Below are 53,824 nucleotides of genomic sequence, written 5' to 3' on the forward strand. Positions count from 1 at the left end.
TTATTCCATTTCTTTAATTATTTCCATTGTGTCTACACTCACGGTACAGACTCTCATTAATAATTCTATTACCTGTTCTTTATAATCTGCAAAACGATAAGTATTGAATTTTTCCGCAATGGTTGGATCTTTTGGTTTCTTTTCTTTATATTGATCTAAAATCCATTCTAAAGCGCAACGATTACCTAGCATATATTCCCAAGCTATTTTCGGAATGTTTTCTAATGTTGTGACATCATCTAAGATAATGCTATTTTTGGTTTTATCGGCTTTTAGTTTGGGTTTTGGTGTTTTTTGGTTGTCTTTTAAGGGAATATCAACACGGGTTAATTTATAAGGTGTGACTGTTTCATAATTAATATGAATTTCCATGAGTTGTTTTCCCCAGTTAACCCATTTTTGGAAGTTTTCATAATATGGTAAACGCGGAAAGTCGCGTTTGAGGTTAAGTTCGTATTTGCTGCGATATGCTGGGTTGTGTAAGACTGCGTAGGTATAATGAAAGATGTCTATTTTGGTAATTGTTGAATCTTGATAATGGGTTTGAATTTGTTTTAGTCCCCAGTCGGTTATATTATCAATGCGGTTTCCTTCTTTGTCATAAGAGTACAGTGATAGACATTGTGTACTTCCACCACCTACTAATAAACTTCCTAAATCAATTATTGTATTAGAAGCGATAACTCCAAATTTTATTGTTCCCACATTGACAGCAATAAATTTATTTTCTGAATTGTTATTGTAAATATTAAACCATTGATAAGTCATTCCATTAAAATGTTTATCAAAATAAAAATATTGTTGATAAAAGGGACGATATAAACTTTTAATAATTTGGTCATTTTCAAAAATTTTATTTATTTTTCTGTCCAAATATTTATTTAATTCTCTATCCCATTTAATTTGATCTTTTCCTGGGTATTTTGAATCTTTTAATGTTTTCTGATAAACTTCAATTAAAAATTTTACTTTTTCTTCTAACGCAGTTTCAGATAAATCATAAACCCATTCATCTCTCTGTGTTTTCAACCCTGAAGAAAACAACTTAAATACTGCTTCTTCTCCTTTACCTGCTTTCACATCTTTATCAACTAAAGATAAAAGACTTTCAAAATCGTTATCAGATTGATTAATCCAATTACCATTGGTATCTGGTTTCAGATGAGTAAAACCTAAATCTCTGAATTTTTGGGAACTAAAATATTTTTTCTTTTCATCTGCATCTGTATAATCATCAATTGCATTATAATAAACTTTGAAACCTTCCGCGTGTTCATTCCTAATTAAAAAATAAACCGCTATTCCTACTCTAATTTCATCACTAAAGACATTACCACCTTCTTTGCGTCGTCTTTCTCCGCTTGTTCTTGCATTACCTTTCATGTCAATAACATGAATTTCATTAAATTCTTTAGCTACAACTTTTCTAAAACCATCATAAGCAATCGAATCTATAAAAGAACTATTAGAAACAAACGCAATAATCCCATTTTTACCTAGTCTATCAGAAGCCCATCTAATAAACCGAGTATACATATCATAAACAACAATATTATTTTGAGCTTTACTATATTTAATATAAGATTCCTTAATTAACTTATCTATAGCTGTATAATAACGATTAGCATTATTATCATTAAAATTTTCCTGTTTTGCATTATAAGGAGGATTACCAATAATCACAGAAATAGTTCTATCATTCTGTCTTTTGATTCTTGCGGTATTCTCCACACTCATAGCAAACAAATCTAATTGCTTACCCGCAAAAGAAGTATTATCTAAAGTATCTACAAAACAAATATTTTCAAACTCCTCATACACACCCATTTTCTGTTTATAGGTAAATTCAATATTCAAATTTGCAATGTAATAAGGCAAAATTGCCACTTCATTACAATGAATTTCATGTTTATATTTGTGTTCCAAACTCTGCTTTGGTAAATAATCAATTAACTCAGTAATAAAAGTCCCTGTTCCCGTCGCAGGATCTAAAATTTCTACATCTTTGTCTGCTAACAACTTACCAAAATGTTTATGTGTGAGAAAATCCACACTTTCAATCATAAACCTGACAATTTCATTGGGAGTATAAACAATTCCTAATCTATCCGCAGCTTTGGGATTATATGCTTTGTAGAAATTCTCGTATAATGCTTTGAGAAACTTCTGTTTTTCTTGATGATTATAAATATTAGCCGCAGTTCTTCTAATAACTGCATAATATCTTTCAATGCTTCCTAGAGTATTGCGTTTGACACTTCCAGTAAAAAAGGTAGAAATTATTTCTTGTAATTCTCTCGCTACGTTATTTTCTTGATGAAATTGTGATTCACTGAAAATATTGATAAAAATATCTTCTGTTAAAATGTGCTGAATCATCATTTCCCGAATATCAAATAAACTGATTTCAGGGTTAATTGATTCTTTGCAAATTCCCCAAAACTTATCTCGCGCAGTTTGAAAAGATGTGTTATTTTCTCCTTGCAAATCTATCAAATCTCTGAGAGAATTTAAGATAGTGGGTAAATCTTGTTTAAAGATGTCTATTGCTTCTCGAAAATCTCTAACTTCAGGACGAACATAATTAATAAAACTGGTAATAATTCCATCTACTGCGTCAGCATCTCCCATAGAAACGCGCTGGGTTTCCTGTCCAGATTGAATTAAAACCGCAGTTTGGGAATCTTCAAATAAAATATTACTATCGGGATAACCTTTATTTAATTTCTTTTCTATTTCTTCATCTAATTTATCATATTGATCTTTACTTTCCCAGTAACCCCAATCTAACCGTAAAGCGTCTTTAATTGTCCCATCGGGATAAACAAGTTTACCATTTGGTAGTTTGTAATCTAATTCAGGAATGAGAAGAAAATCTCTGGGTTTGCAATATTCATTGAGGAGGTTTTGAAAAGCGACACGAATTGATGTTTCTTTCCGTGAACCACCATATTGAATGATTTTTTCTACTTCCGCTTGGTATTGAGTTACTAATAGTCTTGACATGATTAAAAAATTGATTGTAAAAACCTTTTGTTTGGTTGCGCTGTCCCTTAACCCAACCTACATTTTAAATTGTATTATATAGCAATTCTAGTTGATTTGTGAATATTGTTAGAGTTCAGATCCCCGATTTCTTCAAGAAATCGGGGATCTTTTTGTTCATAAGTGATTCAGACATTTTGATAATTACATATTTAATTACCTTTGTAAACTGCGCGGGTCCAGGGCATCACGCAACCCATCACCGAGTAAATTGAATGCTAAAACCGTGAGAATAATTAATATTGCTGGGGGCAAAATTAGCCAAGGTTGTAATACTAAAATAGAAGCATTACTAGCTAAAGAAAGCATATTTCCCCAAGAGGGATCAGGTTGTTGAATACCTAAACCAATCAGACTCAAAACTGCTTCTGCACCAATAAAACTGGGAATTGTTAAAGTTGCAGAAATAATTACATAACTAGCAGTTTGGGGTAGAACATGACGGATAATAATATAAATTGGTTTACCACCCATTGCTAGTGATGCTTGGACAAATTCTCTTTCTTTAATTGATAGAACTTGACCACGAATTACCCTAGCTAAACCTGCCCAACTAATCACAGAAGTAATCACAACAATTAATAAAAATCGTTGTGTACTGGTTAATTGAGGGCTTAAAACTCCTGATAATGCTGCTAACAAATAAATGCTAGGAAAAGTCATCAGCACTTCTGCCAAGCGCATAATTACACTATCAATTACACCACCAAAATAACCGGAAATACCGCCAATTATTAATCCTAAAGGATAGGTAATGATAATCCCAAAAATACCGATGAATAGACTAATTCTCCCACCATAAAGCAGACGACTAAATTGATCTCTTCCTTGTTCATCAGTTCCTAAAATATTAAATTTTGCTGCACCAGTTGAGCCAAATAAATGTAAATTTAGGGGAATACCAGGAATGATAGTGACTTCATCCCATTTAGGAGGTAGGGGTAAACTCAGTTGAAATAATCTATATTCTGGACCAGAAACAAATAAACCCAAGGGTGAAGGTTTTTTTAAGTCTACAATTAATTTCCGTTCTCCTGTTTCTAGGCTTGTATCACCTTGAATTGTTGGATAAATGTGGGGTCCAATAAATTTACCTGCTGGGGAAAACCAATGAATACGCGTTGGTGGCAGTAATGAACCATTTGGCTGCGAATCATAAGGGTTGTAAGGTGCAATAAAATCAGCACCAATTACTGCCAAATAAAATATTAATAATACACTTGCACCAAATCGCGCCAAAGGATTTTTCTTGAGTCTCTGCCACCAATTCATAATTTTCAATTACTATGTAATATTATTCTTCAATTAGAAACTAGGGAAAAGGTAACAGGTGATAGAGGGAATATTTACCAATTACCAAACCCAAGTAGAAGCTAGAACCATGTGATTATCTAAGCATTTAACTGTTCAGCTAAATACCGCAATTCTTCATTTTGTTTTTCATGTTCAACAACAAAAACATTGGAATAAAGATTAGCCAAAACTTGTTTTCCCTGTTGTGTGAGAGATAAATAACGCAGTCCTTCTTTGATATAAGGATAGACACCATTCCAATAAAATTTGGAGTAGTTTTTGCGTAAATCTCCAGGATTTTTATAGCCTAAAGCTGCATTAATTCCAGTTTCTTCAAATTCATAGAATAAACTAGTGATTTTTTTCAAATAACGGGGATCACTTAATTGCCCAATTAAATCAGCAGCCCGGACTAAACCGGCAAAGTGCGTGGTATCTTGATGATCATCGGCGCTAGGAACTGGAAACCGTGTTAATTCAATATTGTTCTTAATTACTTCCGCACATATTAAAGGATGTCCACCAAATCTTTCATCAATAAATAGTTTAGCCCGATCTACATGATAGGGTGTGAGACTAGCATCAGAAGCACCAGTAGGAAGCGAAACCATGCCGCCATTTTGCCCTGTAGCATATAAACTTTCTGATTCTTTGTCGTCACGACAAACTCCTTTAACATAGCCAATATCGTGACACAATAAGGAAATAATTACGTGTAACCAATCTTCACTGGAAACCCCACCTTCCCGAATGTGTCTACCACGCAAAATTTCTTGTCCAACCAGGGTAACGAGAACTGAGTGTTCTACATTGTGATATAAAGCATCACTGTTGGCAATATTTTCTAAAGCCATGTTACCAGCCCAAGCGATGATGTCCTGATGATCAGTTTTTAAACCACCGTAAGTACGTTGATAACCTGCTCGCAGTTGATTTACAAAAGCATCAATGATAATTTCAGTTGTATTGAACATAAAGGATACTCTGGGTATATATTTTTTATAATCGCTTTCACCGCTTGTAATTTTGGTGAATGTAAATAGCTTTTTAATGTTTGCTGTTTTTTGCCTCCTGTTTTCTGCCGTAAACAAAATTTCCTGCTGATTTTTGTTGAACTATGATATAATGCCTACTAGACTAAATTACCATCATTACTTTTTGCGGGTGTAATTCAGTGGTAGAATGTCTGCTTCCCATGCAGAATGTCGTGGGTTCGAGTCCCATCGCCCGCTTTCAAAACTTGTCGAGTGTCATATATTGGGAAATATGCCTCAGTTTTTGTCAACGGTGATAATTAATATATCACCTTATTTGTTGTTGCTGATAGTTGGCGTAGCTATATTAAAATATGAATTTATGTGTAGAGACATTCTAGAGTCTCTACAACATTTTTAATCAAGTGATTAATCAAATTGCCAGATTTTGATTGTACCATCAGCACTACCACTGATGATCCTATTTCCCTCAACACTGAAAGCCACAGTATGAACAGTTGATGAATGCTCGGTGAGAGTAGTTATTAATTCTTGAGTTTCCAAGTGCCAAAATTTAATTGTTTTATCATTACTGCCACTAACTAAGGTTTTACCATCAGGGCTGAAAGCAACAGTTGTAACTCCATCTGTATGGCCGTCAAATGTGTGAATTAGTTCTCCTGTAGCTAGATACCAAAGTTTAATTGTGTTGTCATGACTACCAGTAGCAAAAATCTTGTCATCTGGACTAATAGCTATAGTATTAATCTCATCTGAATGCTCGGTAATACTTATAATTTCTGAGCCTTGTTTAACGTTCCATATTTTGATGGTTTTATCAGCATCACAGCTAATTAACTTTTCTCCATTTTTGGTAAAAACAAGAGAATTAATATAATTTTTATGCGTAGTGAGACTATATACTAACTCTTCATCGTTTAAGTCCCACATTTTGATAGTTTTATCCATACTGGCCGTAGCCAGAAGACTACCATTAGGGCTAAAAACAACAGAAGTTACACAACCAGAATGCTCAATAAAAGTTTTACTTTTTAAGGCATACCATAGCTTAAATGTTTTGTCATAGCTACCACTAGCAATAATGTTGCCATCAGCGGAAAAAGCAACTGAGGAAACATAGTTAGAATGCCCGGTAAGACTATGAATAACTTCTCCAGTTTGTATGTCCCAAATTTTAATATATTTGTCTGCACTCGCACTAGCAAAAGTATTTCCTTGAGGATTTACAGCAATACAAAAAACATAATTTGAGTGACCATAAAGAGTATTGACACAATGCCAAATTTTTGGTTTTTCTCTTTCACCAGATGCCAACGCTCTTAATTCACAATTGTAAGCTGCCCTATATTTTTTGAGAATAATTTTCAGTTTTTCTAACATTTCATTAGTCCAGACTGAAGGAAAGTCTGCACTTAATTTAAATAATTGCGGTTCATAATTTGGGTTGATATTCAAATAATACCAATCTGCCAAAAATGCGGCCAATAACTTGTGTAAAATGACAATGGTTTGCCTAATTGCCCGTAGACTCTTAGTTTCATCACTGCCAGATTCTTCAAACTGTTCTTTGGATTCTTCCCAATTCCACGGTTCAAAAGATAAGGAAACTGGTTCTTGAAGTCCCCAAAATTTAACATTGAAATAAACTTCGTGATCGGTGATGTCAGTGTAAATAATTGCTGTTGGTACAGCGGATAAAATGGTCTCTAACTGCTTGACTTCAACATCAAAAATTGAACGTTCAAAATATTTACCATAGAATTCTACGGGGCATAAATCACTATGCAGGGGATAATATTTTTCTAAAAAAAGTTTTAGTTGGTTGCGAATTTCTTTTTTGAGAGAATCACGGAATAATACAGGAAAGTCATCACTAATATCTGGGGGTGGAACTAACATCAATAAGCGTGGTTTCTTTTGTTCATCTATGAAAATTCTCTGGGCTTCATCACGGCTTAAAATTCCCGGCCATTTCTGCTGATCAAAAATTGCTTGAATCTCTTTTTGTTTCAGGTCGATTTCTTTAGTTGTTGTTTCCCGACTTAAGTTTAAATACAATGTACTTAACTTACCTCGATCTGCTATTTCTTCCTGCTTTAATTTCAGTAATTTTTCTTGTCTCTGTGATACTAAAGTTACTTCTATATCTGCGTCTGCATGAATTGTTGTCTGCTGAATTTGTAAAAATTCTTGTTTTCTCGCTTCTCTGCGCTGATAATAACCAATTTCAGCTTCAATTACCCGCTGATCTTGTCTAACTTTTTGAATGGTTGCAGATAAATTAATTTTATTTTCTTTAACAAGAGTTTGGTTCGTAAATGCTGAAATAATTCTGTTAGTAGTATCATTCACAAAATCAACAGCAGCACCAACAATATCAAATGTCATATAAGTTAAGTTGTAAAGCTGAGAAAATTAACACTTAGTCAATTCTAACCATTAAATATCTCAATGTATCCGTATAGAGTAATTTTCTTTAGTATTAATTATGCTGGATTGCCCGGAAACCCACAGATGAAGCTGTAAAAAGGCAAAGTTTAATATTGATTAATTCACTGCCAGAGTGGGTTTGGGGCTGAATTTAGTTCTGAATCTAGTTCTAAATCGAATAATAAAGTGGGAAAGATTTTGCATCTTTGGGTTTGACGTAAACTCGATCTTGCGGCTCTAATTTTAACTCATCAAAGCGATCGCGTGTTAAGTGGGCAGTAAAAGTTTGTCCATCATCCAACTTTAGCTCTACTTGAATTTCCCAACCCAGATGGATGACACGGCTAACTGTAGCGGGTGCAGTTGTACCGTTAGCTACTCTTTCCACAATTACATCTTGGGGACGCAAAAATACTTCTGGGTTAGCTGAGTCGAAACCACTACTTTGGAAAATTTTGGCAGAACTTGGTAACACGTTCACAGGTCCAATAAAACTCATGACAAAGGCTGATGCCGGATGATCATAAATTCCTGCTGGTGTTCCTACTTGTTCCACCTTACCTTTATTCATCACCACAATTTCATCGGAGACTTCCATTGCTTCTTCTTGGTCGTGAGTCACAAAAACCGTGGTAACGTGAACTTCATCATGGAGACGACGTAACCAAGCTCTCAAGTCTTTACGGACTTTAGCATCTAATGCGCCAAATGGTTCATCTAGTAATAATACGTTAGGTTCTACGGCCAAAGCTCTGGCTAAAGCTACTCTTTGTCTTTGTCCTCCTGAAAGTTGGGAAGGATAGCGATCGCCTAATCCACTTAATTGCACTAATTCCAGTAATTGGTCTACTTTACCCTTAATTTTCTTTTTCGGTGCTTTGCGAATTTCTAAGCCAAAAGCTATATTTTGCCGCACATTTAAATGCTTAAATAAAGCATAATGCTGAAACACAAACCCAATATTTCGCTCTTGAACACTTTGATATGTAGCATCTTTTCCAGTCAGTAAGATTTTACCGCTATCTGGCATTTCCAAACCTGATATTAACCGCAGTAAGGTAGATTTACCAGATCCAGATGGACCTAATAAAGCAACCAGTGAACCACTTTTAATTTCTAAACTCACTTGATCAACAGCCTGGAAACTGCCAAATTGCTTAGACACATTTTCAACTACTATGCCCACTGGTTTTATACCTCTGAATTTAATCTACGGTTTACGGGTAGGATTACTGTATTTTACTTTATATCACATTTTTAACTCATCCCATTACATAAAATTACCAGCTACAGCCCCCACAATCTAGAATGCTACAATCTAGGGCGCTACAATCTAGGGCGCTACAATCTAGGGAACTGCAATCAGGAGTCATATTCAGCATTTCTGGACAGTCACAACTTATTTCAGCGCAATTTATTCCTAAATCCACAACATCAAAACTATCTTGACAAGATGACTTGGGAGTAATCGGCTGAGTTGGCTGATTCCGCTTCTCTTCATCTGTTTGGTTTGGTGGTTCTAGTTCCTCAGCTTGGGATCTGAGAATTAGATTTGCTTGCTTACAGCTTTGAAATCTGACACGGGACTTGAGAAACGCAGCTTTTAATCCTTCCTGACCAATTACCCGTTTAATATACTGGGAACAGGATTCACCACCATATAAGACTCTGTGAGCGCAAGCAAAGCCTTTATGGGGGGAAATATGTTTTTGATATCCAGTAATTGCCGAAACAGTAACTTCTCTAGTCACTAAATCCAATAAAGAAACTTGCATATTTTGTCAGGTGTCTATGATATTAGTATTTCTTGTAGTTATCATTGACTAATGTCTAGTAATAAATCCTGATCCGCCCTTTCTTACGTCAGTTTTTATGTCGAAATGTTAAGGAATATTGCAATTCTGTCAAAACCTTGAGCTTAAACGCAATCTCAACCGAAAGTCCATGATACGATCCTTTCGGTAAATGTGAAGATTGGGAGAAAACCTTTGACACTACGGGTTGCGGTTGTGGGTTCAGGCCCAGCTGGTTCATCTGCCGCTGAGACACTGGCAAAAGCTGGAATTGAAACTTTCTTAATTGAGCGCAAGCTAGACAACGCCAAGCCATGTGGGGGAGCTATTCCTCTGTGTATGGTGAGTGAGTTTGAGCTACCTCCAGAAATTATTGACCGTCGAGTGCGGAAAATGAAAATGATTTCTCCCTCTAACCGTGAGGTAGATATCAATCTGGTAAATGAAGAAGAATATATAGGAATGTGCCGCCGTGAGGTTTTGGATAGTTTCTTGCGAGAACGAGCGGCTAAACTAGGTGCAACGTTAATTAACGCCACCGTTCATAAACTTGATATACCCACAAATAACACTGACCCCTATACAATCCATTACGTTGATCATACTGAAGGTGGAGCGCAAGGGATTGCTAAAACCCTAAAGGTAGATTTAGTGATTGGGGCTGATGGGGCAAATTCCCGCATTGCTAAGGAAATGGATGCTGGGGATTACAATTATGCGATCGCTTTCCAAGAAAGGATTCGCCTACCCGCAGATAAAATGGCCTATTACAACGACATGGCCGAAATGTATGTGGGCGATGATGTTTCTACAGACTTCTACGCTTGGGTATTCCCCAAATATGACCACGTAGCTGTCGGCACAGGCACAATGCAGGTTAACAAAGCCAGCATTAAACAGTTGCAAGCAGGTATCCGCGCTCGTGCTTCTGAAAAATTAGCTGGTGGTCAAATCATCAAAGTAGAAGCACACCCCATTCCTGAACATCCCCGTCCTCGTCGCGTAGTTGGCCGCATTGCTTTAGTCGGTGATGCTGCTGGTTATGTTACCAAGTCTTCTGGTGAAGGTATTTATTTTGCGGCTAAGTCTGGACGGATGTGTGCAGAAACAATTGTTGAGGTTTCTAACGGTGGTGCGCGTATCCCCACAGAAAAAGAACTGAAACTTTACCTCAAGCGTTGGGATAAGAAATACGGACTGACCTACAAAGTGTTGGATATTCTCCAAACCGTTTTCTATCGTTCCGATGCTACCCGCGAAGCATTTGTAGAAATGTGTGATGACATGGATGTACAACGGCTAACTTTTGATAGCTATTTGTATAAAACTGTAGTTCCCGCTAACCCCATCACGCAATTAAAAATTACTGCCAAAACTATTGCTAGTTTGTTGCGTGGTAATGCCTTAGCACCTTAATTTTAGGTGACAGGTGACAGTAAGGGTTTAGCAATGCTAAACCCCTACTATTTTCTCCTTCTTTACTAAAAATTCATAAACGGGTCAAGATTTTGGTGAAAATGGTTCTGCACGTACTCTATAATCAAAGGTTGTAAGGTGTATTTATCTGCTGTTTTCTCAATTAAACAACGTGAATATAGATTTTCTATAGCTTGGAAAAGATGAGATATGGAAATATGAGGTAATTTATTTATTAAATAATTAATTGTTACTAACTGCTGATGAGTTGCGACAGCGTACATTATTTGTTGTTCTAATGTTGAGAGAAAATTTAATTGCTGTTCTAGCAAATTATGAATTTGATTACTAACTAATAAAGTATTTTGTGTAAGAAATTTTTCAACATCACTATTAAATAATTCTACAATTATATGAGTAATAATTTTAATGATGAGCGGATTATTACTATATAAATCACATAATTGATACTTTTGCTGTTCTGTTCCCAGCAGTTGTTTTGATTGTAGCAGGGAAAAGGCTATTTCTGAAGAACCAAGTAACCAGTCGAGGTTTAATTTGCGACATAGTTCTTCAAAGGTTGCATAATCAACAGGTTTACCAGTAATGAAACTGCTAACTGTGGTTATAGACAATCCTGTATCATGAGCCAAGGCTCTTTGGTGGGGATAGCCACTGCGTGTAACTGCTATCTTAACTCTCTCAATACAGTCATGACGAACCCTGAGTGACCTTGACATAAATAAGCCCAGCATTTACACGTTAACAGAAATAATCTAGTCTTTTAGTCTGAATTTTGCTAAATTTTAGACTTTATCTATCGGATCTTTTCATAGTTAACACATTATAACAATCTACCTAAAGATAGTTGACAAAGATTTTTAACTTACTTAGCCATGTTAATTGATACAACAGTTACTTTGTAAATTGGGTAAATCCTCAGATTTTCGTTAGATATCCGGTTTTTTAATAGAACCAGAAATTTTGTAACTTAAAGATATTATCGAAATAAGTCAGAATAACTCAGTATTTCTCGGTATGGCAGTCAATACTTAGTGGTTTAGACTGGAAACATCAACCATTCAATTGTGAACTGAATATACTACCCACCGGGACAAATTGTACTTTTGATTGTTATGCTGAGAAACTTTCGCGGAGCATTTGGCAGAGAAGCATCTTGGAAATTCTTCCCTTATCTCAGAATGACAAAAGCGTTAAATTATGACTGACAGAAGTATAAATAAAACCCAAATAGGTTAACAGTTTTCAAAATGGTCGAACTAAGAGATACATAACAACCCAAGGAGCAAGTTGATGGCTATATTACGACAAGACCAGTTTGACCAGATCGTTCTCGACCTTGTTAATCAATATCGGGCGCAAAATGGTGTCTTATCCTTAACGTTATCTCAGGAATTGGATCAGGCAGCCGATAAATACGCCAATCGCATGGCGACTGGAGACTTTTTTAGTCATAATGATCCAAACGGCTCAACCCCTGTTACCAGAGCAAGCGCAGAGGGCTATAGCAGCAGTTATGTAGGGGAAAATATAGCGGCTGGGTACACAACGGCACAACAGGTGGTTCAAGGTTGGATAGACAGTCCTGGCCATCGCGCTAATCTTTTAAATGCCACTTATACCCACATGGGGCTAGGATACGCATACCTAGCAAATGATACGGGGACTACAAATTATAATCACTATTGGGTTCAAAAGTTTGGTGCTGGAGATCCGAATCCAGGAACGTATGTGGCTGAAACAGATTCAGCCAACTTGATCATCAATGGTACCGCTGGTAATGACATCCTCAATGGCACTGCAAATAATGAAACTCTGAATGGTGATGCTGGTAACGATACACTCAATGGTGGTGCGGGTATTGATACCCTGATTGGTGGTTTAGGCAATGATACTTACATTGTTGATAGCACCACTGACACCATTACTGAACTTGCTGGAGAAGGGACAGATAGAATTCAATCAAGTGTCACATTTAGTATTGCCACCCTAACCAACATCGAAAACCTCACCCTCACAGGAGCAGGCACGATTAATGGTACAGGGAATAATCGTAATAACTCCATCACTGGTAACGGTAAGAATAACATTCTTACTGGTAATAATGGTAATGATATCCTCAATGGTGGAGCAGGTATTGATACCTTGATTGGTGGAAAAGGCAATGATCGTTATGTAGTTAATACCACCACTGACACCATTATTGAACTTGCCGGGGAAGGGACAGATACAATTCAATCTAGTGTCACCTTTAGTATTGCTGCCCTAACCAACATTGAAAACCTCACCCTGACAGGAACAGCTGGAATTAACGGTACAGGTAACGCAGGTAATAACGTCATCACTGGTAACAAGAGTCAGAACATTCTTGTTGGTGGTGCTGGTAATGACCGATTAATAGGAGGACTAGGAAAAGATACTCTCACTGGAGGGTTGGGAGTTGATCGTTTTGAATACCGCAAGTTAGCTGATTCCGTCTTCAGTAACTTTGATGTGATTACTGACTTCAATGCTACTGCTGGTAATGATTTATTCCTCGTTGCTACTGCACGTAGCGCATTCAATAATGTGGGATCTGTAGCCACTCTCGATGTTGCTGGGATTGCTGCTAAGTTAACTACCGCTACTTTTACAGCTAACTCTGCTGCTCAATTCACCTTTGGTAGCCGTACCTTTGTAGCTATTAATAATGCTACAGCCGGGTTTAGTGCTACTGCTGATGCCATTGTTGAGGTGACAGGTTTAACAGGTACTTTGGGAATTGGTAATTTTACTACTACCTTAGCCTAGTTCTTGGTATCCTTTCGGGAAACCAGATTGTAGAGATGTTTGATCAAATGTCTCTACATCACCATTAAAATATCCTGTAATTGATGTGATTGATGTGTAAGGGTTTAGCATTGCTAAACCCCTACTGACTGACTCCTAAACCTCAATGAGAATAATTTCTGAGCATCCCCTACTTAAAATTCAATATTGATAGTATCAGAAAACCAATCACCATCAATTAACTGTTCTAAAGTATAAGGACATTGTTCAGGAAAAATGTTTTTCTTTAAACCTGTTTTTGCTATCACATACTTAATAGCTTTCTGATAATTATTTTCTTTTTCTTCATTTAAGTGTTTTCTTAAATTCGTAGTCATATCCGTTTCTAACTCATTACGAAAATTAACAATTTCTGCTGCCCAATGACGACGATTTATGCTTTCTGCTTCCCAGTATTCAATTAATAATAAATGAATAATAATTTGTCTTAAATAACTTTCTCCACTGCGTTTAGTATCTCTAACCAAATTTTCCAAAACCTCACTTAGGCTATCTAAATCTAAATCATTTAATTGATTATTTTTTATTTTTTCCAAAGTCATTTCATACCAAGCTAAATAGTCTGATTCATATAATTTTTTTAAGTTTATTAAGCTATTTGTGCTGAAAATTTGCATATTGTTACCTCAAAAAATACTATCCAGCAGGAGTCAGGAGTCAGGAGTCAGGAGTAAAACAGGCTTTGTGTATAGGTTTAAATTTTGATTCTTTACCTCATTGATCTGAAATTTATTGTAATTTCATTATAACTTTGAATTGCGATCGCTCTATTTTCACTTCATCCCTCTCACCTACCACTCAATTACAAATTTGTCAATAACAAAGATATACTATTTATCCCATCCCATCATTTCCAGTTCCGTTCACCCCGAAAATTTGTTAAAGACAGAGGTCGTTTTTTGTAAAGGTATGTAAACTCATTTTTATTCTAATTTCTCAAAAGCAGATATATCAAGGATTTGAATATTAAGTTTTATGAAAATTGCAAAATTGAATATAATAAACCAATTATGAAAATTTACAAAATCATAGCATAAGGCTGAAAGTATTGCAAGTCCGTGAGTAAATAAAAAAGATTCTCAATTAATTATTAAGAAATGTTAAGGGCAAATCGCGGTGAGTTAGGAATATTAAAACGAAAATGCTAAATCTATAAATTAAAATTATCATTTATCTCTAAACAAGCACAAATAAGACTCATTGATAAAAAAACAAATGTTATTAAATTCACCTAAATATCCAATGATGAGTTTTACCAATTACCAATTACCAATTACCAATTACCTAAAAACCGTCATTACACACAAAAATAAGGCTTCAGTCCATTCAACAACTGCGCCATAGGTATCTCCTGTATGTCCACCGAGTTTATAGTTAAACCAAGCTGCGGTGAGAAGAGCGATCGCACATCCTCCAACCAGCATTCCTATAGATAAAAATAGATTTTGGTGATTAATGAACCAAACTAAAATACTCAAACTTATCAATAAAAATAGACTTGGTAATAAATCTGTGTAAGAACGAATAGCTTGTTTATGAAATGCGCCTTTACCAGTAGGTTTAAGATAAGGATATTGACAAATAGCTACTTGTTGTCCCCAACGTCCCCAGCCACAAGCCGCCATTAATAATAAAGAGCGATTTTCTGACATATCTACCAAAGCAGCAGTTTTCAGTAGTAAAATAGCTACAGCTGCCATTGCCCCAAAAGCACCCGTGGCACTATCAGCCATTACCTGCAACCTTCTTTGGGGATCACCTACTGCTAAACCATCAGCAGTATCCATTGCTCCATCTAAATGCAGTCCTCCTGTTATCCCTACCCAAAATATCACTACCAAAGCACTACGAGTTAATAATGGTACGCCTAAGTAATTGATTACTGTATCTAATAGACCTAACATTCCGCCCATCATTAACCCCAAAGCCGGAGCAAAATACGCTACTTTTTGGAAGTCTAAACCTTTAACATAGGGTAGAGGAATTGCTGTATAGAATATCACTGATGCAATTATGTCTAACAATTGCTGTTTGCATAACTGCCGCAGTTGATGGAAATTTACCATAGGGAAAAAGTGGTCATTAGATACAGAATCTAAACTTACCGTAAAAAGTTCAGATGAAATCAGGTAGTTTTCATGGACGATCGCCATACAAAGTTGATATTTTGGAAATGTAGGGTTTTGTACAGTCAAAAAGCTAGGCCATTGACTTTTTAGCTGTGTTGTCGCTCACCTTCCCTAAATCGCTATTGCTTTATGAGTCATCATCTACCCAACACCAGGATACCAGCCCCGTGTATTGTCAACGCTGGCGTAATTGTGAATAAGCTCGATATTCGCCGACTGCTGACTGATTTAGGTCGAGTCCACTACATCTACACCCAAGACAACAAGCTACTCAGCGAGGGTGATGGGGATGTGATGGAAGTATTTGTCCATTCCCAAAGGTCTACATTAGTCGCCAACAATGCCCTGTATCTGAATATATATAGTTTTGACTATCTGGAATTAAAGCATTCGCCCCAGCAGGAAACATACTTTGATTTAATCCAAGAAGAAATGTGTTTGCGTCTCATTCCCCTATCTACACCTTTGCAAGAAAGATGCGATCGCCATTTTCATGTCGGAGCGATAGAAGCAATGATGGAGCAGGTGCTATCAGCTAGATGGGATGCAGAAATTGATGATGATTGTTCTGATTGCTTTTAACTCAAAAATAATATACCCACCAGGACTGTAATATATAGCAGGGTCTCACCCCCCAATTGCTGGTTACTAGGTATTGGGAACTACAACTAATGACCAATGTACGAACGTATCCCTGACGGGACTGAAAGCATTAGCATTCGCTGTAAGGGCGAAGCATTCGGAAAATAAACTAGGGAAAAAACCGATAATTTATCGCCCGAATGCTTCGCCCCTACTAGGGGAAAAACCGATAATTTATCGCTTGAATGCTGATGCTGCCAGTCCCGTTAGGGATACGCCCCTACAACTAATGACTTATGACTAATGTCCAATTTTTCTTTTCAACTTCTAGCTACCTGTAGTCAGACAAAAGCCAGAGCAGGTGTATTTTCCACCCCCCATGGACTTGTGGAAACTCCCAGATTTATGCCTGTGGGAACACTGGCTAACGTGAAAACTATCACCCCTGCTCAACTCAAGGATACAGGGGCGCAAATGGTCTTATCTAATACCTATCATTTGCATCTGCAACCGGGAGAAGCAATTGTCTCTGCTGCTGGGGGACTGCACAAGTTCATGGGCTGGCATGGTCCGATGCTCACTGATTCCGGTGGATTCCAGGTTTTCAGTTTAAGCGAAATGCGAAAAATTACAGAAGAAGGTGTAACTTTTCGCTCACCTCATGATGGACAAATTATTAAATTAACGCCAGAACGCTCTATTGAAATTCAAAATATTTTAGGGGCGGATGTAATTATGGCTTTTGATGAATGTCCCCCCTATCCCGCTACTCGTCAAGAGGTGGAAGCAGCCACAGAAAGGACTTACCGCTGGTTAGAACGTTGTATAGTGGCACATCAACGCACTGATCAAGCATTGTTTCCCATTGTGCAGGGTGGTGTATATTTGGATTTACGCGCCCGTGCTGCGGAGGCTTTAGCTAAGTTAGATATGCCGGGATATGCTATTGGTGGGGTGAGTGTGGGTGAACCACCAGAATTAATTGCCCCAATTGTGCAAGCTACAGCATCGCTGCTACCACATAATAAGCCGCGTTATTTGATGGGTGTGGGTACTTATCGAGAAATGGCGATGGCGATCGCTTCTGGTGTAGATTTATTTGATTGTGTGATTCCTACGAGATGGGCGCGACACGGAACAGCAATCGTATCCGGTGAAAGATGGAATTTAAAAAATGCTAAGTTTCGTGAAGATTTTACGCCCTTAGATGAAACTTGCCCTTGTTATGCTTGTGAAAATTTCAGTCGTGCTTATATTTCTCATTTAGTGCGATCGCAGGAAATATTAGCTTATACATTATTAAGTATTCACAACATCACTGAATTAATTCGCTTTACCCAAAAGATTAGAGAATCAATTTTGAGCGATCGCTTTGTTACAGACTTTGGCCACTGGCTGAAAGAGGAAGAGGTGACTGGGGACAGGTGACAGGTGACAGGTGACAGTTGAGAGAGAAGAGAGAATAGAGAATAGAGAATAGAATAGATTATTTTCCTCTTGCCTCTTGCCTTTTGCCTTTTGCCTTTTGCCTTTTGCCTTTTGCCTTCTGTTCCCTGTTCCCTGTTCCCTGTTCCCTTCTTTCCCAATTACCAATTACCAATTACCAAATCATGTTAGTATACATTTCAATTATGAAAGATGTGTTGGATTAGGTGGATTTAAACAAACATGGAAGCAGCACTTTTATTAGCAAAACTGCCTGAAGCTTACCAAATATTCGACCCCTTGGTAGATGTTCTCCCAGTAATTCCTGTTTTCTTCTTGTTGCTTGCTTTCGTTTGGCAAGCAGCCGTTGGTTTCAGGTAAATTAATTGAGCATCAATTTGGTGGACAGGTATTATACACCTGTCCTATTTTTTTGATAATTATCTTTTATAAAATTCGTATTTCTTAATATTTTGCAATAAATTATCAAGAATTTAAGTAAAATATTGTAACGAGCTTAACCAAAAAACAGCCAAAAGGCACGTTTATCACTCAGAGAGGAATCAGTTATGGGAAACATCAAATTTGTCAAAGAGAATAAAGAAGTAGTCGCTGCAAATGGTGCCAACCTCCGACTCAAAGCTATGGAAAATGGCATTGATATCTATAAAGCCTGGGGAAAAATGACAAATTGTGGTGGTTCTGGTCAATGCGCTACCTGTATTGTTGAAATAGTGGAAGGACTGGAAAACCTCTCACCCCGTACCGATTTTGAAACCCGCAAATTCAAGAACAAGCCAGATAACTATCGTCTTGCTTGCCAAACCCTAGTTAACGGACCTGTTAGCGTCCTTACCAAACCTTAATTGACCAAAACATAAAATTTGGAATAAATCTGTCATTGATGATGCTATTCTAGAAATGTTGACTGGAAATCAATTTAAAGAGAGGCTATCTTGCTATGCAAGTTAATGACCTGGGCTTTGTAGCAAGCATTCTATTTGTGCTTGTTCCCGCTGTGTTTTTAATAATGCTTTACATCCAAACTTCCAGCCGTGAAGGTGGAAAAAACTAATCAGCTGTCGATGATAAAATAAAAAACCTCTCCACCATTGGTGCAGAGGGTTTTTATTTATCAACCGCTTTTAATGGGATAGTAATTTATGGCGTGCTGTAATAGTACCTAATTATGAAGCCGTCCGCGACAACAATACTGGACAAGTTGCATTAACTCGTACATAATCAGATAAAGAAGCACCGATGAGTCGGTCTAAATCAACAAAACTCTTAGCAATAGATGGACGACGATCTGGAGAACCTAGTAATAATAAGTCTACATTCAGTTCTTGGGCTAAACGGCAAATTTCTTCTCCGGGTTTGCCACTACTAGTCACACAACGCACAGGAATAGCTTGTTTTTCCGCTTCGGCTACAGCATTTCCCAAAACTGAATCTCTTTCTGGCTTGATATCAGTAATTCCTGATAATTTACCGCCCAAGTCTGTATTGACATTAGCCAAAATTAACTGACCACCGGTGACATTTTTCAGCAAAAATAAACCTAACTTCAAGCAATTTGTTGCTGATTCAGAGTTATCCATTGCCACCATAATGCGCTTAATTCTTTTGACATAAATGTCATCTTTAACCAGCAACATGGGACGAGCAGACAACTGGAAAACATATTGGCTGACAGAGTTGCCTAAAATTGATTGCAGCCGCTTTAGTCCTCGTGAACCCATAATAATCAAGTCAGCATCTATTTCGTCAGCTACTTGACAAACTACATCTTTAGGATCACCTTGTCGCAAAATCGAAGAAACCTGACTAGGATCTAAATCCAAAGATTGAATCGCATTAGCGAGAATCTTACCACCTTCTTCCCACTTATCTGTCATTGCAGCCGCAGTGCTTTGTGGGGGTACAACGTGCAGAACTGTAACTTTTGCAGATTGGATAGATGGCATTTCTTTCAATGTCTTCATCATTTCTTCTGCGTGTCCCAGTCCAGAGACAGCCAGCAAAATTTTTTGTATCATCTTCCGTAATTGTTCTTAAGGTTTCTTTGGGTTTCGCTGCTAGTACTGAGCATCAGAATTGATGTTCTCAACTTCGCTCAAAAACCTAGTCAGCAAATAGGCACAAATGAACTTTATTTTTTAGTTATTTAGTTTTTAGTTATTACAACTAAAGCTCACAAATGAGCAAAAAACTAATAAAACTTTAAGTTTATTTGCGCTTAGTTACTTAAAATTGCAACTAGGCTTTCAATAAATTAAGCATACTCTTAATTTAGCCTAATAAACTTTACGAAATATGATGTTAGTTATTATTTTTCATCTATATTAATCTTTGTTAACAGGACTTCATTAACTTTTAATAAAATTTTTTAAAAAATAAAAATAAATAAATGTTTATCTAATCAATACATACTTTGTGTATATAAATTGTATTTGATTTTAGTTAAGTCCTAGATTTTAAATATCTTGTTGGGTTAACGACAACGTAACCCAACCCCCTAATTTTATACAGCAGGTAGCAAACCATTATGTTTGAGTAAAGCCGTGGTACTGGGTTCTCGACCCCGGAAGGCTTGAAAAACTGCCATTGGGTGCATACTACCACCCATAGCTAAAACAGTATCTCGGTAGCGTCTACCAGTAGCATGAATTGCTTCCTCATCTTCTAACCCAGCTTCTTCAAAGGCAGCAAAAGCATCAGCACTCAGAACTTCCGCCCACTTATAGCTATAGTAACCAGCCGCATAACCACCTTCAAAAATGTGACCAAAGGCACATAAGAAACCATCTTCAGGTAGTGGTGATAAAACGGTAGTAGTTTTGGCAATGCGTTGACGGACATCCACAGGAGTCTCATCACCACCAGGACGATAGCGATAGTGTAGTTCCAAATCGACACTGCTGAGATGAATTTGCCGCAACATCGCCGAACCGCTCATGTAATTACGGGCTGCTAACAGCTTTTGATAATAATGCTCTGGTAGAGATGCACCCGTTTTATAGTGTTTAGCCATACCAAACAAAGTGGTTCGGTCATAACACCAGTTTTCCATGAATTGGCTAGGCAATTCCACAGCATCCCATTCAACATTATTTATACCTGCCGCTCCAGTATAGTCAACTTTGGTGAGCATATGGTGTAAACCATGTCCAAACTCGTGGAACAAAGTTTCTACTTCGTCAAAAGTCATCAAACTGGGCTTATTATCAACTGGTGGAGTTTGGTTGCAAACCAAATAAGCTACAGGTAAGCGAACACTAGATATGCCCAGTTCTGTAATTTTGCGACGATGAATACAAGCATCCATCCAAGCACCACCACGTTTTTCGGCTGGACGACTATAGGGGTCTAGATAAAAGTAGGCGATCGCATTACCATATTTATCCGAGATTTTAAAATAGCGGACATCTTCATGCCAAACAGGGGCTTGACCATCTGCTGGTGTCACATTTACACCAAATAGCCGTTTAATTAGTCCAAATAACCCATCTAGCACCTGGGGAAGAGGAAAATAAGGACGTAATTCCTCCTCAGTAAAAGCAAACTTGACTTCTCTTTGACGTTCAGCCCAAAAGCTGATATCCCAATGCTGCAAATTATCTGCTTCTGCGGCTTTTTGGGATTTAGCAAAATCTTTAAGTGCTTCTAAGTCTTTAACAGCCGCATTATAACTAGCTTGGCGTAATTCTTCCAGTAGCTTTTCAACTGCTGGCACATTCTTGGCCATTTTACTAGCTAAACTGAGTTCGGCAAAATTCTCAAAGCCAATTAATTCGGCAAGTTCCTGGCGTAACTTTAAAATGCTTTCAATCAAAGGGTTATTATTTAATTCCCCAGAAGAAGCACGAGTAATATAAGCTTTGTATAATTTTTCCCGCAGATCCCGACGGGTACTGTGTTGCATGAAGGGAAAATAACTAGGAAAATCCAAAGTAATATGCCAAGGTCCATTTTCTGGATTAGCATATTCTTCCCCAGCGATGCGAGCAGCTTGGGCGGCTAAACTCAGTAAACTCCTGGGTAAACCATTGATTTCGGCTTGAGTTGTTAAAACTAAGCTAAAAGTTTTAGTAGCATCCAGGAGATGATTAGAAAACTGAGTAGCCAATTCTGCTAACTGCATTTGAATAACATTAAAACGCTCTCGCGCTTTTCCTTCCAAACCCACACCAGACAGCTTTGCATCTCGAATCGCAGCTTCCACAATGCGCTGTTGGGCTGGTTCTAAAAATTCCCAACTCTCACTAGTGCGGAGGGCTTTAAAAGCCTTGTAGATAGGTTTGCTTTGTCCCAGGGTGTTAATAAACTGTACTACTTGTGGCTGAACCTTTTGATAGGCTATACGTAATTCTGGGCTATTTTTAACACCCATTAGATGGTTCAGTATCCCCCAACTCCAGTACAACCTCTCTGTCAACTTTTCCAGCGGTTCAACTAAACCACTCCAAGTCGGTTGTACATGAGCTTCTAATTGAGCTTCTAATATAACTAGTTGTTGTTGTAATTCTGATAACAGATGCTTAAAAGCTGGTTCTACTTGCTCCGGTGTAATATCTGCAAATGAAGGTAAACCACAGCCTTGGAGTAGGGGATTTTGAGAAATAGTAGCAGTTGCACTCATGGTTTTATGTTAGTAGCCGATCAATAGGCGAAACAACAATGACTTTTATTTATATAACTAATAATGTAACGTGACTAAACAATTTAGCCTTGCTAGAATGGCATTCTTATTAGCTGATGGAAATCAGCCAGAAAGCAGAAGCAAAATTTTCGCACTTAAGATATCAGGCACAGATGGTTTTTTTAATAGTTTTCCAGGGATAATTTACCATGATCAGTGTTTTAGTATTTACAAAGTCATGAAAATTTTGCTTTCTGTTTTGTTTACACCTGTAGTTGTCTTGCTGACTTCTATGGATGTATTGGCAGCAATTAAAACCAAAACAATCGAATATAAGCAAGGAAATACGATTTTAAAAGGATATCTGGCTTATAATGACGCTATCAAAAATAAGCGTCCAGGTGTGTTAGTGGTTCATGAATGGAATGGTTTACAGTCCTATGCGAAACAACGGACTGAACAATTAGCAAAACTAGGTTATGTTGCTTTTGCTGCTGATATCTATGGTAAGGGCATAAGACCAAAAAACCCAGAAGAATCAGGTAAACAAGCAACTATTTATCGCCAGGATCGCAAATTATTAAGGGAACGTGCCAACGCAGGTTTAGAAGTTTTGAAAAAATTTTCCTTGACAGATACTAAACGCATTGCTGCTATTGGTTACTGTTTTGGTGGTGGTACAGTGTTAGAATTAGCCCGCAGTGGGGCAAATATTGCTGGTGTAGTTAGTTTTCACGGTAACTTGGACACCCCTAACCCCGAAGATGCCAAAAACATCAAAGCCAAGGTATTAGTTTTGCATGGTGCTGATGATCCCTTTGTACCACAGCAGCAAGTTCAAGGCTTTGAAAATGAAATGCGCTTGGCTAATGTGGACTGGCAATTAATTTCTTATGGTGGGGCAGTTCATGCTTTCAGCAACCCAGTTTATAAAGGCGAAATCAAGGGCGCACTTTATGATCAAAAAGCAGATCAGCGTTCTTGGCAAGCTATGCGACAATTTTTTGCAGAAATCTTTCGTTAAATAAAAAAAGTCGGAGACCTTATCATCGTTCATATCTAGATCCCCGACTTCTAAGATCAATTTATCATTTATGGACACAATAAATAAAAGAAGTCGGGGATCTTATCGCCTTACCTGAATTCTTACCTAACCACAGACAAATTTAAAATTGCTTATGTCTAACTTGCCACCACTCAACACAGAAACAATTTGGGCGATTATCAACGATACAATTGATGATGCTACCGTTAACCAATTGGTATGGTATCACTTAGGTTATCGCTATGACCCTACAACTAAAACGTGGGATACAACTCAAGCATCACCAGAATGGCGAGATGAATACCCACAACCAACAAATTTTCTGGAATCTCGCCCCGCTACTATGAAATTAACTCGCTCTATTCCTCAAGAGAATAAACAACTACTTAAACAAAAGCTGGGTTTTAAAGGTTACAAAATTGGTGAATTTAGTCCTAGAGAAACTCGACGAGCTACAGCAGCAGGTTGGTTGTTAAGTTATATGGTCATAACTACTGGAAAAATTGAATAATCGGAAACAGCAGATATGGGGTAATAATTATTATAGATGATAATTTTTACCAAATATCTGCTTTTTTATAGATTAATAATTTATTAGTTATTGTTTTAATATATTATTAATGGAATGTATAGAATTAATAAACAGTAATTAGTGTTTAGTCAAATCTAATCCCATCAAATAATTAAAAACTGGCGTTGCTGAATTGGCGTATGATTTTTGGAGGTAGAGACGTTCCATGGAACGTCTCTACAAAGGTCTTGAATGTATGCAAAATTATTTTCATCCCTAAAATCAGCAACGCCTAAAAACTCAAGTAAATCAATTGGTGTTATTCAAATAATAGGTGACTATCTTGTATTTTTGCTTAAAACTGTGTATAGTATTCGTTTACACAACCACAAGCATCACGCAACTGTAGATATTTTTACCATGATCAACAAATTAATCAACACGAACATTAAAAGTTCGCACGTTTTGTTAACTCCCAACCAAGTTAAGGAAAAATTACCTTTAACTAAATCTGCTGAATACACAATTTTGAAATTCAGACAACAACTAGAACAAATTCTAGATTTCCAAGATCACAGAAAATTTATTGTAGTTGGACCCTGTTCCATTCATGATCCTAAAGCAGCGATGGAATATGCTGAAAGATTGAAAATCTTAGCAGAAAAAGTTGAGGATAAATTGCTGCTAATTATGCGGGTTTATTTTGAAAAACCTAGAACTACTGTAGGCTGGAAAGGATTAATTAATGATCCCGATATGGATGATTCTTTCCATGTTGAAAACGGGATTTTAATTGCTCGTAGTTTATTATTAAAACTGGCAGAATTTGGATTACCAACAGCAACAGAGGCACTTGATCCGATCATTCCTCAATATATTAGTGAATTGGTTGCTTGGTCAGCAATTGGAGCGAGAACAACTGAATCACAAACTCACCGAGAAATGGCTAGTGGTCTTTCCATGCCAGTGGGTTTTAAAAATGGGACTGATGGTAATATTAATGTGGCTTTGAATGCTCTCAAATCAGCTAAAGCTCCACATAATTTTTTAGGAATTAATCAAAAGGGACAGGTAAGTGTATTTCAAACTAGAGGTAATCCTCATGGTCATGTAATTTTACGTGGTGGCAGTCAGCCTAACTTTGATCCCGAAAATGTTAGATTTGTAGAAGAACAATTAAAAGCCGCAGATTTACCACCAAGGATAGTAATTGATTGCAGTCATGGTAATACCAATAAAGATTACAAATTACAACCTGTTGTTTTAGAAAACATCATTCAGCAAATAGTTGATGGTAATACTTCCATATTAGGCATGATGTTGGAATCAAATTTATATGCAGGTAATCAACCAATTACTGGTAAACGTGAAGAGTTACAATATGGTGTTTCAGTAACTGACAAATGTATTGGTTGGGAGGAAACAGAAAGAATTATTTTAGAAGCTCACGCCAAACTCAAGTGAATTTAATCATGTATGAGAAACGCAGAGAAATTAATCTGCGTAACTCTGCATTTAAAAATTACTGAAAATCCATCATAATTAGCAATACAGCAAACTTTTCCTGTAATATCACCAGAAAATTCTCATGACCTATCTTGAAACAACCGCTAACTTTTATAGTGAAGTCGCCGAAACACCACAAATTGGATTATGTTGTGTCCAAAGTAGTCCTCTACAGCTACCTGGACTAAAAATTCCCATCCAGATGCAGGAAATGAATTATGGTTGCGGTACAACCGTTCACCCTACAGAACTAGCTAACGACCCAACTGTACTGTATGTAGGCGTTGGTGGTGGATTGGAAGCACTGCAATTTGCTTATTTTTCTCGCCGTCCGGGGTCAGTGATTGCAATTGAGCCTGTAGCAGCTATGCGGTTAGCAGCAATTCGGAATTTAGAACTTGCTGCTCAAGAAAATCCTTGGTTTGAGCCGAATTTTGTGGAAATTCGAGAAGGAGATGCTTTTGCTTTACCTGTTCCTGATGCTTCTGTAGATGTAGTAGCACAAAATTGTCTATTTAATATTTTTAAACCAGCAGATTTACACTTAGCTTTAAAAGAAGCTTTTCGGGTTTTAAAGCCCAATGGCCGCTTACTGATGAGCGATCCTATTGCTACTCGTCCCATTCCTGAACATCTGCAAAATGATGAACGACTGCGGGCTATGTGCCTATCGGGAGCAATGACTTATGAGCAGTATATCGAACATCTTGTTAATGCTGGCTTTGGTCAGGTAGAAATTCGGGCGCGTCGTCCTTACCGTATCCTCAATCGTCAAAATTATGGTTTAGAATCACATTTACTATTAGAAAGTCTCGATTGTGTAGCTTTTAATGTGCCAATTCCTGAAGATGGTGCTTGTATTTTTACAGGTAAAACAGCTATTTACACTGGAGTAGAACCCTTTTTTGATGACAAAGCTGGACACATTCTCCAAGAAGGAGTCCCAGCGGCTGTATGTGATAAAACTGCTGCCAAATTAGCTGCATTACACACAGAAGAAATACTCATTACAGATTCAACTTGGCATTACAATGGTGGCGGCTGTTGTTAGTTATTCTTCCTTCATTAACCCAAATTGCTAGTTATCTAGTTAAGGCTGGTAATAGGTAATAGGTAATTGGTGATAAAATCGCAGTCTTAATCCTGTTCATCCTTAAATCCTGTAAATCATGATTCTGACAATTTCCCTAACTAGCAACGTAAGTATTCAGCTATAGCACTCGTTCATACCCAGATCCCCGACTTCTAACATCAATTTATAATTTGTGAACACAATAAATAAAAGAAGTCGGGGATCTTATCGCCTTACCTGAATTCTTACCTAGCAACTTACGTAATTAGTTTTTTGTAGCTTAGAATTAAGATTAAAAATGGTTCAGCAAAAAGTAATTCCTTTATCTTTAGATTCAGTTATCACACCTTTTAGAAATAAGCTGAATTTACCTTTAACAAAAAAGCAAATTACTGTTTTACAAATCAATTTGGGGAAACGTTGTAATTTGGCTTGTAGTCATTGTCATGTAGAAGCTAGTCCCAAACGCACCGAAGAACTTTCTCCAGAAGTTTGTCAGCAATTAATTACATTAATTGAGAAATTCCCCCAAATTAAAATTGTAGACTTGACAGGTGGCGCTCCGGAAATGCTCTATGGTTTTAAACCAATTGTAGAGGCCGCACGAGCTAATGGTAAACAGGTAATTGTGCGTTCTAATTTGACTATTTATTTTGAATCAGGGTTTAGTGATATTCCTGATTATTGCGCTCAACATCAAGTCAGAATTGTGGCTTCTTTACCTTGCTATCTCTCTGACAACGTTGATAAAATGCGGGGAAATGGTGTGTATGATGCCTCAATTCGCGCTCTGCAATGGCTGAATCGTCTTGGTTATGGTCAAGACCCCAATTTAATCCTTGACTTAGTTTATAATCCTCAACTTCCGGCTACAGAGAACTTTTCTCTCACTCCTAATCAAGCTAGTCTGGAACAAGATTATAAGGTGTTCTTACAAGAACATTTTGGGATTTGTTTTAACAACTTATTCGCAATTACAAATCTGCCAATTGGACGAACTAAGTTATATTTAGAACGCAAAGAACTACACAGACCTTATCTGCAATTTCTAGAATCTAATTTTAACTCTACTACCGTTGAGCATTTAATGTGTAGAGATGAACTCTCTATTGACTATCTAGGTAATGTCTATGATTGCGATTTTAATCAGATGGAAAATCTACCATCAAAAACTCATGATGGTGAAATGCTAACTGTTAATAAATTATTGAATGCTGGCACATTAGATTTAATCGAAAATATCAGAACGGCAAATTACTGTTACGGTTGTACTGCTGGTTCTGGTTCTAGTTGTGGCGGTACTTTAATTTGATCTAAACCCAACATTTATCAGCATTTGTTGGGTTTCGCTGTTGCTTAACCCAACCTACAAAAACTTTTAACTAAAAAGTATTGGATGTCAAATTTGTGAACTTTTCATGATGACAGTGCCGGTGGGACGAGAGACATTTGGATCTTTTTCTAAGGTGACAATTATCCCAGAAAATTCTGGGTGAGAAAATTCTTTGTACATTTGATTTGTAAATGGTAACTCATAGGCAGCATTTCCCCAAAGATATGGCTTGACTTCACCACAGGGTAATTTCTCACTAGCAACAACTGTCCATAATAAGTAGACATAACCAGGAGGTGGGGCGGGAAGATTTTGAAAAAGCATTACCGCTTTTTGTTGTTCAGGATTGATAACTATACTCCCTGAAGCCACCTCTGTGGAGTTGACTCCTTTTAAAGTAAACAGTCGCGTTTCATTATTTTGGAGCATGGATTTCACTACTTGAGCTTGGGTAAAATCCCGGACTAAACGCTGGTTTTCTGCTGTGATTATCCCCAGATTTTGTCGTAACCGATAGTTATCAACTCCTAGAACTACTGCACATAGTACAGCAATGCTACCAAAAATTCTTCTCCATGGAAGTGGTTTTTGTGTTGGCGTTGACTTGTTAATTTCCTTAACTTTAATCTCTTGTACAGTAGCTTGATGAGCAGAGTTTTGAGCTTGTTCTAGAATTTTGGGTAGTAGATGGGCTGGTGCTTCTACTTGAGTAAAGCCATCTAATACTTGTCGCAGAACTTCCTGCAAATCATCAATTTCAGTAATCAGTTCTGGATGTTCATCAATTAAGAGCCGAAACTCTTCAGCTTCTTCAGGGGTGAGATCATCAACGACAAACCCCGCAGCTAGGTTATTTATATATTCGGAATCAAAAGATTTATTCATATATTGATAAATCAGAATCTAGCAAAATGCGCTTGAGTTTTATTAATGCTTGGCGAGTACAGGTTTTGACTGTCCCTAGAGGAATATCTATTTTTTTAGCGATTTCTGACTGACTTAATCCTTGGTTATAAGCTAGTTCGATAACCTGACGTTGCTTTTCTGGGAGTTCTAAAAGAGCATTGTAAATTCGTCCTGATCGTTCTGCAAAACTCGCCTTTTCAATGGGTGTTGGTTCTGGGATTGTTTCATTTGTCATAGTTTGTCCCCATTTTTCCACAAGTTTGAGTTGTCTAGTTCGAGCGCGTAGCTTATCTATTGCCCGCGATCGCGTTACCGTTACCAAGTAGCGCACAAAAAAGCGACAATCTGGATTACTAGATGCTTTTCGCCACAGTGTGAGAAAAATTTCTTGAGTCAAGTCTTCAGCTTCTTGGGAATCAGCCAAAATTTTTAGAGCTAATCCATAAACTAAGCGACCATGACGATTGAATAAAACGCTTAATGCCGAAGAGGCGCCATTTTTGAGCGCCATAAACAAAGCTTCATCTGTAGAAGATGAAAAATCTTGAGAATTGGACTGGGGAAGGTTAGACTCCATGCTGTTGCAAAAACAGGTATAAATATATGCCAGAGCAAGTCAGGGTTAAGCTTTCTGCCATTACCTCTCTCCAAAATTAGAACAGCTAAACTCTTTCCTCTAGAAAATACCATCTATTCTGATGACGACTGATATCAGGCGATCGGATTGGATACTCTCAAAAAATAATTTATCAATAAATTGGATTTAATTAAATCCAGTTTTGATCATCACTCGTCTTATAGATAGATGCCCCACAATTCACCATTGCAGTTGCGATTTTGAGGATAACAAGCACAAAATGCACTCCCAGGCGCATTGTGGTAGCGTCCTGCAATTCAATATTGAGAACAGGAAAAATTTAATGTCTAAATATATAGATTCCTTGCTGAAAATTTCTTTGAGCAGCCTAGTTTTTACTGCATCAATGTTAGCTACAACCTCAACTACTATTTCTGCAACTGAAACTCAATCATCAATTACGAAAATTGCTCAGGTAAAACCATCTACTACTACCACCAATTCTGTAGGCGGACCTCTAGCTAAAGAACTTCAGGGAAAACCAGTGATAGTGGATGTATTTGCTACTTGGTGTGGTGGCTGCAAAAATATTGCCCCCACTCTATCGCAATTGAAACAAAAATATTCCGGCAAAGTTAACTTTGTGGTTTTGGATGTCACTGATAGAGCCAAACTGAAACAGACGGAAGCAATGGCGCAAAAATTAGGTTTGGGTAAATTCCTCAAAGCTAATAAGAGTAAAACCAGCACTGTAGCCATCATTGATCCGGCTACTGGCAATATTTTAGCCATCTACCAAAACAATGCTAATAAAGCAGACTACACCAAAATACTCGAAAAAGCTTTAAAGGGTGTTTGAAAAGTCATGATTGATGTATCAAATATTTTTACCCCTCCCTAACCCTCCCCTTATCAACTATCCATTACCCACATCTTTCTTAACAATCTTGAAACATTTATGTGGCAACGGTTTCAACGCTTGAAAATTTCCCTGCTCTTGACAAAATGTACCTTATTCTTCTTGATAAAAACTTTATTTTATTGAGAATAATCAACGGAGGATTAAGGTTTGGGGGTTTGCGAGCGATCGCTCTCACGAATGTTAAGAAAGATCCCGGTAATGGATAGCTTTTTAAGGGGGGATTAAGGGGGGTAAAAATGTGATAAAAATTACCGAATACCACTTTTCAAACATCCTCTAGGACTCAGTGAATTTTTAGCTGCAAATAAATCTCAAACAGGAATGCTCACAATCATCGATCCTGTTACAGGAAAAGTGTTAGCACAACACCGCAATAATCCTAATTTAGAAGATTACAAAACAGTTCTTGATGTTGCTTTAGCTAAATAAACCCATGAAATTGGAAAATTCCCAATCTCAAACTTTGTGCCTTGCTTTGCTTAGATGACTTGACTTAAGAACAAATCTATGAAACAAATACCTCAATTGTCAACAGAACAACCCTCTTTCCAGCGTTCTAAAATCTCAAAAAAATGGCTAATTTACGCTGGACTAGGATTGCTTACCCTAGTTCTAGTGATCACCCTTGGATCAGTAATTAGTCACCCGATTCAACAAGTCATTTCCATTGTTGAAAACCGTTATCAGCAGTGGTTTGATCAACAGGATACAGGAAATCCTTTGGTGTTGATACCTTTGGCGTTTATTGGTGGGGTACTTGCTAGTGTTTCCCCCTGTATCTTGGCACTTTTGCCTGTCAACCTCAGCTACATCGGCACATTAAATATTAAATCTCGTGGGGATGCTTTTATTAAAGCTGGCTTGTTTGTCCTGGGAGCAGTGACAATTTTAAGCCTGTTTGGCTTGGTTTCATCTTTTGCTGGGACTGTAATGGTGGAGTACCGAGGCTATATCAATATTGTTGTGGGATTGATTATGGCTGTAATGGGTTTGTGGTTGATGGGAGTGGTAAATATTCCCCTACCACAGATGAATGTGAATTTGCCCCAAGCTGGTCCTTATGGAGTGGGTTTGACCTTTGCTTTGGTGAGTTCTCCCTGTGCTAGTCCGGTGTTATTTGCAGTCTTAGCAGCCGCAGCGGCAACAGGTTCGCAGATATTGGGGACGCTGACGATGGTAAGTTATGCTTTGGGCTATACCCTGTTGATTTTCCTAGCTAGTTTATTTACAGGACTGGCTAAACAAAGTAAGCAGTTGTTACAACATTCTGAGGGAATTATCCGCTTTGGTAGTATGGCGCTGATTTTGACTGGGGCATATTACCTATTTACGGGGACTCAATGGTTTGTCGGAAGTTAGAACAATACAGCAGGAGTCAGGATTCTGAAGGGCGAAGCATTCGGAAAATAAACATAGGAAAAAACCGAGAATTTATCGCCCGAATGCTTCCCCCCTACATGGAAAAAAATGACCAAGAAAAAACCAATGAAATGAGCCAACCGAGAAAACGCCGATTCAGTTTCCAGATCAAACTATTGCTGATTAGTAGTTTAGTTGTTATGGCGATCGCTACTATTCAAAAATTTAACTTTCAGGAACTATTACGGACTTCATTAATTTGGGTGGAAAGTCTTGGTTCTTGGGGAGTAGCTGCATTTATCGTCATTTACAACATAGCAACAGTATTATTTATTCCCGGTGCTTTGTTGACTATGAGTGGAGGTGTATTATTCGGCTTAGTTTGGGGATCAATCTATGTTGTTATTGCGGCAACTTTGGGCGCAACCGGGGCTTTTTTCATTGGACGTTGTTTGTGTCGAAAAGTAATTTGTAGAATGATTGAAAATCATCCTCAGTTCCAAGCAATTGACAAAGCAATAGCCCAAGAAGGCTTCAAAATTGTCCTCCTGACTCGCCTTTCCCCCATTTTACCCTTCAATTTGTTAAATTACGCCTTTGGTGTAACTCAGGTTTCTGTGAGAGACTATATCTTGGGTTCTTTTGGTATCATTCCCGGTACTGTCATGTATGTTTATCTTGGTTCTCTGGTTAGCGATTTGGCTATGCTAGAAAAACCGAATCAGTTCACCAGTCCAGAAACCCAAATAATTCAATGGGTAATTCGGGGGGTGGGATTGATGGCTACAGTTGCACTGACCATTTATTTAGCACGCCTAGCCAAGAAATCTTTAGAGGATGTTTGAAAAGTTTTGGGCGATATAATTCACTTAATGAAAAATTAAGGGTTTGAAACCCACGGAGGTGGGTTTTGTTTGTGTAGCCGCTTAATGAAAAATTAAGGGTTTGAAACCCACGAAGGTGGGTTTTGTTTGTGTAGCCGTGACTTCTAGTCACCTTTTAAAACTTAAACACAAATGTTTAATCAGGAGAAATCACCAATGTTACAACCAGGATTGATTAATTTGATAGTTCCCCAAGATCAAAATAGAACTATTGCAGATATCTCAACTAAAAACTGGCAAAAGCTCATTAAATTCGCTGTCCTCATCCTGTTAGCATTTAGCGTTACTTTAGTATTTGCCACAGAACCAGCTTTCGGACAAGAATCGGCTCAAAACACTCCAGGATTTAATCCCCAAGTATGGTTAAAAAATGCTTTGCAATGGATTGATGGTCTTGGTGCTGTAGGAGCATTAGCATTTATTTTACTTTATATCATTGCCACCGTCGCCTTTTTGCCAGGATCAATCCTCACTCTTGGTGCAGGGGTTGTCTTTGGTGTGGTGATGGGTTCACTTTATGTCTTCATTGGTGCAACTATAGGAGCAGCAGCAGCTTTCTTAGTCGGACGTTATTTGGCGAGGGGTTGGGTGGCTAAGAAAATCGCAGATAATCATAAATTTCGGGCGATTGATGAAGCCGTAGGTAGAGAAGGACTAAAAATTGTCCTGTTAACCCGACTTTCTCCTATCTTCCCCTTTAACCTGTTGAACTATGCCTATGGTGTAACCGGAGTTTCCCTCAAAGACTACGTTCTGGGTTCAATTGGCATGATTCCCGGCACAATTATGTATGTTTATATCGGTTCTTTAGCGGGAAGTATTGCCACAATTGGTACTGACTCTCAACCCGGAAATCCCGGTGTCCAGTGGGCAATTCGGATTATCGGCTTTATCGCTACGGTTGCTGTGACAATTTATGTCACTAAGGTGGCTCGTAAGGCGTTAGAAGAGGAAGTTTTATAGTAATTTCTGTCCAAATTTACTACTTTTTAGATGAGAGGAAAATACACTTCATCAGCATTTTCGTTACTCCTTCACAAAATTGTGTCAATTTGCTGTAAATAAAGATTGAAAAAATCTTCCTCTTCTGTCAAGGTGTAATCTTCAATTAACCCTTTATGCTGAATAGAAACATTATTCTCTTTCTTAATTATTACAATTGAACCATCTATAGCATCCCTTAATAACATCATCTCTGTTTCAGTAGGATGATCTAAAATTACAATATTACTACCTTGGTAAACCATTCCTTCTGCTTCTAGAATGTCTTCTGAATATTCAGCAATTAGTAAATCCAGTTGGGGATGACGCAACAAAGTTTGGATATTGCGATTGTAATCTTGATGCAAAACTTTTTCGGAACGGTTGATAAATATTCCCTCACGACACACAGCACCTATTTTCATTTGGGGATGCTGTAAGAGAATGTGGTCAATTGTTGCTTGTAATTCGATGATAGTAATTTTATTGAAAGTGATAGTTGGTATTTTGGCATCTTGGGCTGATTGAAAAAAGGTTGATAAAATATGAGCAGGAACATCAACACTTGCACCTATAGCTGGGTTAAGGTGCATTAAAATTCCTGGTGCAGCGTTAATTTCTAAGATAGCAAAATTGCCCAATTGCCAAGAGTGGGCAATATTTTTAGCAATAACATCAATACCTAGACAAGTGAGGCGAAAATGTTGGGCGATGTCTTCAGCTAAGATAATATTATCAGGGTGAATTTTATTTGTGGCATTAATGCTGATACCACCAGATGATATATTAGCAACTTGGGAAAGATAAATAGTACAATTTTTCTCAAGTATACTATCTAAACTCAATCTTTGTTCATCTAAATATCGTTCCATTGCATCATCAATGACAATTTTACTCATCGGTGATGTGGGTGTATCACTCCGTTCTGGTTTACGATTTTCTTTTCTGATTAATTCTCTAATTGTTGAATAACCATTACCCACAACTGATGGTGGACGACGTTCTGTAGCCGCAACAAATTTACCATTTACGCATAATAACCGAAAATCATTTCCTGATATACTTTCTTCTACAATCACTCTAATTGATTCATCTTCTGGAATTGCTAATACTACCAAATCATAAGCAGATTTCAATTCTCTAGAATTTTGCACACCAGCAGTTACACCTATTCCTTTATGACCTACAACAGGCTTAATTACAACTGGATATCCAATTTCTCTAGCTACATCTAAAGCTTCTGCTTCGGAAACCACAATATCACCATGAGGAACGGGAAAACCCAACCGTTCTAAAAATTCCTTACAGTCATCTTTGCGAGTAGTGAATTCAGAATCTAGATGACTGTCAATATCAAAACTTGTTGCTACTCCTCGCACTTGTTTTTTACCATAACCATATTGCATTAATCCTTCTTCCCACAAATAGAAAGTAGGAATACCCTGTTGATATGCAGTTTGCCATAAAGCATAAACAGTAGGACCACCATAGACAGATTCCCGGAACTTATTTTGCAATTTAATTAACTGTTCCTCAAAGGTGAAATACCCATCTTTAGTAATACTTTCAAACCAATCCCAAACTAGGTAAACTACTCCTCTAGCTGTACGCTCATGTAATGCTTGAATACTGATTCTTACATAAGAGTGGTATGGTTTAATACTCCAAAGTTGAAAATGTAAACCCATATCTAATTTGCTCACTTCTGCAACAACATGAGCAAATAAATCAGCGTATAATTGATATTTTAGCTCGGCTAAGTGAGGATAGAAATCGCTGATAATAGCAATATAATCCTCCATTGGTAAGGGATCTCGATCTTCAGTTAAAGCAAAATCAAATACTAGCGCCCCTGTATCCAAATAAGGGTTTGATCCAATATAATACCTGAAGTTAAAAATATCAAAGGCATCAGTTCTTCTGGCATTAATGCGGATGACATCGGTGATTTGCTCTTGAGTCATTGATTTTCAATATATTGACAGTTTTTGAAACTAGTGACCCTACTCCAATTTACTCCTATTATCCCAAATATTTAGCTATCTCAGGGCATAATTTCAACTTAATTCAAGTTTCTGAAAATACTATCTAGAGAAGAAAGATAAAAATAATACCTGGGAAAGATTTAATAATTTTGCTGTTTTAATAAAAGAGAAATAGCTAATTAAAGAGGCAGCAAAGTTATGAATAACACACAGGCTGCTCTAAGAAATGAAGTTAGAGAACTTGCTGAAGAAGCATTTCACTGCAAGCTGATTTCAGGATATGGAGATGGAGCAGATATTAATGAATACCAAATTGTTTATCAAGGAAAACCTAGACATATATCTTTAGAACAAGCTCGTCTTTTCTTAATAGATTTAATTTATAGGAGTTAAATCTCTGATTTTTTCAATAAATCGGTAATCGGGGAGCTTTATAATTGCCAAAACTGGAAATTTCCGCCATGATTAGCCACAACCACCGCAGCAGCAAAATTATCTGCTGGTATTAATTCCCTTAGTTCCCAATTTCCTGTAACCAGTAATTGAGCCGGTTTTTTAGGTGTTAAGTCAATCTCAATTTGTTCCAATTGAACTAAACCATCTCCTGTAGCTTTTAAATAAGCTTCTTTACAAGTCCAGTATCGAAAGAATACTTGTTGCTTTTTTTCAGGAGGAAGTAATTTAATCACTTCATATTCTCTGGGTAAAAAGAAGCGTTTGGCTAGATTTTCTAAATCCGACATTGGGCGAATATATTCTAAATCTACCCCAATTAATCGCTGATAAGTTACACCACACAAGCCTAAATCTTGAGAATGGGACAAATTAAAAAATAGTCCAGAATCTGCAAACTTAGCTGCTAAAAGCGGCTTTCCTCGCTGTTGATAATCAAATTCTACCTGTGATGGTTTTATACCTAAATAACGTCCTAAAATAGTACGAAGACTACCACGACCAATAATAAAACGCTGCCGATGTTCTGGAAAATAAAATCGTTCTGCACGAGTAATTTCATCACTAGATAAAGTTTCTCGGAAAGATTGTATCTGTAATTCTGACTGCTTGAGGTCTATTTTCCAGATATGTACATCATCCGACGACAAAATTAAATTTTCGGGTGCAGGTAGCCAAATATGATTAAACGTAGTCACAAGTAATTAAAAATTCTAGTTTTCGGAGTTTTCAGATTCCCGACTTTTTAGAGAAGTCGGGGATTTGTTTTTGGGATTTGTGAAGGTTATTTTAGCATTTCCACTGTATTCAGCTGTTCAATACGCTTTTCTTCTATCCACTGTAAGATGCGATTCCAAGCCCACCATTGATCAGGATCTTGTGCTTGCTGTTGACACTTTTTACTACTTACATAACCTACATGACCACCGTAGGTAGTGAGTAACAAATTTATATCAGAATTTTTGGCACTAGCAGCTTTTAAATCAGCAACAATATCGGGATCAAATAAGGGGTCATCAGCAGCATAAATAATCAAAGTTGATTTTTGCAACTGAGGTAACAGATGTAAACCACTGCTGGCCTGATAATATTCTGCCACAGAACTAAAACCCAACCGCCCAATTACCAGTTCTTCATCAAATCCCCAAATGCTGTTTGCTCTTTCAATGGCGGCTGGGTCAAAATAACCATGATGAGTATGATGTAGTTTCCAGGCGAGTTTTTTCAATTCTCCAGCAATCCGGGATTCTACGTACTTCCCAAAAGGATGAGTGACCAAGTAAGTGAGCGATCGCAACGAATCCAAACTGGGACAAATCACTGCCCCACCAGCAACGTCAATATTTTTATGATCTAAATCTTGTGCCGATTTTATACCCCACAATGCCAATTGTCCGCCTAAAGAATACCCTGTAAACCAGCATTGACGAGGACAACCCATTGCTACAGCCTCAGCCGCAATTCTGACAAAATCTTCCCCTTCATGTAAACCATCGGAAGTTAAAGTTGGGGATAATGCCGCCGTTTGTCCATGCGCTCGCCAATCGAAGAGAACCACAGCATAACCTTGAGCATAAGCTTTACGTCCTAGCAATCTTAAAAACCATTGTTGTTCTAACTCACCTGTAATCCCATAAGTTCCAACAATTGTGCTATGAGCATTTTTGGGGATAGCAACCCAACCAAAAATTGGCACATCCTGCCCTCCTGTAAATACGACCTGCTGATAAAATGGCTCTGGATGTGGAGTTGTGTTTTCCCAATCTCGTCCTGCCCATAAAGCAGTGTAAGCCGTCATCGCAGCCCCATTTCGCAAGAAATAGGGCGGATTGTAAGTGGAGTCAAGCATCTTATGTTAATTTTTTTGTAAATTAGTCTTGATTTCAACATCTTTTAATCTTAATATTTATGTTAGATTTAAAGTCTTTTTAGAATCCAAATAGTAATCTTTGTATATCTCAAAGGTTCTTATTTATCCTTAAATAGAGTAGTCATAATTTTTTAAGAATGCCGAGGATTCTTGTCATAGACGATGACCCAGCAATTTCAGAACTTGTTGCCATCAACTTGGAAATGGCTGGCTACGATGTTAGTCAAGCTGAAGACGGCATCAAAGGTCAGGCGCTGGCTCTCCAGCTACAACCTGACTTGATCATGCTCGATTTAATGTTGCCCAAAGTAGATGGTTTTACCATTTGCCAACGCTTACGTCGGGATGAACGCACCGCTGAAATTCCAGTTTTAATGTTGACGGCTTTAAGCCAAACTCAATATAAAGTTGAGGGTTTCAATGCTGGTGCGGATGACTACTTGACCAAGCCTTTTGAAGTTGAAGAACTGCTGGCGCGAGTGCGAGCTTTGTTACGACGGACTGATCGCATTCCCCAAGCCGCAAAACACAGTGAAATTCTCAACTATGGTCCTCTTACCCTCGTTCCAGAAAGATTTGAGGCCATCTGGTTTAGTGAAACTGTGAAACTAACTCATTTGGAATTTGAGTTACTTCATTGCTTGCTTCAGCGTCATGGACAGACAGTTTCTCCCAGTGAAATTCTCCGAGAAGTCTGGGGCTATGATCCTGATGATGACATTGAAACTATTCGGGTGCATATTCGCCACTTGAGAACTAAGCTCGAACCAGATCCCCGCCATCCCCGTTATATCAAGACGGTTTATGGTGCTGGATACTGTTTAGAGTTGCCCAGTCTACCACCAACAATTGAGGGAACTACCGCTACATTGGTGGAGTGATATTTCCATCTACCTGATGATGATAGAGCTATAGCGATGCCTACGGCGTTTGCGTAGCGTCTCGAAGAGAGCAAAGCTATCGCACTCTCAAGATAGATCCTCGATTTTTTCAAAGTCGGGGATCTATTCTGTTACTAACCGCCAATAAGTCGTTTTAACAGGGGTAGTTTACCCTGATACGGGGCATAACGCCAATTAATATCTAGTCGAAATGAGTTTTTCAAGACACTTTTGTAATGAGAAAAGGTGTCAAAACCAGCTTTACCATGATAGCTACCAATTCCACTATCACCAACACCACCAAATGGTAATGAAGAAACGGCAACTTGCATGACTGTGTCATTGATACACACACCACCAGATGAAGTTGTTTGTAAAATTCGTTGTTGCAAGTTTTTATTTTCAGAAAATAGATATAAAGCTAAAGGTTTGGGTTTGGAGTTAATCAAATTGATAGCTTCATCAATATCTGTATATTCAATTATGGGCAGAATTGGTCCAAAAATTTCCTCTTCCATAATAGGATCTGCTAAGGAAATATGATCCAGTAATGTGGGTGCAATATAAAGTTCTTCTGGGTTAGTTTCTCCACCAGCTATAATTTCACCACATTTGAGAAAGTTAGCTAACCTATCAAAATGTTTTTTGCTAATAATTCTCGCGAAGTCTGGGCTAGTTGCTGGGGTTTCTCCATAAAATTCTTGCAGACATTTTTTTAAACCATTAACTAAATCTGGTTTGATTTTTTTATTAACTAATAGATAGTCAGGTGCAATACAAGTTTGTCCGGCGTTGATAAATTTACCCCAGGTAATGCGTCTGATCGTCTGCTCTAAATTTATTTCTGTATCAACTATACAAGGACTTTTACCACCTAATTCTAATGTGACTGGGGTGAGATGTTTTGCAGCTGCTGCCATAACGATTTTAGCAATGGCTGTACCACCTGTAAAAAAGATGTGATCGAATTTTTCTGCTAGTAACTTTTGACTGGTTTCTACTCCACCTTGTGCGACTGTAATATATTCTGGGAGGAAATATTTACTGATGAGTTCAGATAATAAATTGGCGGTGTGGGGTGCAAGTTCTGAAGGTTTGATAATTGCACAATTTCCCGATGCGATCGCACCGACTAAAGGCGCAATCATTAAATAAAATGGATAGTTCCACGGTCCAATTATTAAAACTATTCCTAGAGGTTCAGGATGAATTTTAGCTGAGTAAGGAAATAAATCCCAGGGAACTGTTGCTTTTTGAGGTTTAGTCCAATTAAGAATATTTTTGATGGCGTAATTTATTTCTTTAATCACACCGATTTCTGTAGCATAAGCTTCAAATTCTGGTTTATGTAAATCGGCGTTTAAGGCTTTAATAATATCGGCTTTGTTGTCTATGACTAATTGTTTGAGAGTTTTTAATTGAGTTAATCGAAAATCTACATCTTTAGTTTTACCAGTTATAAAAAACTCCCGTTGTTGGTTGAGAATTGCCCTGGGGTTGCTTGTTTCAACAGAAATCATATTTTCATCCTCAGCAGAGTTGAATATTTTTGTGATGTAAGTATTCAGCTATAGCAATCGTTCATACCCATATCCCCGACTTATTTTGTTGATTGTGTCCATAAATAATCAATTGATCTCAGAAATCGGGGATCTTATCTCCTCACCTGAATTCTTACTTTGTGATATGGTAACATGATTTCTTAATAATTAGGAGTTAGATTTTGGTTGTAAAGGTAAATTAACTATAAAAATACTACCTTTACCTAACTCAGAATTAACGCTAATTTTACCTTGATGTGCTTCGATAATAAGACGTACTAAATAGAGTCCTAAGCCACTACCAGAAAAATCGTGATTACCTTGACGAAATCGTTCAAATAAAGTCGATTGTTCTTGAGGTGGAATACCCACACCTGTATCTGCTATTTCAATGGTGATGAGATCATTAATATTACTTTGAGAATGAAAACGAAGAGTAACTGAACCGGAATTTGTAAATTTAATCGCGTTACCAATGAGATTGGTAAATAGACGATGTAATTCTAAGCGATCGCCTATGATGGTTTTGGTGTTTAAATCATCCGGTAAATCTAAATTAATAGGTAATGATTTCGCTTGAGCTAAGGGTGTTAATTCTCCAGATATTTCTGTTAACAACTGGCTGATATTTACTGGTTGAAATACTAAAGTTTTGCGTCCAGCTTCAAAACGATAAACTTCTAATAAGGTATTAACCATAGATAGCAAATTGCTGTTACTACGTGCCATCACAGTAATAGCTTCTTGCATTTGTGGTGATAAATCTCCTAAAGCACCTTGCTGAAATAACATCAACATCCGATCAGCTGCTACTAAAGGGGTGCGTAAGTCATGGGTAAGACGAGAAACAAAATCTTGACGCTGAAGGGCAATTTCATCACGTTCATCTATACTGTGTTTGAGTCGCAGGAGCGATCGCACTCTGGCCAGAAGTTCGTCCACGCTAACAGGTTTGCCAATAAAGTCATCTGCTCCTAAATCTAATCCTTGGGCTACGTTGGGTGTATCATGGGCAGTAATCAGCAGAATGGGGATATATTGCTGTAGGTTCAGTTCATTCCGAATGCGTCTAGTGACTTCATAGCCATCCATGTCTGGCATCATCAAATCAAGTAATACTAAATCATAAGCAGATGCTTCTAGTTTGGAAAGTGCTGAAGCCCCATTTTTGGCGCTGCTAGTTGTGTATCCTTCAGCTTCTAAGATAGTTTTGACTAGAAAAATATTATCGGGTGAGTCGTCTACAATTAGTATTTTAGCAGTACGTTTAATTTTGGAAATCATGATAATTTGGGCGTTAATTTATATCCAATTGTAAATTATTTCTAGTAACAATATGATGATCATTGATAAATTTACATATATCCCCGAATTTGCAGATTTGTTAATTCGGGAATATGGGTATTATTTCCTATTAAATTGAGCTACTTAATCGTAATCTGTAGATTGTTCAGTCATAATCTAAAACAAAAAGTACCTTTGTGCCATTGGTAAAACTGTCGCAGGTTCACAGGTTAATAACTCTCCATCTGCGCGAACTTCATAAGTTTCTGGATCAACTTCAATCTGAGGTAAAGCATCATTTAATTTCATATCTTGCTTAGTAATTTGCCGAGTTCCAGAAACAGCAACAATTGATTTTTTCAACCCTAACATTTGGGGAATTTCTCTTTCTAAACCAGCTTGAGAAATAAAAGTTAATGATGTCGCGTGACGCGCACCGGCAAAACTACCAAACATCGGACGCGAATGTACAGGTTGAGGAGTGGGAATACTAGCATTAGCATCTCCCATTTGTGACCAAGCAATCATTCCCCCTTTAATAACTATTTCTGGTTTGACACCAAAAAACGCAGGTTGCCATAAACACAAATCAGCGATTTTCCCCTCTTCCACAGAACCAACATACTCAGCAATACCATGAGTAATTGCTGGGTTAATTGTGTATTTAGATACATATCTTTTAGCTCGCAGATTATCGGCTATACTATCTCCCGCAAGACTTCCCCGTTGTACCTTCATTTTATGGGCAGTTTGCCAGGTTCTAATTATTACCTCTCCGACTCTTCCCATTGCTTGGGAGTCAGAAGCAATCATACTAAATGCGCCTAAATCGTGCAGAATATCTTCAGCAGCAATAGTTTCCCGACGTATACGTGATTCAGCAAAAGCTACATCTTCGGGAATGCTAGGATCAAGATGATGGCACACCATCAACATATCTAGGTGTTCATCTAATGTATTCAGAGTGTAGGGACGAGTCGGGTTAGTGGAAGAAGGTAAAACGTTGGTTTGTCCACAGACTTTAATAATATCCGGTGCGTGTCCTCCCCCAGCGCCTTCTGTATGGTAGGTGTGAATAGCGCGATGTTTAAAAGCGGCAATAGTATCTTCCACAAAACCAGCTTCGTTGAGAGTATCCGTGTGAATTGCTACTTGTACATCATATTCATCAGCCACGGTCAAACAAGTATCAATTGTAGCGGGAGTAGTTCCCCAGTCTTCATGGAGTTTTAACCCCATTGCACCAGCTTCGATTTGTTCTATTAGTCCTTGAGGTTGACTGGTGTTACCTTTACCTAAAAATCCCAGATTGACGGGGAAAGCATCAGCCGCTTGTAGCATTCGGTAAATATTCCAGGGTCCAGGAGTGCAAGTTGTGGCATTTGTTCCTGTAGCTGGTCCTGTTCCGCCACCGATCATGGTGGTAATACCTGATGCGATCGCTACTTCAATTTGTTGGGGACAAATAAAATGAATATGACTATCTATTCCCCCCGCAGTCACAATCATTCCTTCACCGGCTAAAGCTTCCGTTCCCGGTCCAATAATGATATCTATATTGTCTTGAATATAGGGATTTCCGGCTTTACCAATTTTGTGAATTTTGCCGTTTTTGATGCCGATATCTGCTTTAACAATACCCCACCAATCGAGAATCAAAGCATTAGTAATTACTAAGTCTACAGCACCATCAGCGTTAGAAATTGGAGATTGTCCCATTCCATCCCTGATGACTTTTCCTCCTCCAAATTTCACTTCGTCGCCGTAGGTTGTGAAGTCTTTTTCTACTTCTATAAATAGTTCGGTGTCTGCTAATCTAATTTTATCGCCTACTGTTGGTCCGTAGGTGTCAGCGTAGGCGCGGCGGTTCATTTTGTAGGGCATTTTTTTATCCTTTTTTTATCACGCAGAGGCGCAGAGAGAGGTTTAGAGGTTTCCGTTGATTTTGTTGTTGAATCCATAGATTTGACGACTACCAACTAGGGGAATAAGGGTGATTTCTTTTTCGTCTCCTGGTTCAAATCTGACTGCTGTTCCGGCGGGGATATCTAATCTCATTCCTCGCGCTTTTTCTCTGTCAAAATGGAGGGCTTTGTTGACTTCGTAAAAGTGAAAGTGTGAACCAATTTGTATGGGTCTGTCTCCTGTATTTGCTACTATTAATTTAGTAGTTGGACGATTTTCATTGAGTTCGATTTCTCCTGGTGGGGTGACGATTTCGCCTGGTATCATAATTTTTCCCTAATTTAAAGGTTTTCTAAAAATTCTACAAATGGTTTGAAAGCTTGTTGATTGGTAATTTTTTGGTTCTTACTCCTTTTATACTATCTAATAGGATTATGTACAGTTACTAATTTTGTTCCATCAGGAAAAGTTGCCTCTACCTGTACTTCATAAATCATTTCTGGTACACCTTCCATGACATCATCTCGTGTTAATAAAGTTGTTCCATAACTCATTAACTCTGCTACAGTTTGTCCGTTTCTTGCACCTTCTAAAATTGCCGCAGAAATATAAGCCACTGCTTCAGGATAATTTAATTTCAAACCTCTTTCTTTACGTCTTTCTGCGACTAAACCAGCGGTAAATATTAATAATTTATCTTTTTCTTGGGGTGTCAGTTGCATTTTTTTCTCCTAATTAGTTCAAGTTGGCCACACTCTAGGTATACAATTACCACGATTTAACAACGATACTCGCAACATTTGCCAAATATTTGTAAACCAATTTCTGACTTCAGATGTAGAATTACCACGATATCGACACAAAAATCCATGTTCTAACCGAGTTACCCCAGCATCAGAATTGTGCATAATTAAAGAACGTGCTTGTTTAATAATTTCTGGGGAGATGGGAAAACCAACCCAAATGAAACTACCAACAACGGGGTTTCCTGCTAAACCGTGGGGACTGTGAAATACTTCTTCGCTACCGGGTAAATATTGCCTATCAATCCATAATGGGATATTATTCTGCCAGATTTCGGTGTGCGATCGCATCTCTCCCTGTACAAATTTCTCTCCTCTCGCTGTTCTTCCTAATCTCGTAATTTCCCACCCCAAAAAGCTGCTTCCCGTCGCTAATTCTACCCGCAAATCCTGCTGATAAACTGCACCGTTAAATAAAATAGTTTCTTGGGGTAAATATTCTAAACAAGCACCTGCATCAACTTGAATATTTACAGTTTGTTTTGCTATTAAACCGTTACTACGATATATTTTACCAGCAGCAGCGGTAGTAATTAAGACTTGACTATCTGCTTCTAAGTGAATTTGGGAAGATAAGCGATCGCCCCCCACAACGCCCCCAGCCGTGTGTAAAATCACGCTATGGCAAACTTCTTGTCCTTCTGGGTAAAAGGGGCGTTGTACCTTAAATGGTGCTTGGTTATGGTTATAAATTAACTGGGTAGCATCGTGGCGTTTAGCATAGACTAAGTTAAGTTTTCCATACCAACCTGGCTTTGTTCCTGGATTCTGTGTCATTTATATAAATGAAAATTATATTTTATTTAAAATTAGACATTTTGTAAAAGTTTCAGAAAGAAATCTTTAATTTTAGATAAATTTGGCTGATAATATCTTGTCTATGGTTTTTTCGCTAAGATTATATAATCATCTAAAGTATAGCTTGACTCATATTTCTGTCTAAAATACTTTTGGATGATCGGAGACATATACACTTGTTTAGGTAGTTTCTCTCTCGCCAATTTAGCAAATTTAGCAGCAGATAAAGGTATTCTGGAATCAGTTGAGGTTAAATACTTATACCAAACCAATTCTAATTCAAGTTCTGCTACAAATTTGCATACTAAATTTTTTTCTTGGTTTTTATCTTCAAGTTTCTGCGTATTATAAATTTTAAATAACTTTTTATCTTGCACAATTAACAGTACATAACCTTCATTATTTAAACTTTGAGCAAATATTTGTTTATATATCTTATTTGCTTCCTGATTTTTAACTGTATCGTTAAAAAAACAATGGGAAATAACTATAAAATCAAAAAACTTTTTGGGGATATTATTAGATTTTTCATTCCAGGTAAATATGTCATCAGTCACAAAGCGAAAATAAGTATTTACGGGACTAATACACGATTCAATATATCTTCTCCAAAACTGAAGTCCTCGATATTGGAAAGCATCTTGTTTTTCTAAAGAATAATAGGATACGTGCATTTGGGGAATATTAAAAAAGCTGCTACAACTTTGGAGAAATAAAGCCAAACCATAAGCTGTTGTTCCAGGTCCAGCAGCAATATCAAGAATATTCAATTTAGTTGGTAGCAAATCATCCTGATAAATTAAAAACCATGCTAAATAAAGACAATATACATTTTCTAAAAAATATTTCATAAAGTAGACATGAGGAGTTAAACTAAAACGGTAGTCTGGATCTTTTCCCATTTTTAAGCCATTAATATCCTCCAAAGCATCTTCTAACTTAATTGCTAATTGTTTATCAGAAATCTTACTAAATTCTTCTTGAAGATATTCCACGAGTCTAATTTCAAAATCTTCAAATATACGCTCATCAATTCCAGTTACTTGTAGTTTATATTCATCATGCTGTAATAATTTACAACCTTTGTTAATATACGTAATAAATTCCGTATCTGGTTTTAATAAAAAAGTAGATTTTTGTTGTGATGTTTCTGTTAGTTGTTTTCTTAAATTTTCAGCATCTCGTTTATTTTCTTGAAAAGTACGTTCAAGTTGCAGTTTATCTCTGAATAATTTCTCTAACCAAGAAAAATTTGCACCTGATTTTTTAATCTCCTGTAAAATTTGTACAGCACTTCGGGTATCACCACGTTTTAATGCTGATTTAAATTGCTGACTTCTCCACCAATTAATAATAAAATTACTCATAACCAAAACCGTCTTTTCCTTCTTTTATTTCCACACCCGGAAGCTGAGAGACTAACTTTTTTTTAAATCTCTGATAACTAAATCTCTCAGAATTATACCACCAAGCATACTTTTGTTTAATTTCTTCAGCTTCTTGACGAGTTCCTGCGACAAGAGAACGATTATTGTTAGGATGAAAATCTTGAATTACTACTCTATCTGCAATAGCTAATTTCTGAATAAAAGCATCTTCATCTGTTATTAATGTTGGGAGTAAAGGTGTAATCGTAATAGAAAGTTTAGGAATAAAACCTTTAAAACTATCAATACTTTGTCTGATTTTATTAATAGCATTTAATCTGGCTTTAATACTAGGAGAACGGGGTTCAAAATCTCTTCTCACGGCTTCGCTACCTGTGGGAATACTCATATTAATTCGCAATCGTTGAAACCTTTGTAAATAATCAATATCTCTAGTAATAATAGGACTGCGAGTTTGAATTACTAAATTTGGAGTTGCATAACCGTTATCTCTCACATCAAGCATTACCTCTAATAACCTGCGAGTTAATTGATGTTTAGACTCCAAAGGTTGATAAGGATCTGTTACACTACTCATGTAAATTATGGGAGGTTGATTGGGATTTTTCCGATACCATTTTTCTAGCTCTTTTTCCAAAATATCAGCCGCATTTTCTTTATAAATTACCCATTTACCCCAGTCTTGACGCATTTGAGAATTAGGACTAAATGCAGCAGCATAGCAATAACTACAACCATATTGACAACCCCGATAAGGATTGAGAGTAAAATCATAAGCAGCAATAAACCCAGTCGCTTTTGTTAGCAGTGATTTTGCATTTTGGGCGTAAACTGTAGTATCCCCAAATTTTTCACGCACGCATTTTGTAGGAGTTTCGCCGTTATAACCTTCATACCCTGGTTTCGCCATATTTCAATATGTTATTAAGTTAATAGATGCTAAAAATGCTATTGAATATATTTAAATATAAGCACTGCTAAGACACAAACGTATATTCACGTATTTTTCTGTTTTTTTCTAAACATAGAGAAAATAGTAAGTTGAAATTAAGAATGTTATTTAAAACGTATATATTATGTTAATATAAAAATTGTTTGTTGATATTAATAGCTAACAATGTCTACCACTATTAAATTTATTGATTTATTTGCAGGGATTGGGGGAATGAGATTAGGCTTAGAAAAAGCCTGTCAATCTTTAGGAATTCACAGCGAATGTGTTTTAACTTCTGAAATTAAATCCACAGCAATTAAAGTTTATCAACAAAATTTTAATGAAGGTAAAATCTGGGGTGATATCACTGAAATATTAAGTCAACAAATACCTGATTTTGATGTTTTATTAGCTGGGTTTCCCTGTCAACCTTTTAGTAGTGCAGGAACAAGACAAGGATTTTTAGATACTAGAGGAACTTTGTTTTTTGAAATTGAACGTATTTTAAAAGATAAATCACCTTTTGGATTTTTATTAGAAAATGTTGAAGGCTTAGTTCAACATGACGATGGTAGAACATTAACAACTATTATAAATAAATTAGAACAATTAGGTTATCAAGTTAAATGTGATGTTTTGAATGCTAGAGATTTTGGTGTTCCTCAAGATAGAAAAAGAGTTTATATAACTGGAACTAAGACAAACCCTATTTCTTTAAATTTTCCTAGAAATAATAAATCTGTATTATTAAATATTTTACAAACAGGTTGTCCAACTTTACAAACAAATTTTGTCAAAAAATTATTAGCACAATATTCTCTTGATGAACTTTATGGTAAATCTATTAGAGATAAAAGAGGAGGAGAAGATAATATTCACAGTTGGGATTTAGAATTAAAAGGAAATGTTAGTATAGAACAAAGAGAATTACTAAATTTATTACTAAAACAAAGAAGAAGAAAAAATTGGTCTGCTAAAAAGGGTATTCAGTGGATGGATGGAATACCGTTAAGTTTAGATGAAATTGAAACTTTTTATCAACATAAAAATTTAAAACAAATATTAGATGATTTAGCAAATAAAGGTTATTTAAAATATGAGCATCCTAAAGATATTCAAGACGTAGTAAATAAAGATGGTAAAACAGTAAAGAAAAGAGAATATAGACTTGATTTACCTAAAGGCTATAATATTGTAGTTGGTAAACTCAGTTTTCCGATTAATAAAATACTTGATCCTCATGATATTGCACCAACTTTAGTAGCTACTGATATGCAGAGATTAGCAGTAGTTGATGGTAAAGGGTTAAGATGTTTAACAATTAGAGAGGGATTGAGATTATTTGGTTTTCCTGAAGATTATCAAATCAGTTTACCTATCAGTAAAGCATTTGATTTATTGGGAAATACGGTGGTAGTTACTGTTGTTAAAGAAATTACGGAAAGAATAGTTATTCAAAAAATGCTGTCAGTTCCCAATCAAGTCTACGTTCTAAGTAGATAAAACTAATAATCTTTTTACAAAACTTATAATTCTTCTCCTGTATGATAAAAATAGTTATTTTTAACTTTTTCTAACCAATCAGAACTTTGATTCTGTGTTCCAGGATACTTCATTAAAGTATCATATAAACCTTCAACAAAATCAAGCCTCGATTTAAATGGTTTTCTAGCTTTCTGATTTTCCGAATACCACACAACAGGTCTAATATTGACAATTTCATCTTGTTTTACCTGGCATTTAACTGAATAATCCGCTGATCCTCCCGTAATTTCCCATATCTTTTTCAACCACATTTTTCTAACTTTGAATTTATAATCTTTTAATTCATAAGCAAAAATTAAATAATCAGCATCTAACCGATATGCTTCTGTTTTTAAAGAGCGATAGTAAGCTCTAAAATTTGCTACATCAAAATTAGCTGAGGCATTATAATTAAATGTTTTTACTTCTAATAACCCTATAGTATCTGAAGTATTTAGTAGAAAGTCAGGAAATTCTTGGGTATTTGTTTTGGTTCTAAACTCAATTCTTTTTAGTCTCATCCATTCAGTTAACCATTCTTGAAATAAATCACCAATTGCACTTTTTTCATTAATTCTAACAGAGATATTTAGAAAGTTAAAAGTAATTTCTCCTTCTTGATCAGTAATCTCTTGAACCAATAAATCATAAATGTAATTAGCAATAGGATGATAAGACATACAGTGTATTAATTAATAATTAAACTTGAACATATCATCGGTATAAGAATTAACTTGATTTCTTAAGATTGTCTTTATACTAAAAATAAAATTGCTGCTACCGCTCCCTTTCTGATCAAATATTCCTTTTATGTATCCAGAACCATTGCTGTATATGGGTTTGATCTAAATTAATAGGCGATAGCGAAGCACTCCGTAGGAATCACCTATTTTTGAGAATGCTGCGGACGAATCACTCTAACTAATCTATTTTCAAGAGTACCTTCAGCAGAAATAGCATTATTGATAAGTGCTGCTTGTCTTTCTGTGTTTAAGTCTTCCTTGCAGAGGATAATTCCAAAATGGTTAGGTTGAGATCGATGCAATCGTCTGAAATCATCCCAATTTCGTGTCAAAACAGCACGTTTATCCGCGATCGCAAATTCTAGGACATCCTCATCGGGAATTCCTAATCTAGACTTTCCTGTTTCTTCAGTAGTAAGGACATCGTGACCAAATATCCGCAGCAATTCTACAATGGGCAGAGGAAAATTTTCATCGGCATAAAGACGTGCCATTTTTCAACTTTCCTCATTCCTACGAATGGCAGCCTCAATTTCCTCTAAATGAGCATCAGCATAACCCCAAGCATTGACTAAATCCTCTGCTTTCAAGTGGGGAAAATCCTGTAATATTCGAGCATCGGAAGCATCTAGACGGCGATAATTTACCAGTGACCAAATAGGGATGCGAGTATTGGCGATTCTGGCATCACCACCACACACTCCGGGAGTTTTTTCAATTCCTTGCCAAACATTGCTTAAACTTCGCACTAAGAGTTGGATAGCTTGTGCTTTTTCGGATGGACTTAATGCCAGGAGTTCTGGTTCTAAATCTTTTAAGGTCATAGATACTGTTGTTTTTGTATTTATGGCGATCTTAATTGGCTTGCATTCAGTTTGGTTACAATGCTTTTTTAGAAAAAGTTGCAACGGTTCACATTATATTTTACTAAACAATTCACTAAGAAATTAACCAATTTTCTAACTGTAAATCTTTAACTCTCTTTAAATCAGAATCCTGAGAAACTAAAATTAAATTATGAATTATCGCAGTAGCAGCTATCAAAATATCTGCATCCTGAATAATTTTACCTCTGTTTGTTAAATCAGCATGAATTTCCGATGCTTTTTCAAAAATTCTCAGATTATCTAAAAACAAAATAGGATAATCTTGACAAAATTGTTGAAACCAAGCCAATTTTTTAGTAGCATTGATTCTTAAAAGTCCTCTTTGAACTTCATAGTAAGTTATACCACTAATACCAATAAATTCACCTTGACCACGGATTTCTGTAATTTTCAATGCCACTTCAATATTCTGTTTTAGCGACGCTGACACAATATTAGTATCTAATAAATAACCCATTTAACCTCGTTTTACAGATTCATCAAAAATTTGCATTTGCTCTGGAGTCAAATCATTTAGCATTCCTGAAACTAAATGTAAAGATAAAATACTTTTAATCCGTTTCGTTAATTTCTCTTCAGAGATACTATTAACATCAGGAACTTTTAAAGGATCAAAAGTACGATTAATTACTTCCAGCATTTCCTGTCTATTTAAGTTTTCTTGATAAAGAAGATTATTGTCAATTAAAGTTTTGACAATTTCGGGTAACTTTTGATAATTCGATTGATGATTAATAATTTGAGTCATAGTTAAACCTCCTCAAAATAATATCGTTGTTGGACAAGCTGAACCCTATTATAACAGCTACAATGTCCCTGAAAAAGTAGGAATCAACAAAAAAACAGCCGCCCCCTTACGGAAGCGGCCATTTATTTAAAAGTAGGAAAAGATTAGATTTTAGTAGTCGTAATCTCCGCCACCCATACCAGCGCCAGCAGCAGGAGCGCCATCTTTAGGTTCAGGCTTGTCAACAATGATACATTCGGTTGTCAACACCATACCAGCGATAGAAGCAGCGTTTTGCAAAGCAGAACGAGTTACCTTAGCGGGGTCAACAATACCAGCTGCCAACATATCAACGAATTCGTTGGTAGAAGCATTGAAACCAATGTTGAAATCTTTTTCTTTCACTCTTTCAGCAATTACAGCGCCGTTTTGACCAGCGTTTTCTGCAATTCTCTTCAGAGGAGCAGGTAAAGCACGAACGACGATTAAAGCACCAGTCAACTCTTCATTTTTGAGGTTGCTGTTAGCCCAGGTTTCCAATTGAGGAGCGAGGTGAGCTAGGGTTGTACCACCACCGGGAACAATACCTTCTTCTACAGCAGCTTTGGTAGCGTTGATAGCATCTTCCAAACGCAGCTTCTTGTCCTTCATTTCGGTTTCGGTAGCTGCACCAACTTTCACAACAGCTACACCACCGGACAATTTAGCCAAACGCTCTTGCAGTTTTTCCTTGTCATAGGAAGATTCGGTTTCATCCATCTGACGGCGGATTTGTTCGCAACGAGCCTTAACAGCAGCTTCGTTACCTTCAGCAACAATGGTGGTGCTGTCCTTGGTGATGGTGATACGGCGAGCTTTACCCAGGCTATCCAGCTTGGTAGTATCCAGCTTTAAACCAGCATCTTCAGTGATTAGTAAACCACCAGTTAAGACAGCGATATCTTCTAGCATAGCCTTACGGCGATCGCCAAAACCAGGAGCTTTCACAGCAGCCACGTTAAGGACACCGCGTAAACGGTTAACTACCAAAGTAGCCAAAGCTTCTTTTTCGATGTCTTCAGCAATGATTACCAAAGGACGACCGGAACGAGCTACTTGCTCAAGTACAGGAACTAAGTCTTGAACTAAAGCAATTTTCTTGTCAGTTAACAAGATGTAAGGCTCATCAAAAACCGTTTCCATTCGCTCTGCATCGGTAGCAAAGTAAGGAGAGATATAGCCTTTATCAAAGCGCATCCCTTCGGTGATTTCCAATTCGGTGGTCATAGACTTCCCTTCTTCTAGGGAAATTACGCCTTCTTTGCCCACCTTGTCCATAGCTTGAGCAATCATGCTACCGACTTCTTCATCGTTACCAGCAGAAATTGCCGCAACTTGAGCGATCGCCTTAGAATCTTCTACAGGACGAGCGTGTTCAGCAATTTTTTCTACTAAGAAAGCAGTAGCTTTATCAATACCGCGCTTCAGCAAAATTGCGTTAGCACCAGCAGCCACGTTCCGCAAGCCTTCTTTAACAATGGCGTGAGCCAAAACTGTAGCGGTGGTTGTACCATCACCAGCAGCGTCGTTAGTTTTAGAAGCAGCTTGGCGAATCAAAGCCACGCCGGTGTTTTCAATATGGTCTTCTAATTCAATTTCTTTAGCAATAGTCACACCATCATTAACGATTTGTGGTGCGCCAAATTTTTTCTCTAAAACTACGTTACGACCTTTTGGTCCAAGGGTGACAGCAACAGCTTCAGCCAGAATATCAATACCACGCTCAAGGGCGCGACGGGCGTTTTCGTTGTAAATAATGCGCTTTGCCATAATCTGTGTAAGTTTTTGATTTGGTTATTTGTAATTAATTGTCAGTTCTTTGGTGGGGTGTGACTTGCCAACTCAAAGTTTTGACTTTTGACTTTTGACTTGTTAGACCCCTCATCACCCAATTAGCTGACTACTGCTAGAATGTCTTTCTCAGAAAGCAGTACATATTCTTCAGTTCCGAGTTTAACGTCAGTGCCAGCGTACTTGGAGTACAGCACCTTGTTACCCACTTGAACTTCCAATTCTTGACGGCTACCGTCATCATTCCGCTTGCCAGGTCCAAGGGCTACTACTTCACCTACTTGGGGTTTTTCCTTAGCAGTGTCGGGTAAATATAGACCACCTGCGGTCTTTTCTTCAGCGGCGGTCACTTTCACAAAAACGCGATCGCCTAAAGGTTTAACTGTGGATACGCTTAAAGATACAGCTGCCATAATTTTAATTTTCGCTCGCTTGTTAGCACTCTCGACTCCTGAGTGCTAATCTACCGAAAAGCAGCGACAAATGGCAACAAGTTCTTCTGTACGGGTTTCCGAACTAGGGACTGGGGATTGGGGACTGGGTACTGGGTAATCAATTTTATTTTTCCTAATCCC

Annotated in this window: 50 protein-coding genes and 1 tRNA gene; 20 read left to right on the top strand and 31 right to left on the bottom strand. The window is 37.3% G+C overall.

Going from position 1 to position 53,824, the window contains the following annotated elements:
• The 3 genes from VB694_RS15110 to VB694_RS15120 form a co-directional block, all read right to left on the bottom strand.
• Nucleotides 1-3,006 (bottom strand): type ISP restriction/modification enzyme, encoded by a 3,006-nt coding sequence (locus VB694_RS15110; RefSeq protein ID WP_323361147.1) that lies wholly within the window; start codon nt 3,004-3,006, stop codon nt 1-3.
• 195 nt (nt 3,007-3,201) lie between these two features.
• Entirely contained in the window at nt 3,202-4,317 is a 1,116-nt protein-coding gene (locus VB694_RS15115; RefSeq protein WP_323361148.1) for an ABC transporter permease, read from the bottom strand.
• 119 nt (nt 4,318-4,436) lie between these two features.
• Nucleotides 4,437-5,312 carry an Npun_R2479 family HD domain-containing metalloprotein gene (locus VB694_RS15120; protein ID WP_323361149.1) on the bottom strand — a complete coding sequence of 292 codons (876 nt, stop codon included), beginning with the start codon at nt 5,310-5,312 and terminating at the stop codon, nt 4,437-4,439.
• 186 nt (nt 5,313-5,498) lie between these two features.
• On the opposite strand from VB694_RS15120, the gene VB694_RS15125 reads away from it, so the two are divergent.
• Nucleotides 5,499-5,570, top strand: a tRNA-Gly gene (locus VB694_RS15125).
• 171 nt (nt 5,571-5,741) lie between these two features.
• On the opposite strand, the gene VB694_RS15130 is transcribed toward VB694_RS15125, so the two are convergent.
• The 3 genes from VB694_RS15130 to yidD form a co-directional block, all read right to left on the bottom strand.
• Nucleotides 5,742-7,721, bottom strand: coding sequence for a WD40 repeat domain-containing protein (locus VB694_RS15130; RefSeq protein ID WP_323361150.1), 1,980 nt, complete (start codon nt 7,719-7,721; stop codon nt 5,742-5,744).
• Nucleotides 7,722-7,932: 211 nt separating this feature from the next.
• Entirely contained in the window at nt 7,933-8,949 is a 1,017-nt protein-coding gene (locus tag VB694_RS15135; protein ID WP_323361151.1) for a sulfate/molybdate ABC transporter ATP-binding protein, read from the bottom strand.
• A gap of 94 nt (nt 8,950-9,043) precedes the next feature.
• The gene (gene yidD, locus VB694_RS15140; RefSeq protein ID WP_323361152.1) at nt 9,044-9,538 is read right to left on the bottom strand and encodes a membrane protein insertion efficiency factor YidD; all 495 of its coding nucleotides are present in this window, start codon (nt 9,536-9,538) and stop codon (nt 9,044-9,046) included.
• A 213-nt stretch (nt 9,539-9,751) separates the two neighbouring features.
• Between yidD and chlP the strand changes: the two genes are divergently transcribed.
• Entirely contained in the window at nt 9,752-10,972 is a 1,221-nt protein-coding gene (gene chlP / locus VB694_RS15145; RefSeq protein WP_323361153.1) for a geranylgeranyl reductase, read from the top strand.
• A gap of 65 nt (nt 10,973-11,037) precedes the next feature.
• Here the strand turns inward: chlP and VB694_RS15150 are convergent, their stop codons facing one another.
• Complete coding sequence (locus VB694_RS15150; RefSeq protein ID WP_323361154.1) at nt 11,038-11,712, bottom strand: hypothetical protein; 675 nt, start codon at nt 11,710-11,712, stop codon at nt 11,038-11,040.
• Between the two features lie 574 nt (nt 11,713-12,286).
• Between VB694_RS15150 and VB694_RS15155 the strand changes: the two genes are divergently transcribed.
• On the top strand, nt 12,287-13,783 hold the full coding sequence (locus VB694_RS15155; RefSeq protein WP_323361155.1) for a CAP domain-containing protein: 1,497 nt from the start codon (nt 12,287-12,289) through the stop codon (nt 13,781-13,783).
• Nucleotides 13,784-13,956: 173 nt separating this feature from the next.
• Here VB694_RS15155 and VB694_RS15160 read toward each other — a convergent pair whose 3' ends face one another.
• Both VB694_RS15160 and cobS read right to left on the bottom strand, forming a co-directional pair.
• Complete coding sequence (locus tag VB694_RS15160) at nt 13,957-14,439, bottom strand: DUF29 domain-containing protein (RefSeq protein WP_323361156.1); 483 nt, start codon at nt 14,437-14,439, stop codon at nt 13,957-13,959.
• Nucleotides 14,440-15,102: 663 nt separating this feature from the next.
• Nucleotides 15,103-15,888, bottom strand: coding sequence for an adenosylcobinamide-GDP ribazoletransferase (gene cobS, locus VB694_RS15165; protein ID WP_323361214.1), 786 nt, complete (start codon nt 15,886-15,888; stop codon nt 15,103-15,105).
• Between the two features lie 192 nt (nt 15,889-16,080).
• Between cobS and VB694_RS15170 the strand changes: the two genes are divergently transcribed.
• The 5 genes from VB694_RS15170 (at nt 16,081) to psbM (ending at nt 19,033) form a co-directional block, all read left to right on the top strand.
• On the top strand, nt 16,081-16,533 hold the full coding sequence (locus tag VB694_RS15170; protein ID WP_323361157.1) for a hypothetical protein: 453 nt from the start codon (nt 16,081-16,083) through the stop codon (nt 16,531-16,533).
• Between the two features lie 303 nt (nt 16,534-16,836).
• The gene (gene tgt / locus VB694_RS15175; protein ID WP_323361158.1) at nt 16,837-17,961 is read left to right on the top strand and encodes a tRNA guanosine(34) transglycosylase Tgt; all 1,125 of its coding nucleotides are present in this window, start codon (nt 16,837-16,839) and stop codon (nt 17,959-17,961) included.
• A gap of 240 nt (nt 17,962-18,201) precedes the next feature.
• Nucleotides 18,202-18,339: a photosystem II reaction center protein K gene (locus tag VB694_RS15180; protein ID WP_006195022.1), complete on the top strand. Its 138-nt coding sequence runs from the start codon at nt 18,202-18,204 to the stop codon at nt 18,337-18,339.
• 188 nt (nt 18,340-18,527) lie between these two features.
• A complete protein-coding gene (locus tag VB694_RS15185) occupies nt 18,528-18,824 on the top strand; it encodes a 2Fe-2S iron-sulfur cluster-binding protein (RefSeq protein ID WP_323361159.1) in 297 nt (98 codons plus the stop codon).
• Nucleotides 18,825-18,919: 95 nt separating this feature from the next.
• The gene (gene psbM, locus VB694_RS15190; RefSeq protein ID WP_323361160.1) at nt 18,920-19,033 is read left to right on the top strand and encodes a photosystem II reaction center protein PsbM; all 114 of its coding nucleotides are present in this window, start codon (nt 18,920-18,922) and stop codon (nt 19,031-19,033) included.
• Nucleotides 19,034-19,145: 112 nt separating this feature from the next.
• Here the strand turns inward: psbM and VB694_RS15195 are convergent, their stop codons facing one another.
• Together VB694_RS15195 and VB694_RS15200 are read right to left on the bottom strand one after the other, a co-directional pair.
• Nucleotides 19,146-19,997 (bottom strand): universal stress protein, encoded by an 852-nt coding sequence (locus VB694_RS15195; RefSeq protein ID WP_323361161.1) that lies wholly within the window; start codon nt 19,995-19,997, stop codon nt 19,146-19,148.
• 485 nt (nt 19,998-20,482) lie between these two features.
• Entirely contained in the window at nt 20,483-22,600 is a 2,118-nt protein-coding gene (locus VB694_RS15200; RefSeq protein ID WP_323361162.1) for a M3 family metallopeptidase, read from the bottom strand.
• A gap of 238 nt (nt 22,601-22,838) precedes the next feature.
• On the opposite strand from VB694_RS15200, the gene VB694_RS15205 reads away from it, so the two are divergent.
• From VB694_RS15205 to arsS, 5 genes are all read left to right on the top strand, one after another.
• Nucleotides 22,839-23,624, top strand: coding sequence for a dienelactone hydrolase family protein (locus tag VB694_RS15205; RefSeq protein WP_323361215.1), 786 nt, complete (start codon nt 22,839-22,841; stop codon nt 23,622-23,624).
• A gap of 154 nt (nt 23,625-23,778) precedes the next feature.
• The gene (locus VB694_RS15210) at nt 23,779-24,156 is read left to right on the top strand and encodes a DUF1823 family protein (RefSeq protein ID WP_323361163.1); all 378 of its coding nucleotides are present in this window, start codon (nt 23,779-23,781) and stop codon (nt 24,154-24,156) included.
• A gap of 420 nt (nt 24,157-24,576) precedes the next feature.
• Nucleotides 24,577-25,620, top strand: coding sequence for a 3-deoxy-7-phosphoheptulonate synthase (locus tag VB694_RS15215; RefSeq protein WP_323361164.1), 1,044 nt, complete (start codon nt 24,577-24,579; stop codon nt 25,618-25,620).
• Nucleotides 25,621-25,744: 124 nt separating this feature from the next.
• The gene (gene arsM / locus VB694_RS15220) at nt 25,745-26,713 is read left to right on the top strand and encodes an arsenosugar biosynthesis arsenite methyltransferase ArsM (RefSeq protein ID WP_323361165.1); all 969 of its coding nucleotides are present in this window, start codon (nt 25,745-25,747) and stop codon (nt 26,711-26,713) included.
• Nucleotides 26,714-27,032: 319 nt separating this feature from the next.
• Entirely contained in the window at nt 27,033-28,046 is a 1,014-nt protein-coding gene (gene arsS, locus VB694_RS15225) for an arsenosugar biosynthesis radical SAM (seleno)protein ArsS (RefSeq protein ID WP_323361166.1), read from the top strand.
• Between the two features lie 87 nt (nt 28,047-28,133).
• Here the strand turns inward: arsS and VB694_RS15230 are convergent, their stop codons facing one another.
• Entirely contained in the window at nt 28,134-28,952 is an 819-nt protein-coding gene (locus tag VB694_RS15230) for an anti-sigma factor (RefSeq protein ID WP_323361167.1), read from the bottom strand.
• Nucleotides 28,945-29,550: a sigma-70 family RNA polymerase sigma factor gene (locus VB694_RS15235; protein ID WP_323361169.1), complete on the bottom strand. Its 606-nt coding sequence runs from the start codon at nt 29,548-29,550 to the stop codon at nt 28,945-28,947. The genes VB694_RS15230 and VB694_RS15235 overlap by 8 nt, the downstream gene beginning before the upstream one ends.
• Nucleotides 29,551-29,893: 343 nt before the next feature.
• Here VB694_RS15235 and VB694_RS15240 point away from each other — a divergent pair, with 343 nt between their 5' ends.
• The 4 genes from VB694_RS15240 to VB694_RS15255 all read left to right on the top strand — a co-directional run bounded on the left by VB694_RS15240 (nt 29,894) and on the right by VB694_RS15255 (nt 33,678).
• Nucleotides 29,894-30,409, top strand: a complete 516-nt coding sequence (locus VB694_RS15240; RefSeq protein ID WP_323361170.1) for a thioredoxin family protein — start codon at nt 29,894-29,896, stop codon at nt 30,407-30,409.
• A 570-nt stretch (nt 30,410-30,979) separates the two neighbouring features.
• On the top strand, nt 30,980-31,831 hold the full coding sequence (locus VB694_RS15245; RefSeq protein ID WP_323361171.1) for a cytochrome c biogenesis CcdA family protein: 852 nt from the start codon (nt 30,980-30,982) through the stop codon (nt 31,829-31,831).
• A 131-nt stretch (nt 31,832-31,962) separates the two neighbouring features.
• On the top strand, nt 31,963-32,676 hold the full coding sequence (locus VB694_RS15250) for a TVP38/TMEM64 family protein (RefSeq protein ID WP_323361216.1): 714 nt from the start codon (nt 31,963-31,965) through the stop codon (nt 32,674-32,676).
• Between the two features lie 195 nt (nt 32,677-32,871).
• A complete protein-coding gene (locus tag VB694_RS15255) occupies nt 32,872-33,678 on the top strand; it encodes a TVP38/TMEM64 family protein (protein WP_323361172.1) in 807 nt (268 codons plus the stop codon).
• Between the two features lie 71 nt (nt 33,679-33,749).
• On the opposite strand, the gene VB694_RS15260 is transcribed toward VB694_RS15255, so the two are convergent.
• Nucleotides 33,750-35,660 carry an acetate--CoA ligase family protein gene (locus tag VB694_RS15260; protein ID WP_323361173.1) on the bottom strand — a complete coding sequence of 637 codons (1,911 nt, stop codon included), beginning with the start codon at nt 35,658-35,660 and terminating at the stop codon, nt 33,750-33,752.
• 219 nt (nt 35,661-35,879) lie between these two features.
• Here VB694_RS15260 and VB694_RS15265 point away from each other — a divergent pair, with 219 nt between their 5' ends.
• Nucleotides 35,880-36,074 (top strand): hypothetical protein, encoded by a 195-nt coding sequence (locus VB694_RS15265; protein ID WP_323361174.1) that lies wholly within the window; start codon nt 35,880-35,882, stop codon nt 36,072-36,074.
• 38 nt (nt 36,075-36,112) lie between these two features.
• On the opposite strand, the gene hetI is transcribed toward VB694_RS15265, so the two are convergent.
• Nucleotides 36,113-36,832, bottom strand: coding sequence for a 4'-phosphopantetheinyl transferase HetI (gene hetI / locus VB694_RS15270; RefSeq protein ID WP_323361175.1), 720 nt, complete (start codon nt 36,830-36,832; stop codon nt 36,113-36,115).
• 86 nt (nt 36,833-36,918) lie between these two features.
• Nucleotides 36,919-37,983 carry a YheT family hydrolase gene (locus tag VB694_RS15275; protein ID WP_323361176.1) on the bottom strand — a complete coding sequence of 355 codons (1,065 nt, stop codon included), beginning with the start codon at nt 37,981-37,983 and terminating at the stop codon, nt 36,919-36,921.
• 158 nt (nt 37,984-38,141) lie between these two features.
• Between VB694_RS15275 and VB694_RS15280 the strand changes: the two genes are divergently transcribed.
• Entirely contained in the window at nt 38,142-38,885 is a 744-nt protein-coding gene (locus tag VB694_RS15280) for a response regulator transcription factor (RefSeq protein WP_323361177.1), read from the top strand.
• 134 nt (nt 38,886-39,019) lie between these two features.
• Here the strand turns inward: VB694_RS15280 and VB694_RS15285 are convergent, their stop codons facing one another.
• From VB694_RS15285 to VB694_RS15320, 8 genes are all read right to left on the bottom strand, one after another.
• Nucleotides 39,020-40,405, bottom strand: coding sequence for an aldehyde dehydrogenase (locus VB694_RS15285; RefSeq protein ID WP_323361178.1), 1,386 nt, complete (start codon nt 40,403-40,405; stop codon nt 39,020-39,022).
• Nucleotides 40,406-40,594: 189 nt separating this feature from the next.
• The gene (locus tag VB694_RS15290) at nt 40,595-41,710 is read right to left on the bottom strand and encodes a hybrid sensor histidine kinase/response regulator (RefSeq protein WP_323361179.1); all 1,116 of its coding nucleotides are present in this window, start codon (nt 41,708-41,710) and stop codon (nt 40,595-40,597) included.
• A 177-nt stretch (nt 41,711-41,887) separates the two neighbouring features.
• Nucleotides 41,888-43,594, bottom strand: a complete 1,707-nt coding sequence (gene ureC, locus VB694_RS15295) for an urease subunit alpha (protein ID WP_323361180.1) — start codon at nt 43,592-43,594, stop codon at nt 41,888-41,890.
• Between the two features lie 42 nt (nt 43,595-43,636).
• Nucleotides 43,637-43,942, bottom strand: a complete 306-nt coding sequence (locus VB694_RS15300; RefSeq protein WP_323361181.1) for an urease subunit beta — start codon at nt 43,940-43,942, stop codon at nt 43,637-43,639.
• 92 nt (nt 43,943-44,034) lie between these two features.
• The gene (gene ureA / locus VB694_RS15305; protein WP_323361182.1) at nt 44,035-44,337 is read right to left on the bottom strand and encodes an urease subunit gamma; all 303 of its coding nucleotides are present in this window, start codon (nt 44,335-44,337) and stop codon (nt 44,035-44,037) included.
• 18 nt (nt 44,338-44,355) lie between these two features.
• Nucleotides 44,356-45,195, bottom strand: a complete 840-nt coding sequence (locus tag VB694_RS15310) for an urease accessory protein UreD (protein ID WP_323361183.1) — start codon at nt 45,193-45,195, stop codon at nt 44,356-44,358.
• 101 nt (nt 45,196-45,296) lie between these two features.
• Entirely contained in the window at nt 45,297-46,583 is a 1,287-nt protein-coding gene (locus VB694_RS15315) for a photosystem II assembly protein (protein WP_323361184.1), read from the bottom strand.
• Entirely contained in the window at nt 46,576-47,514 is a 939-nt protein-coding gene (locus tag VB694_RS15320) for an SPL family radical SAM protein (protein ID WP_323361185.1), read from the bottom strand. The genes VB694_RS15315 and VB694_RS15320 overlap by 8 nt, the downstream gene beginning before the upstream one ends.
• A 207-nt stretch (nt 47,515-47,721) precedes the next feature.
• On the opposite strand from VB694_RS15320, the gene dcm reads away from it, so the two are divergent.
• Nucleotides 47,722-49,041, top strand: coding sequence for a DNA (cytosine-5-)-methyltransferase (dcm, locus tag VB694_RS15325; RefSeq protein WP_323361186.1), 1,320 nt, complete (start codon nt 47,722-47,724; stop codon nt 49,039-49,041).
• Nucleotides 49,042-49,064: 23 nt separating this feature from the next.
• Here dcm and VB694_RS15330 read toward each other — a convergent pair whose 3' ends face one another.
• From VB694_RS15330 to groES, 7 genes are all read right to left on the bottom strand, one after another.
• Nucleotides 49,065-49,742 (bottom strand): NgoBV family restriction endonuclease, encoded by a 678-nt coding sequence (locus tag VB694_RS15330; RefSeq protein WP_323361187.1) that lies wholly within the window; start codon nt 49,740-49,742, stop codon nt 49,065-49,067.
• Between the two features lie 206 nt (nt 49,743-49,948).
• Nucleotides 49,949-50,299, bottom strand: a complete 351-nt coding sequence (locus VB694_RS15335; protein WP_323361188.1) for a DUF5615 family PIN-like protein — start codon at nt 50,297-50,299, stop codon at nt 49,949-49,951.
• A gap of 3 nt (nt 50,300-50,302) precedes the next feature.
• Complete coding sequence (locus VB694_RS15340; RefSeq protein WP_323361189.1) at nt 50,303-50,629, bottom strand: DUF433 domain-containing protein; 327 nt, start codon at nt 50,627-50,629, stop codon at nt 50,303-50,305.
• Between the two features lie 115 nt (nt 50,630-50,744).
• The gene (locus VB694_RS15345; RefSeq protein WP_323361190.1) at nt 50,745-51,149 is read right to left on the bottom strand and encodes a type II toxin-antitoxin system VapC family toxin; all 405 of its coding nucleotides are present in this window, start codon (nt 51,147-51,149) and stop codon (nt 50,745-50,747) included.
• Nucleotides 51,150-51,440, bottom strand: coding sequence for a hypothetical protein (locus tag VB694_RS15350; RefSeq protein ID WP_323361191.1), 291 nt, complete (start codon nt 51,438-51,440; stop codon nt 51,150-51,152).
• A 150-nt stretch (nt 51,441-51,590) separates the two neighbouring features.
• Entirely contained in the window at nt 51,591-53,228 is a 1,638-nt protein-coding gene (gene groL / locus VB694_RS15355) for a chaperonin GroEL (RefSeq protein WP_323361192.1), read from the bottom strand.
• A gap of 122 nt (nt 53,229-53,350) precedes the next feature.
• A complete protein-coding gene (gene groES / locus VB694_RS15360; protein ID WP_323361193.1) occupies nt 53,351-53,662 on the bottom strand; it encodes a co-chaperone GroES in 312 nt (103 codons plus the stop codon).
• Nucleotides 53,663-53,824: the final 162 nt, after the last annotated feature.

Origin of the sequence: Anabaena sp. UHCC 0451, assembly GCF_034931405.1 — a bacterium.
In the GTDB taxonomy this organism is placed as follows: Bacteria; Cyanobacteriota; Cyanobacteriia; order Cyanobacteriales; family Nostocaceae; genus RDYJ01.

What these genes read in the sequence shown, in the direction of transcription:
- VB694_RS15340 (WP_323361189.1), bottom strand. Translation starts at nt 50,629, where the DNA reads ATGACCTTAAAAGATTTAGAACCAGAACTCCTGGCATTAAGTCCATCC.
- VB694_RS15200 (WP_323361162.1), bottom strand. Translation starts at nt 22,600, where the DNA reads ATGAGTGCAACTGCTACTATTTCTCAAAATCCCCTACTCCAAGGCTGT.
- VB694_RS15130 (WP_323361150.1), bottom strand. Translation starts at nt 7,721, where the DNA reads ATGACATTTGATATTGTTGGTGCTGCTGTTGATTTTGTGAATGATACT.
- VB694_RS15320 (WP_323361185.1), bottom strand. Translation starts at nt 47,514, where the DNA reads ATGGCGAAACCAGGGTATGAAGGTTATAACGGCGAAACTCCTACAAAA.
- arsS (WP_323361166.1), top strand. Translation starts at nt 27,033, where the DNA reads ATGGTTCAGCAAAAAGTAATTCCTTTATCTTTAGATTCAGTTATCACA.
- VB694_RS15195 (WP_323361161.1), bottom strand. Translation starts at nt 19,997, where the DNA reads ATGATACAAAAAATTTTGCTGGCTGTCTCTGGACTGGGACACGCAGAA.
- VB694_RS15155 (WP_323361155.1), top strand. Translation starts at nt 12,287, where the DNA reads ATGGCTATATTACGACAAGACCAGTTTGACCAGATCGTTCTCGACCTT.
- ureC (WP_323361180.1), bottom strand. Translation starts at nt 43,594, where the DNA reads ATGCCCTACAAAATGAACCGCCGCGCCTACGCTGACACCTACGGACCA.
- VB694_RS15310 (WP_323361183.1), bottom strand. Translation starts at nt 45,195, where the DNA reads ATGACACAGAATCCAGGAACAAAGCCAGGTTGGTATGGAAAACTTAAC.
- VB694_RS15235 (WP_323361169.1), bottom strand. Translation starts at nt 29,550, where the DNA reads ATGGAGTCTAACCTTCCCCAGTCCAATTCTCAAGATTTTTCATCTTCT.
- groL (WP_323361192.1), bottom strand. Translation starts at nt 53,228, where the DNA reads ATGGCAAAGCGCATTATTTACAACGAAAACGCCCGTCGCGCCCTTGAG.
- VB694_RS15205 (WP_323361215.1), top strand. Translation starts at nt 22,839, where the DNA reads ATGAAAATTTTGCTTTCTGTTTTGTTTACACCTGTAGTTGTCTTGCTG.
- VB694_RS15330 (WP_323361187.1), bottom strand. Translation starts at nt 49,742, where the DNA reads ATGTCTTATCATCCTATTGCTAATTACATTTATGATTTATTGGTTCAA.
- VB694_RS15185 (WP_323361159.1), top strand. Translation starts at nt 18,528, where the DNA reads ATGGGAAACATCAAATTTGTCAAAGAGAATAAAGAAGTAGTCGCTGCA.
- VB694_RS15265 (WP_323361174.1), top strand. Translation starts at nt 35,880, where the DNA reads ATGAATAACACACAGGCTGCTCTAAGAAATGAAGTTAGAGAACTTGCT.
- psbM (WP_323361160.1), top strand. Translation starts at nt 18,920, where the DNA reads ATGCAAGTTAATGACCTGGGCTTTGTAGCAAGCATTCTATTTGTGCTT.
- VB694_RS15315 (WP_323361184.1), bottom strand. Translation starts at nt 46,583, where the DNA reads ATGAGTAATTTTATTATTAATTGGTGGAGAAGTCAGCAATTTAAATCA.
- VB694_RS15275 (WP_323361176.1), bottom strand. Translation starts at nt 37,983, where the DNA reads ATGCTTGACTCCACTTACAATCCGCCCTATTTCTTGCGAAATGGGGCT.
- VB694_RS15345 (WP_323361190.1), bottom strand. Translation starts at nt 51,149, where the DNA reads ATGGGTTATTTATTAGATACTAATATTGTGTCAGCGTCGCTAAAACAG.
- VB694_RS15230 (WP_323361167.1), bottom strand. Translation starts at nt 28,952, where the DNA reads ATGAATAAATCTTTTGATTCCGAATATATAAATAACCTAGCTGCGGGG.
- cobS (WP_323361214.1), bottom strand. Translation starts at nt 15,888, where the DNA reads ATGGTAAATTTCCATCAACTGCGGCAGTTATGCAAACAGCAATTGTTA.
- tgt (WP_323361158.1), top strand. Translation starts at nt 16,837, where the DNA reads ATGTCCAATTTTTCTTTTCAACTTCTAGCTACCTGTAGTCAGACAAAA.
- VB694_RS15180 (WP_006195022.1), top strand. Translation starts at nt 18,202, where the DNA reads ATGGAAGCAGCACTTTTATTAGCAAAACTGCCTGAAGCTTACCAAATA.
- VB694_RS15170 (WP_323361157.1), top strand. Translation starts at nt 16,081, where the DNA reads ATGAGTCATCATCTACCCAACACCAGGATACCAGCCCCGTGTATTGTC.
- VB694_RS15290 (WP_323361179.1), bottom strand. Translation starts at nt 41,710, where the DNA reads ATGATTTCCAAAATTAAACGTACTGCTAAAATACTAATTGTAGACGAC.
- VB694_RS15285 (WP_323361178.1), bottom strand. Translation starts at nt 40,405, where the DNA reads ATGATTTCTGTTGAAACAAGCAACCCCAGGGCAATTCTCAACCAACAA.
- VB694_RS15160 (WP_323361156.1), bottom strand. Translation starts at nt 14,439, where the DNA reads ATGCAAATTTTCAGCACAAATAGCTTAATAAACTTAAAAAAATTATAT.
- groES (WP_323361193.1), bottom strand. Translation starts at nt 53,662, where the DNA reads ATGGCAGCTGTATCTTTAAGCGTATCCACAGTTAAACCTTTAGGCGAT.
- yidD (WP_323361152.1), bottom strand. Translation starts at nt 9,538, where the DNA reads ATGCAAGTTTCTTTATTGGATTTAGTGACTAGAGAAGTTACTGTTTCG.
- VB694_RS15255 (WP_323361172.1), top strand. Translation starts at nt 32,872, where the DNA reads ATGTTACAACCAGGATTGATTAATTTGATAGTTCCCCAAGATCAAAAT.
- arsM (WP_323361165.1), top strand. Translation starts at nt 25,745, where the DNA reads ATGACCTATCTTGAAACAACCGCTAACTTTTATAGTGAAGTCGCCGAA.
- VB694_RS15300 (WP_323361181.1), bottom strand. Translation starts at nt 43,942, where the DNA reads ATGATACCAGGCGAAATCGTCACCCCACCAGGAGAAATCGAACTCAAT.
- VB694_RS15260 (WP_323361173.1), bottom strand. Translation starts at nt 35,660, where the DNA reads ATGACTCAAGAGCAAATCACCGATGTCATCCGCATTAATGCCAGAAGA.
- VB694_RS15215 (WP_323361164.1), top strand. Translation starts at nt 24,577, where the DNA reads ATGATCAACAAATTAATCAACACGAACATTAAAAGTTCGCACGTTTTG.
- VB694_RS15110 (WP_323361147.1), bottom strand. Translation starts at nt 3,006, where the DNA reads ATGTCAAGACTATTAGTAACTCAATACCAAGCGGAAGTAGAAAAAATC.
- VB694_RS15210 (WP_323361163.1), top strand. Translation starts at nt 23,779, where the DNA reads ATGTCTAACTTGCCACCACTCAACACAGAAACAATTTGGGCGATTATC.
- VB694_RS15120 (WP_323361149.1), bottom strand. Translation starts at nt 5,312, where the DNA reads ATGTTCAATACAACTGAAATTATCATTGATGCTTTTGTAAATCAACTG.
- VB694_RS15335 (WP_323361188.1), bottom strand. Translation starts at nt 50,299, where the DNA reads ATGGCACGTCTTTATGCCGATGAAAATTTTCCTCTGCCCATTGTAGAA.
- VB694_RS15350 (WP_323361191.1), bottom strand. Translation starts at nt 51,440, where the DNA reads ATGACTCAAATTATTAATCATCAATCGAATTATCAAAAGTTACCCGAA.
- VB694_RS15250 (WP_323361216.1), top strand. Translation starts at nt 31,963, where the DNA reads ATGAGCCAACCGAGAAAACGCCGATTCAGTTTCCAGATCAAACTATTG.
- VB694_RS15280 (WP_323361177.1), top strand. Translation starts at nt 38,142, where the DNA reads ATGCCGAGGATTCTTGTCATAGACGATGACCCAGCAATTTCAGAACTT.
- VB694_RS15115 (WP_323361148.1), bottom strand. Translation starts at nt 4,317, where the DNA reads ATGAATTGGTGGCAGAGACTCAAGAAAAATCCTTTGGCGCGATTTGGT.
- VB694_RS15240 (WP_323361170.1), top strand. Translation starts at nt 29,894, where the DNA reads ATGTCTAAATATATAGATTCCTTGCTGAAAATTTCTTTGAGCAGCCTA.
- dcm (WP_323361186.1), top strand. Translation starts at nt 47,722, where the DNA reads ATGTCTACCACTATTAAATTTATTGATTTATTTGCAGGGATTGGGGGA.
- ureA (WP_323361182.1), bottom strand. Translation starts at nt 44,337, where the DNA reads ATGCAACTGACACCCCAAGAAAAAGATAAATTATTAATATTTACCGCT.
- VB694_RS15150 (WP_323361154.1), bottom strand. Translation starts at nt 11,712, where the DNA reads ATGTCAAGGTCACTCAGGGTTCGTCATGACTGTATTGAGAGAGTTAAG.
- VB694_RS15245 (WP_323361171.1), top strand. Translation starts at nt 30,980, where the DNA reads ATGAAACAAATACCTCAATTGTCAACAGAACAACCCTCTTTCCAGCGT.